51 protein-coding genes and 4 pseudogenes (1 of these 55 running past the window's edge) are annotated in these 57,671 nt (G+C 46.2%); 19 read left to right on the top strand and 36 right to left on the bottom strand.

Translation table 11 applies throughout. The annotated features are described in order from the left end of the window. Nucleotides 1-2,253, bottom strand: the 5' portion of a protein-coding gene (locus J2Z18_RS22290; protein ID WP_210095359.1) for an S-layer homology domain-containing protein. Its footprint begins 1,101 nt before the window's first position; the window shows 2,253 of its 3,354 coding nt (coding positions 1-2,253); it begins with the start codon at nt 2,251-2,253; the stop codon falls past the left edge of the window. 807 nt (nt 2,254-3,060) lie between these two features. Between J2Z18_RS22290 and J2Z18_RS22285 the strand changes: the two genes are divergently transcribed. Together J2Z18_RS22285 and J2Z18_RS22280 are read left to right on the top strand one after the other, a co-directional pair. Beyond that, entirely contained in the window at nt 3,061-5,742 is a 2,682-nt protein-coding gene (locus tag J2Z18_RS22285; protein ID WP_210095358.1) for a glycoside hydrolase family 3 protein, read from the top strand. A 90-nt stretch (nt 5,743-5,832) separates the two neighbouring features. Further along, a complete protein-coding gene (locus J2Z18_RS22280; RefSeq protein WP_245256134.1) occupies nt 5,833-7,419 on the top strand; it encodes a glycoside hydrolase family 30 protein in 1,587 nt (528 codons plus the stop codon). A 183-nt stretch (nt 7,420-7,602) separates the two neighbouring features. Here the strand turns inward: J2Z18_RS22280 and sigJ are convergent, their stop codons facing one another. From sigJ to J2Z18_RS22265, 3 genes are all read right to left on the bottom strand, one after another. Beyond that, complete coding sequence (gene sigJ / locus J2Z18_RS22275) at nt 7,603-8,487, bottom strand: RNA polymerase sigma factor SigJ (protein WP_210095357.1); 885 nt, start codon at nt 8,485-8,487, stop codon at nt 7,603-7,605. Next, complete coding sequence (locus tag J2Z18_RS22270) at nt 8,465-9,766, bottom strand: phytoene desaturase family protein (RefSeq protein WP_144870934.1); 1,302 nt, start codon at nt 9,764-9,766, stop codon at nt 8,465-8,467. The genes sigJ and J2Z18_RS22270 overlap by 23 nt, the downstream gene beginning before the upstream one ends. A gap of 83 nt (nt 9,767-9,849) precedes the next feature. After that, a complete protein-coding gene (locus J2Z18_RS22265; RefSeq protein WP_144870932.1) occupies nt 9,850-10,101 on the bottom strand; it encodes a hypothetical protein in 252 nt (83 codons plus the stop codon). 87 nt (nt 10,102-10,188) lie between these two features. On the opposite strand from J2Z18_RS22265, the gene J2Z18_RS22260 reads away from it, so the two are divergent. Both J2Z18_RS22260 and J2Z18_RS22255 read left to right on the top strand, forming a co-directional pair. Then, nucleotides 10,189-11,109 carry a copper amine oxidase N-terminal domain-containing protein gene (locus J2Z18_RS22260; protein ID WP_144870930.1) on the top strand — a complete coding sequence of 307 codons (921 nt, stop codon included), beginning with the start codon at nt 10,189-10,191 and terminating at the stop codon, nt 11,107-11,109. Between the two features lie 96 nt (nt 11,110-11,205). Continuing rightward, complete coding sequence (locus J2Z18_RS22255; RefSeq protein WP_210095356.1) at nt 11,206-11,967, top strand: alpha/beta fold hydrolase; 762 nt, start codon at nt 11,206-11,208, stop codon at nt 11,965-11,967. A gap of 198 nt (nt 11,968-12,165) precedes the next feature. Here the strand turns inward: J2Z18_RS22255 and J2Z18_RS22250 are convergent, their stop codons facing one another. Beyond that, nucleotides 12,166-12,654: a GNAT family N-acetyltransferase gene (locus J2Z18_RS22250; RefSeq protein ID WP_260985845.1), complete on the bottom strand. Its 489-nt coding sequence runs from the start codon at nt 12,652-12,654 to the stop codon at nt 12,166-12,168. Nucleotides 12,655-12,849: 195 nt separating this feature from the next. Next, nucleotides 12,850-13,359, bottom strand: coding sequence for a DUF4241 domain-containing protein (locus J2Z18_RS22245; protein ID WP_144870926.1), 510 nt, complete (start codon nt 13,357-13,359; stop codon nt 12,850-12,852). A 222-nt stretch (nt 13,360-13,581) separates the two neighbouring features. Here J2Z18_RS22245 and guaD point away from each other — a divergent pair, with 222 nt between their 5' ends. Together guaD and J2Z18_RS22235 are read left to right on the top strand one after the other, a co-directional pair. Further along, the gene (gene guaD, locus J2Z18_RS22240; RefSeq protein ID WP_210095355.1) at nt 13,582-14,946 is read left to right on the top strand and encodes a guanine deaminase; all 1,365 of its coding nucleotides are present in this window, start codon (nt 13,582-13,584) and stop codon (nt 14,944-14,946) included. A gap of 44 nt (nt 14,947-14,990) precedes the next feature. Continuing rightward, nucleotides 14,991-16,343 (top strand): uracil-xanthine permease family protein, encoded by a 1,353-nt coding sequence (locus tag J2Z18_RS22235; RefSeq protein WP_210095354.1) that lies wholly within the window; start codon nt 14,991-14,993, stop codon nt 16,341-16,343. A gap of 263 nt (nt 16,344-16,606) precedes the next feature. Here J2Z18_RS22235 and J2Z18_RS22230 read toward each other — a convergent pair whose 3' ends face one another. The 5 genes from J2Z18_RS22230 to J2Z18_RS22210 form a co-directional block, all read right to left on the bottom strand. Then, nucleotides 16,607-17,152, bottom strand: a complete 546-nt coding sequence (locus J2Z18_RS22230; protein WP_007131139.1) for a hypothetical protein — start codon at nt 17,150-17,152, stop codon at nt 16,607-16,609. Nucleotides 17,153-17,332: 180 nt separating this feature from the next. Further along, a complete protein-coding gene (locus J2Z18_RS22225) occupies nt 17,333-17,743 on the bottom strand; it encodes an MmcQ/YjbR family DNA-binding protein (protein WP_007131138.1) in 411 nt (136 codons plus the stop codon). Then, entirely contained in the window at nt 17,715-18,170 is a 456-nt protein-coding gene (locus J2Z18_RS22220) for a VOC family protein (protein WP_007131137.1), read from the bottom strand. Before J2Z18_RS22220 ends, J2Z18_RS22225 begins: the two co-directional genes overlap by 29 nt. 80 nt (nt 18,171-18,250) lie before the next feature. Next, nucleotides 18,251-19,069: a DUF6597 domain-containing transcriptional factor gene (locus J2Z18_RS22215; protein WP_312889668.1), complete on the bottom strand. Its 819-nt coding sequence runs from the start codon at nt 19,067-19,069 to the stop codon at nt 18,251-18,253. 18 nt (nt 19,070-19,087) lie between these two features. Next, nucleotides 19,088-19,783 (bottom strand): MerR family DNA-binding transcriptional regulator, encoded by a 696-nt coding sequence (locus J2Z18_RS22210; protein ID WP_210095352.1) that lies wholly within the window; start codon nt 19,781-19,783, stop codon nt 19,088-19,090. A gap of 150 nt (nt 19,784-19,933) precedes the next feature. On the opposite strand from J2Z18_RS22210, the gene J2Z18_RS22205 reads away from it, so the two are divergent. Beyond that, complete coding sequence (locus tag J2Z18_RS22205; RefSeq protein ID WP_007131134.1) at nt 19,934-20,803, top strand: alpha/beta fold hydrolase; 870 nt, start codon at nt 19,934-19,936, stop codon at nt 20,801-20,803. Between the two features lie 224 nt (nt 20,804-21,027). On the opposite strand, the gene J2Z18_RS22200 is transcribed toward J2Z18_RS22205, so the two are convergent. After that, entirely contained in the window at nt 21,028-21,453 is a 426-nt protein-coding gene (locus J2Z18_RS22200; RefSeq protein ID WP_007131133.1) for a DUF6157 family protein, read from the bottom strand. 402 nt (nt 21,454-21,855) lie between these two features. Here J2Z18_RS22200 and J2Z18_RS22195 point away from each other — a divergent pair, with 402 nt between their 5' ends. Continuing rightward, nucleotides 21,856-23,241 (top strand): helix-turn-helix domain-containing protein, encoded by a 1,386-nt coding sequence (locus J2Z18_RS22195; RefSeq protein WP_210095351.1) that lies wholly within the window; start codon nt 21,856-21,858, stop codon nt 23,239-23,241. Nucleotides 23,242-23,565: 324 nt separating this feature from the next. Here J2Z18_RS22195 and J2Z18_RS22190 read toward each other — a convergent pair whose 3' ends face one another. Both J2Z18_RS22190 and J2Z18_RS22185 read right to left on the bottom strand, forming a co-directional pair. Beyond that, entirely contained in the window at nt 23,566-24,069 is a 504-nt protein-coding gene (locus tag J2Z18_RS22190) for a C40 family peptidase (protein WP_007131131.1), read from the bottom strand. Between the two features lie 318 nt (nt 24,070-24,387). Next, nucleotides 24,388-24,732, bottom strand: coding sequence for a hypothetical protein (locus J2Z18_RS22185; protein ID WP_210095350.1), 345 nt, complete (start codon nt 24,730-24,732; stop codon nt 24,388-24,390). Nucleotides 24,733-24,778: 46 nt separating this feature from the next. Between J2Z18_RS22185 and J2Z18_RS30575 the strand changes: the two are divergent. Further along, nucleotides 24,779-24,889: pseudogene (locus J2Z18_RS30575) on the top strand (putative holin-like toxin); the annotation flags it as partial. Between the two features lie 410 nt (nt 24,890-25,299). Here J2Z18_RS30575 and J2Z18_RS22180 read toward each other — a convergent pair. The 6 genes and pseudogenes from J2Z18_RS22180 to J2Z18_RS22160 all read right to left on the bottom strand — a co-directional run bounded on the left by J2Z18_RS22180 (nt 25,300) and on the right by J2Z18_RS22160 (nt 29,024). Continuing rightward, nucleotides 25,300-25,773 carry a hypothetical protein gene (locus J2Z18_RS22180; protein WP_210095349.1) on the bottom strand — a complete coding sequence of 158 codons (474 nt, stop codon included), beginning with the start codon at nt 25,771-25,773 and terminating at the stop codon, nt 25,300-25,302. Nucleotides 25,774-25,827: 54 nt separating this feature from the next. Continuing rightward, entirely contained in the window at nt 25,828-26,301 is a 474-nt protein-coding gene (locus J2Z18_RS22175; RefSeq protein WP_210095348.1) for a hypothetical protein, read from the bottom strand. Between the two features lie 320 nt (nt 26,302-26,621). After that, entirely contained in the window at nt 26,622-26,960 is a 339-nt protein-coding gene (locus tag J2Z18_RS22170) for a YxxD family cognate immunity protein YxxD (protein ID WP_077569604.1), read from the bottom strand. Nucleotides 26,961-26,976: 16 nt separating this feature from the next. Further along, nucleotides 26,977-27,354 (bottom strand): annotated as a pseudogene (locus tag J2Z18_RS30825) (polymorphic toxin type 50 domain-containing protein); the annotation flags it as partial. A 537-nt stretch (nt 27,355-27,891) separates the two neighbouring features. After that, nucleotides 27,892-28,098: pseudogene (locus tag J2Z18_RS30820) on the bottom strand (WXG100 family type VII secretion target); the annotation flags it as partial. Nucleotides 28,099-28,289: 191 nt separating this feature from the next. After that, on the bottom strand, nt 28,290-29,024 hold the full coding sequence (locus J2Z18_RS22160; protein ID WP_210095346.1) for an SMI1/KNR4 family protein: 735 nt from the start codon (nt 29,022-29,024) through the stop codon (nt 28,290-28,292). Between the two features lie 523 nt (nt 29,025-29,547). Between J2Z18_RS22160 and J2Z18_RS22155 the strand changes: the two genes are divergently transcribed. Further along, nucleotides 29,548-31,359 (top strand): Ig-like domain-containing protein, encoded by a 1,812-nt coding sequence (locus J2Z18_RS22155; RefSeq protein ID WP_210095345.1) that lies wholly within the window; start codon nt 29,548-29,550, stop codon nt 31,357-31,359. Nucleotides 31,360-31,582: 223 nt separating this feature from the next. On the opposite strand, the gene J2Z18_RS22150 is transcribed toward J2Z18_RS22155, so the two are convergent. Further along, complete coding sequence (locus tag J2Z18_RS22150) at nt 31,583-32,065, bottom strand: hypothetical protein (protein ID WP_245256133.1); 483 nt, start codon at nt 32,063-32,065, stop codon at nt 31,583-31,585. 282 nt (nt 32,066-32,347) lie between these two features. On the opposite strand from J2Z18_RS22150, the gene ssuC reads away from it, so the two are divergent. From ssuC to J2Z18_RS22115, 7 genes are all read left to right on the top strand, one after another. Continuing rightward, a complete protein-coding gene (gene ssuC / locus J2Z18_RS22145; protein ID WP_210095344.1) occupies nt 32,348-33,130 on the top strand; it encodes an aliphatic sulfonate ABC transporter permease SsuC in 783 nt (260 codons plus the stop codon). A 13-nt stretch (nt 33,131-33,143) separates the two neighbouring features. Continuing rightward, on the top strand, nt 33,144-33,941 hold the full coding sequence (locus J2Z18_RS22140) for an ATP-binding cassette domain-containing protein (protein ID WP_210095343.1): 798 nt from the start codon (nt 33,144-33,146) through the stop codon (nt 33,939-33,941). A 229-nt stretch (nt 33,942-34,170) separates the two neighbouring features. Continuing rightward, nucleotides 34,171-35,187: an ABC transporter substrate-binding protein gene (locus J2Z18_RS22135; protein ID WP_144878733.1), complete on the top strand. Its 1,017-nt coding sequence runs from the start codon at nt 34,171-34,173 to the stop codon at nt 35,185-35,187. Next, nucleotides 35,184-36,083: an aliphatic sulfonate ABC transporter substrate-binding protein gene (locus J2Z18_RS22130; protein WP_144878732.1), complete on the top strand. Its 900-nt coding sequence runs from the start codon at nt 35,184-35,186 to the stop codon at nt 36,081-36,083. Before J2Z18_RS22135 ends, J2Z18_RS22130 begins: the two co-directional genes overlap by 4 nt. A 1-nt stretch (nt 36,084) precedes the next feature. Further along, nucleotides 36,085-37,227 (top strand): LLM class flavin-dependent oxidoreductase, encoded by a 1,143-nt coding sequence (locus J2Z18_RS22125; RefSeq protein WP_210095342.1) that lies wholly within the window; start codon nt 36,085-36,087, stop codon nt 37,225-37,227. Nucleotides 37,228-37,254: 27 nt separating this feature from the next. Next, on the top strand, nt 37,255-38,241 hold the full coding sequence (locus tag J2Z18_RS22120) for an ABC transporter substrate-binding protein (protein WP_210095341.1): 987 nt from the start codon (nt 37,255-37,257) through the stop codon (nt 38,239-38,241). Between the two features lie 362 nt (nt 38,242-38,603). Beyond that, nucleotides 38,604-39,266: a hypothetical protein gene (locus J2Z18_RS22115; RefSeq protein WP_210095340.1), complete on the top strand. Its 663-nt coding sequence runs from the start codon at nt 38,604-38,606 to the stop codon at nt 39,264-39,266. Between the two features lie 591 nt (nt 39,267-39,857). Here the strand turns inward: J2Z18_RS22115 and J2Z18_RS22110 are convergent. The 8 genes from J2Z18_RS22110 to J2Z18_RS22075 all read right to left on the bottom strand — a co-directional run bounded on the left by J2Z18_RS22110 (nt 39,858) and on the right by J2Z18_RS22075 (nt 46,823). Further along, nucleotides 39,858-40,367, bottom strand: coding sequence for a hypothetical protein (locus J2Z18_RS22110; protein WP_210095339.1), 510 nt, complete (start codon nt 40,365-40,367; stop codon nt 39,858-39,860). Beyond that, nucleotides 40,364-40,735, bottom strand: a complete 372-nt coding sequence (locus tag J2Z18_RS22105) for a YxxD family cognate immunity protein YxxD (RefSeq protein WP_210095338.1) — start codon at nt 40,733-40,735, stop codon at nt 40,364-40,366. Before J2Z18_RS22105 ends, J2Z18_RS22110 begins: the two co-directional genes overlap by 4 nt. Before the next feature lie 116 nt (nt 40,736-40,851). After that, nucleotides 40,852-41,214, bottom strand: a complete 363-nt coding sequence (locus tag J2Z18_RS22100; RefSeq protein WP_210095337.1) for a hypothetical protein — start codon at nt 41,212-41,214, stop codon at nt 40,852-40,854. A 317-nt stretch (nt 41,215-41,531) separates the two neighbouring features. Beyond that, nucleotides 41,532-41,924, bottom strand: a complete 393-nt coding sequence (locus tag J2Z18_RS22095) for a YxiG family protein (RefSeq protein WP_210095336.1) — start codon at nt 41,922-41,924, stop codon at nt 41,532-41,534. An 11-nt stretch (nt 41,925-41,935) separates the two neighbouring features. Then, entirely contained in the window at nt 41,936-43,330 is a 1,395-nt protein-coding gene (locus tag J2Z18_RS22090; protein WP_245256132.1) for a WXG100 family type VII secretion target, read from the bottom strand. 808 nt (nt 43,331-44,138) lie between these two features. After that, a complete protein-coding gene (locus J2Z18_RS22085; RefSeq protein WP_210095335.1) occupies nt 44,139-44,750 on the bottom strand; it encodes a hypothetical protein in 612 nt (203 codons plus the stop codon). Between the two features lie 32 nt (nt 44,751-44,782). After that, on the bottom strand, nt 44,783-45,691 hold the full coding sequence (rnhC, locus tag J2Z18_RS22080; protein WP_210095334.1) for a ribonuclease HIII: 909 nt from the start codon (nt 45,689-45,691) through the stop codon (nt 44,783-44,785). Between the two features lie 16 nt (nt 45,692-45,707). Further along, nucleotides 45,708-46,823, bottom strand: coding sequence for a type II toxin-antitoxin system RnlA family toxin (locus J2Z18_RS22075; protein ID WP_210095333.1), 1,116 nt, complete (start codon nt 46,821-46,823; stop codon nt 45,708-45,710). 331 nt (nt 46,824-47,154) lie between these two features. On the opposite strand from J2Z18_RS22075, the gene J2Z18_RS22070 reads away from it, so the two are divergent. After that, on the top strand, nt 47,155-47,406 hold the full coding sequence (locus J2Z18_RS22070) for a helix-turn-helix domain-containing protein (protein ID WP_007131103.1): 252 nt from the start codon (nt 47,155-47,157) through the stop codon (nt 47,404-47,406). Nucleotides 47,407-47,438: 32 nt separating this feature from the next. On the opposite strand, the gene J2Z18_RS22065 is transcribed toward J2Z18_RS22070, so the two are convergent. Then, nucleotides 47,439-48,122, bottom strand: coding sequence for a hypothetical protein (locus J2Z18_RS22065; RefSeq protein ID WP_210095332.1), 684 nt, complete (start codon nt 48,120-48,122; stop codon nt 47,439-47,441). A 31-nt stretch (nt 48,123-48,153) separates the two neighbouring features. Continuing rightward, a complete protein-coding gene (locus tag J2Z18_RS22060; protein WP_210095331.1) occupies nt 48,154-49,233 on the bottom strand; it encodes an endonuclease NucS domain-containing protein in 1,080 nt (359 codons plus the stop codon). A gap of 175 nt (nt 49,234-49,408) precedes the next feature. Here J2Z18_RS22060 and J2Z18_RS22055 point away from each other — a divergent pair, with 175 nt between their 5' ends. Then, entirely contained in the window at nt 49,409-50,194 is a 786-nt protein-coding gene (locus J2Z18_RS22055) for a hypothetical protein (protein ID WP_210095330.1), read from the top strand. 88 nt (nt 50,195-50,282) lie between these two features. Here J2Z18_RS22055 and J2Z18_RS22050 read toward each other — a convergent pair whose 3' ends face one another. The 5 genes and pseudogenes from J2Z18_RS22050 to proA all read right to left on the bottom strand — a co-directional run bounded on the left by J2Z18_RS22050 (nt 50,283) and on the right by proA (nt 57,456). Continuing rightward, nucleotides 50,283-50,972 carry a nuclease-related domain-containing protein gene (locus J2Z18_RS22050; protein ID WP_245256143.1) on the bottom strand — a complete coding sequence of 230 codons (690 nt, stop codon included), beginning with the start codon at nt 50,970-50,972 and terminating at the stop codon, nt 50,283-50,285. A gap of 264 nt (nt 50,973-51,236) precedes the next feature. Then, a complete protein-coding gene (locus J2Z18_RS22045; RefSeq protein WP_210095328.1) occupies nt 51,237-51,416 on the bottom strand; it encodes a hypothetical protein in 180 nt (59 codons plus the stop codon). 169 nt (nt 51,417-51,585) lie between these two features. Then, complete coding sequence (locus tag J2Z18_RS30570; protein ID WP_245256142.1) at nt 51,586-52,143, bottom strand: DUF3320 domain-containing protein; 558 nt, start codon at nt 52,141-52,143, stop codon at nt 51,586-51,588. A 171-nt stretch (nt 52,144-52,314) separates the two neighbouring features. Further along, a pseudogene (locus J2Z18_RS30565) lies at nt 52,315-53,106 on the bottom strand (PDDEXK-like endonuclease domain-containing protein); the annotation flags it as partial. 33 nt (nt 53,107-53,139) lie between these two features. After that, a complete protein-coding gene (gene proA, locus J2Z18_RS22035; RefSeq protein ID WP_210095326.1) occupies nt 53,140-57,456 on the bottom strand; it encodes an anti-phage protein ProA in 4,317 nt (1,438 codons plus the stop codon). Between the last annotated feature and the right edge of the window lie 215 nt (nt 57,457-57,671).

Genomic DNA, 57,671 nt, shown 5'->3' with positions numbered 1-57,671 from the left:
TAGAACGGTGCGTCCGTCCTGCTCCTGCTCTTTCTTGATGGTCACCCGAACGTGTTGACCGTTGATCGTCACGGTCATCCTTGGATCCGCCGTAGGGGCAGGAGCGGGAACAGAAACCCAGCCATAGGATGGGGATTCAACGGGTTCAGGGGTCTCCAGTACAGGGGGATTGGCAGCGCTCAGATCGATGCGTCCTACATCCGCCGTCTCTCCCGCTAAGACATTCACGGTTGTCGTATGGCTGCCATAACCCTCTGCCGTCACCGTAAGCGTATGGATGCCTGCGGTCACGTTCGTTAGCGCAAAATCCCCATTAGCGTAGGTGACGTCCGTTACGCCGCCGGCCGATACCGATGCACCAGTCAGCGGCGTATTACCAATGCCATATACCGAGCCGATGACCGTCCCTGTTGCCACAGGCGCTGACTGCACCATAACCTTAGCGGAAGCCGTGTACCCGCCATCGGCCGTTGTCACCGTAATGACCGCCGTACCTTCAGCCATCGGCGTCACCTCGCCGCTCTGGCTCACCGCCGCAACGGCTGGGTCGCTGGAGGCCCAGGCGACCGCCGGGTTCGTCGCATTCACCGGCGTAAGGACGGCTGTCAGCTTCTGCGAAGCCCCTCCTACCGCAAGGGTTAGCTCCGTCTGATCCAGCGTCACTCCCGTAACGCGGACCTGGTCTTGAATGTGAGCTGCTTCTACCTGGACGCTGCTCCATGCCTCGATGGACTTCTGTTCATCCACCTCAAATACCTGAAGATATTGACCCGGAATCGGATGCAAAATATCCGTGCCTAGCGAGTATAGGACCGCTTCGCCATGCAGCGCAGCCCCCCTTAGGGGACGCACACCGGCATCTGGCCCGAGCAGATATGCAAACATGTGGCCGGGATCGCTCGGGACCGCCGTCACGCTTGTCGACCCGTTCGCGCTGCCTGGACTAACGACAAATCCGTCGATGTCCGGAGCAGATTCATCCACGTGCAGGGTCAACACCGTGCTGACGGTGCTTCGGCCCGCATCGGTTGCCGAAACCGCAACCGTGAATGTGCCGCTCTCCTTAGGACTGCCTTCGATCATGCCATAGGCTGTCATCGATAGGCCATCCGGAAGTCCGTAGGCATTCCATGTCAGCCCGCCCCTTGAACCATCGAAAGCGTCCATCGCAATCGAATAGGGGGCGTCCTTGATTGCCCGCGGAAGATCGGTCGTCAAGATGCCGGGGCGTAAATAAGGATAGCCGCCATTGACGCCAGCATCAATGGCCCAAAGATCGGTGAAATCCCAGCCATGATAGTTGGAGGCTGCCTTCATGTCATTGGTCGTAAGGCCCGTGAGATGAGGCGAGCCTATGATATCCCCACTCCCCACGCCAGTGGTTAAGGACGATGCCTCGATATCATAATACGAGGCATTGATCGTGGCAACCGCCATGGTTCCGATAAAACCGCCCACGGCGTAATAGATAGCGCTTCCGGATTGCATGACGGCAGCCGAAGAATAGCTGTTGGCAATGGTTCCGTATATCAGTTGTCCGGCTAAACCGCCCCCAAAATAATAGTAACCTCCCCCCGAATTCGTTACCGTTCCGGTGGCATACGAGTCGTTGATCGCGCCCGCTCCCTGAGATCCGACCAACCCTCCGGCATACTGATTGGGGGTATCTCCGCTCTTCACGGCAGCGGATGAAGATGAGCGGAGAATGCTCGAATCGCCATTGGCCGCCCCGGCCAACCCGCCTGCTGCGCTCACGTAACCCGTATCTCCGGCCGTAACCGTGCCCTGCGAATGCGAGTTGATGATGCTGCCGCCGATCAGATGACCCACCAATCCGCCGGCATAGCTGCCACCGTTCACTTGAACCGTAACGTCCAGATTACGGATCGTACCCGAAACACGGCCAAAGAAGCCGGTAAACTGCAGAGCTCCTCCAGCAATGGTGAGGCCTTTGATCCGGTGTCCCCTTCCGTCGAAAATGCCGCTGAAGACGGTCGCTTCATCGGCTAAGGGCACCCAATCGTATCCGGTCATATCGATGTCGCCGGTCAATCGGATATTCCGATCCAGATAGGACGCTTGATTCCGATCGATATAGGCCAGTTCCTCTGCGGTCCCGACCCACACCCAACCGTCCGCTTCGGACGGAATCGAGGCGTTTCCGGCCCGAACCCCAGACGCAGCGGAAGCCAAGGGAGCAAGCACCGCCGAAAAAATGAGCAGTACCGCCAGCATGATGGACATTTTTTTCATAAACCCGTTTCTCCTTTTACATCAGCGAAGTCAAGCGATGAGTCGTAGATATACTCCGTGATCTGATAGATTCAACATCTTCAATCAGTGTAAACCAATTGTCGATCAAGAACTGTCTCATTTTTGTTTCAAGTTCAAGGAGGGCTGTTATAAACGAAAACCGAGCCAATCCCAGAGGCCGACCCTGCGTTCCGCTTCCATTTTCTGAAATATATATGTCATTTTCTGAAATTCATCAGTCCTATTTTTCTAAGACAAGAGGCTGATATTCGGTTTGCAAAAATAAAGCGCATGAGGCGAAATCAAGAGGAACGGGGCCTAATTAATGACGTTTTTGTAATCTTTAGACCTAATTTTGTGACACTCTTGTCATTTTCAAAACAGCGGCATCCAGGAAATGGGTGATGCACTTTCTCTAAAAGTGCGTTAGTCTAATTGCCGGGAGATCAACCGATTTACCAAGGAGGGATGCCGCGGCACATCGGATGGACACCCAGTCTTGCCAGTTCTTCTATCCTGCAAACCCCAACAAGTTGACGGGGCGAAGTACCAGCACCTTAGATTATGCAGCATGCTGCGGCCACCATCATTAACAGGGAGGAAGGCTGCAGGCTATTCCCTATTTTCCAACTATTCCTATGGGAAAATATATTTTCAGGTGACTGGGCGGATAAGGGGAACACCCATTTAGACCCCTATGATCGCTTGAAATCAAAACGATCACGAGATGTACCGGTACATAGTACGGCGCATGCCATAGAAATGCGTGAAGGGGCAAAAGCCAAAAATAAGGAGGAGCTTATACCATTGAAGTTAAGATCACGATTATTCTCTAAACTTGTTGCACTTACCGTTATTGGAGCCATCGCTGCCGCTCCGCTGCAGATTGCAAACGCAGAATCGAATGATGGAGGAGCGCGTCCGTGGATGAACACATCTCAATCCGCCGAGAAACGCACGGAGCTATTGCTTGACGCCATGACGCTATCCGAGAAAATTGATTTTGTTACCGGGAACGTCAATAACAATTACGGGTTTTATAACGCTCCTATTGAGCGGCTTGGCATTCCCGCGTTAACGATGGCCGACGGGCCGACCGGCGTGCGGGTCGCCAATCCGGAAATTCAGGATAAACAATCGACGGCTCTCCCTACTCCGATTGCGCTGGCCGCAACCTGGAACACGACAACCGCTTCGGAGTACGGAGACCTGGTGGGCAATGAATCCTTTAACACCACCCATAACGTCCTGCTCGGTCCTGGATTCGATATTGCCCGTCTGCCTTGGGGCTCCCGGAATTTCGAATCCATGGGGGAAGATCCTTTGCTGCAGTCGAAGATGGGCGTTGCTTATGTCAATGCGGTGCAAAAATATCCGGTTATCGCGACAGCCAAGCATTTTCTGTTGAACAACCAGGAAACCGACCGTTTCACGGTGAACTCGATCGCTAGTGAACGCGCGATGCAGGAAGTATACCTGCGTCCATTCGCCGCAGCCATCGAGAAAGCCAGCCTGGGCTCGGCCATGTGCTCCTTCAATGAGATCAACGGCACGCCGGCCTGCGAAAATAAAGAGGTCTTGACTACGATGCTCCGAGACCAGTTGAACTTCAATGGTTTCGTCATGAGCGACTACGGCGCCAACCTGAGCACGGCTCCTTCGGCCAACGCGGGTCTTGACTTGGAAACCCCCGGGGACCCTTACGGATTTTGGGGCTCTAAGCTCATGAACGCCGTCCAAAACGGCGAAGTCTCTGAGGACGTCATTGACGAGATGGTAAGCAATATTCTGTATCAGATGTTTGACAAGGGGCTGTTTGATCATCCGGCGGTAAATAAACAGATTCCGGCAGCCGAGCATGGAGCGAAAGCACAGCAGATTGCCGAAGAGAGCATGGTGCTTCTGCAAAACAAAGATAATGCTCTGCCGCTGAAAGCAGACAGCCTGAAATCGATCGCCGTTATCGGTCCGGATGCGGACAACTATGCAACGGTTGGCGGCAGCTCGCTTGTGAAGCCGACTTATACGGTAAGCCCGCTGGAGGCCATCCGCAAACGTGCCGGAAAGGGCGTTGAAGTGAAATATGCAGCCGGTACCGATCCGATTTCCACCGCGGATATTATGAATGGACCATCGGCCATTCCATCTTCGATGCTAAGCCCCGTTGATGAGAACGGTAATGTAATTCAAGGCGAGCATGGACTTCGCGCGGAATATTTCAATAACACGAATCTCGAAGGTCAACCTTCCGTGGTACGCACGGATGGCCAAGTGAATATGAACCTTGGTTTTTATAATTATGACGGATTAAACGGACAGTCCTCCAAGCTGACTCCCGTCCCTGGCGATTTGAACGGCAGAATGTCGGCACGCTGGACCGGCGCGATTGCAGCCCCACAGGACGGCGAATACACCCTGTCGCTCTCGAGCTTCGGCTCCAGCAAGCTGTATTTCGACGGCAAGCTTCTGATCGATAATAAAGGTGAGAAGGTGGCTACCGAGAAAGCGACGCTGCAGCTAAAAGCCGGCGAAAGCCACGACGTGCGCATTGAATACCGCACGGATTGGACGGACGGCGACAGCGATTTTGGCGGACTGGTCCGCTTCGGCTGGGAAGCACCGGAAGAGGTAACCGATTCGAAGATGCAGAAGGCTGTTGATCTTGCGGGTAAATCCGACGTTGCCGTCGTGGTGACGCGTACCTATGAAAGCGAAGGGTACATCGACCGTTCCGACCTGGATCTTCCGAATAACCAGGAGCAATTGATCAAGAAGGTGGCTGCAGCTAATCCGAATACGATCGTGGTTCAAATGAGCGGCAGAGCCGTGCAAATGAACGGCTGGCAAGATGACGTTAAATCCATCGTGCAAGCCTGGTATGCCGGGCAGGAGCAGGGTGACGCCATCGCCAGCGTGCTGTTTGGCGACGTGAATCCATCCGGTAAACTGCCGATTACGATTCCTGTCGACGAGCATTCCACCCCGGTTTCGGATGAAAAGCAATTCCCTGGAGTAAACGGAGACGCGGAATACTCTGAGGACATTTTCGTGGGATATAAGGGGTATGAGAAAGAAGGCATCCAACCAGCGTTCGCGTTTGGTCACGGCCTGTCCTACACGACCTTTGACTATAGAAATCTGAAGACGAAAGCTAAAGGGAATGGGCAGGACTCCACGATTGAAGTCTCGCTGAACCTCCGGAATACGGGAGCTGTAACGGGCGCGGAGGTTGTACAAGTCTATGCAGGCAAGCTTCCGACCAGCGTAGCAACACCGTCCAAACAGCTGGCCGGCTTTGCCAAAGTCGAGCTTAAACCGGGCAAACAGCAGCGCGTAACGGTTAAGCTTGATCCTAAGGCCTTCTCATATTGGGATGAAAATAAAAAGACCTGGGTTATGCCTTCCGGACAAGTGCCGATCTATGTAGGCGGCGCCTCCGACGACATTCGCCTTACAGGCAGCGTCGCTGTTAAAGGCTCCGGCAAATAACCATACGATTCATTCATTCTATTCATCAATTCTTAGCCTGGGGCGTTTTCGCCCCAGGACTTTTTGTTAGGAGATAAGGAGGAGCGGAATTTGAAACTAACGGAGAAGAGGACGGTATTGGAAGTCAAGACCGCGGCCAAAGCCGTAACAGAGACCAAGCTCCTATCCGGCCGGGCGAATAAACCGGGAAGCACACAGCGGCGCAGACGGTTCCTGCTCAGTCTGCTGCTGCTCGTTCTCCTGCTGCTGATCTGTTCTATAGCCATCCCACCCGGTACAGAAGGCGAAATCTCTTCCGAGGTATGGCTAACGACCGGCGATCAGACCAACCTGCTCACCCAAAAGGAGCCCGTCGCATTCACGAATCAAGCTTCAAGCCAGGAAACCCTCAACATCAAGGTGAATCCGGAAATCCGTTATCAAACCATGGACGGTTTTGGCGCAGCGATTACCGGCTCTTCGGCGTATCTGATCAACCATACCATGACCGAAGCTCAGCGAAGTTCCCTTCTGGGCGATTTGTTTACGGAAGAAGGCATCCGCCTCAGCTTTGTCCGACATACGATCGGCGCTTCCGATTTTTCCGTGGATGAACAAGGCCGCCCGAGCAGCTATACGTATGACGATATCGAATCGGGAATGGATTACGGCATGGAGCACTTTTCAATAGCTAAGGATGCGGATGTGGTCTCCCTGCTGCAAAAAATCCTGAAGAAAAACCATGCGGTCAAAATACTGGGCACCCCCTGGACCGCCCCGCCGTGGATGAAATATGGGGAGAAGACATACAACGGCTGGTATTTGGATTATACCAATCCCAAGGTTTATGCCGCTTATGCGGATTATTTCGTGAAATACATTCAGGCGTATGAGGCATCGGGAATTCCGATTTACGGCCTGACGGTTCAGAACGAACCGGCATTCACGTCGCCGGACTATCCAAGCATGAGCATGGGTGCCGAGGAGCAGGCACGGTTCATCCGGGATTACCTCGGCCCCGCCTTTACCAAGCAAGGGATCGGGACTAAAATTATCGCTTTCGACCATAATTGGGGACTTGGGGAAGCGTACGCCCGACAAGTTCTTGGAGACGCAGGAGCCGCTTCGTATATCGACGGAACCGCGTACCATTGTTATGAAGGCTCCGCGGAGGCCATGTCGGCCGTTCACCATGATTTTCCGGACAAAAATATATACCTTACAGAATGCAGCGGCGGACAATGGAGCCCGGACTTTGGCGACAACCTTAGCTGGCAAATGGACCACCTGATCGTCGGTGCACCGCGAAATGCCGCCAAAACGGTTCTTTTCTGGAACCTGGCGCTGGACCCCAGCGGGGGGCCGACCAACGGAGGCTGCAAGGACTGCCGAGGTGTGATTACGGTGAATCCTGCAACGGGAGACGTGGAGAAAAACGTGGAATATTATGCTCTCGGGCATGCCAGCAAATTTGTGGATCCCGGGGCTGTCCGGATCGCATCTACTCGTTACAAAGGTTTATTAGAAACCGTGGCATATGAGAATCCCGACGGCTCCCTTGTCCTGATCGGCGCCAATCCAGGAGCCGAGGAGCTGCCCTTTAGCGTGGAATGGAACGGTAAAGCTTTCTCTTACAGCCTGCCTCCCCAAAGCGCCGTCACTTTTAAATGGCTGCCGGGTTCCGGGAGCCGCTCCTAAAAGGAAACGTTTAGCTTTCTTGGCTTTCTATTATTACTTCAAGGAAGCCTGTTATAAACAAAAAAAACCGAGCGAACCCCAGGGACCGGCCCTGCTCTTCGCTCGGTTATTTCTGCTTCAAGTTAGTTCCTGCACTTTGCATGCGGAATCCTTCCAAACATAAGCTGCATTAAAAACCGGAAATCATCCTAGAGATAGATGTCTTAACTTATCCGGATTCGCAACCGTATAGATTGTCTGAATTTTTTGATCGCGGTAAGCGAAGGAATATACGTATTGAACGGTTTCATCCAGCAGGAATCGGATCCCCGGGAGTCCGTTCACCATGAGGAAAGAGTACGTAAATCGGCCTGCATACGTTTTGATCAGGAATTGATGGAATTTCAGCACGAGCTCAAATCCAACCACAGGCACTTGCGCCGCTTTGACTTTGCCTCCGCCATCCGAGTAGAAAACCACATCTTCGCTAACCAGCTCTAGCAGTCTAGTCGTATCTCCCTGCAATAGCGATGCCACGAAATCCTTGATATGCTTCTCCGCCGTCGATACCGACGGTTGCTGGTCCGGATCGAAATGGATGCTCTTCTTGGCGCGATGGAAAATTTGCCGGCAGTTCGCGTTGCTCTTCCCGACCATATCGGCAATTTCTTCAAATGAATACTGGAAAATCTCCCGCAGGAGAAAAACCGCCCGTTCCATCGCATTCAGCTGCTGCAACAGCAATAGGTAGGCCGTGGAAATCGACTCTGAGCGCAAATACGTGTCGGAGGGATCGCCAACCGAAGCTCCATCCGAAGCCCCCCTCTCAATGAGAGGCTCCGGGAGCCAGGGGCCGACGTACAACTCCCTTTTTTTGACGGATGAGCGTAAAAGGTCCAGACACCGATTCGTCACGATTTTGTATAAATACGCCCGTTCATTTCGAATGGCATCCGCATCCTGAAGCCTTTCATAACTCAGGAAGGCCTCTTGTACGATATCCTCCGCATCCATGACGCTTCCGAGCATTCGATAGGCTAAAGAAAACAGCGGAGCTTTATAAAGCTTATACAATTCCTCGATGCTCATAAAGGTCAGTCCTTTCCTTCCGTTCAAGGGAGAGGATGTGTTGCACCGCTCTTTTGGCACTTGCCGTCGCGGCATCCACCAATAGTTCACCATGTGACGCCCAATCTCCTGCTACATATAAACCGCTAATTTCGGGAACGGCCGGTCCGGGATTAACACGTCCGTTCACATGCATAAAATCATGAGAAACCGTCATTTTCGGCAGGTATTGTTTGACAATCAGCTCTTCCCGCCACCCCGGCTGCACCAAATCCAGCATCCCCTCAAGCTCGCGCAAATCCTTATTCGGGTCGGTCTCTTTCCCTTGGTATTTCAGAACGGATATGACTTGCGCACCGTCGTCGCTTAGATAAGCGGCACGGGATTGATTGGAAAGAAAGACGGTTTGATCGATGCCGTATACAAATTGTTGTTTGGGTTTCGGTAGACGTCTCAATGCAACATCCAGGCAGGCTGCCGTGATTTCGATCGCTTGTTCTTTCCAGGTATGAAGGGCGGTTTTTTCTGAAAAAGGCACCAGCTGATGGGCAATCGAAGGCGGTGTGGCGAGAACGACATGGTGTGCGCCGATCTTCGCTCCATCCTTGCACAGCACGTGACGCACGCTGCCATCCTGGACATCGATGGACGTAACCAGGCTGTTCGTTACAAACCGCACGCCGAGATCGGATGCCTTTCTTCTTAACGCTTCGACCAATTCGCCCCAGCCTCGGTCCAGATACAACACACCTTTAAGGGCACTTTGAAGCTGCTTCAATGCAGGACCCGCTGCAGGCAAATCCGGCCCCACCACATAACTTGCGGTTCGCAGCAAGGAATAGAAAATATTACGCACCATCGGATCCCGCAAATTCGATTCGACCCATTCGCGAATACTGATGCGATCATAGGGATGGGTATCCATTTTGCCGAGTTTCCCCAGCCAGGCAGCAAGCTCCAGCTTCCCTTTCCAAGACAAGAGCGGGGTCGTGAATAAAGATTTCATATCCGTGGGCAAAATGCTCAATTTCCCCTTCCACACCCCATAACCTTCAATCGAGGGCTCCGCTCCCTGAACGTGAATTCCCAAATCCATGAAAGTTGCGTAAGCATCTCCCTTATACAAGGCATGCCCGCCCAGATTGAAGTAAGCCCCTTTTTTCTTCATGGACATGGCCCGGCCGCCTAATCGTTCCTGTTTCTCAATGATGAGCGTTTGCTTCCCTGCTTTCGCTGCATAAATTGCAGCGGTCAACCCGGCAATCCCTCCGCCAACAACGACCACATCATACTGTTGCATCGTTCATCATTCCCTTCGATTTTTACCTGTATGACGGGCAAGGGGTGCGGAGTGTGACAGGAATCGAAAAAAAATTATGATGCTTATCTTTCCGTGAAAATGAGAGCCGTCCCGAGAAGGGAGGCGCTCGGAACAAAAATATCTCCCCGGGCCGTCTCAACCACCGGGAATCCATTCGATTCAAGATGCCGCCGGGTAATGGCAAGGTCTCGCACCTTTACTGCATATCCGGCAAATCCCGGTGAGGACGTGAAGGCTTCTCCCGGGATCGTTTTCATATCATGGACCACATGCCCCATATGAAGGATTTTGTTAATTTCGGTCTTCATGGACAAGCGAGAGGCTCCAATGAATAAAATCCTTGTAACTTTCCAGCTTTTTTTACGTCATAAAGTATGACACCATATTTTGGAGGGAAATTCATGAAAAAAATATCGCAAATTTCAATCGCGCTGCTATGCAGTGCGGCTCTAATTGCTCCAAGCTACAACATATCTTCAGCAGCTTCAAAACAGGAACCACATGTAATCATCAACAACACAAGTCTATCCTCTGAAGATATACTTCTAAAAAACAACCAAGTATTTATTACCTTAACGGGAGCCAAGACTTTAGACGATTTAACGTTTAAGTGGAACAATAAGACAAAGCAAGTGACCGTCCAAGGAAAAGAGACTCATTTAATACTCACGATCAATAAAACAACTGCACAAAAGAATAGTGAACCCGTAAAACTTAGCTCCGCGCCGTTCATCCATAAAGGCAAGACCATGATTCCTTTGCGCTTTGTTACAGAAGCAATGAGCAGCTCCGTAACCTGGAATCAGGCGACCCAAACCGCATATATCACAAAAGCAAGTTCAAAACTGACCAAGGATTATAAAAGCGACGAGCTTAGTACTGCAAGAAATGCAGCCATAAATTTGCCAAGGGTTTCCCAACTACCGAAAGAATTTGAGCCGACATTGGATACGTTTAGTCTTCAATATTATTTTCCTGAACGGGAATCCGGCCAGTTCATAGAAGTAAATAATAACGTAGTTAGTTACTATAAAATTTCTAACCATACGGCTTACCTGAAATGGCAGGGCCTCCTGGGTGATAAACCAGGCACAGCAAACGACCTGTATTTTATTAATCGCATGTTAATAGATGAAGCTGGAACACTTCCGTCATTTAAGGGTACAACCTTTGCAAGCTTCCGTTGGATGCCTCATATTGGAGCTACGGGTTACAGCCTTATTAACAAACAAAACTGGAATAAGGTCACATATAAAGATCAGGAACTCGAGCAAAATCAAATGAAGGAAAATTATATTATCGTGGAAATTCCCGAAGAATAAATAATCTATTGTTTTACGTAAAAAAATGACTTATTCGGGTCCAAATGTTGAGGAAGATGATGTTTCAACGACATTTTATCGAGGAGGATTTATACGATGGGTCTTTACTACGAAGTTCATGGGAGTGGCAGGCCAGTTGTATTAATCCATAGCGGCGCTATGGATTCTCGTGATTGGAACTTTATTACGCCAAAGCTAGCTAAGATATTCAAAGTCATCATTTACGATGTACGTGGAGCCGGAAGGTCCCCAGTTCCAGAAGCACCAATTGACCATGTTGGGGACTTAAGGCAGCTATTAGCCGAACTTAACATTGACGAAGCTGTACTCATTGGTCATTCCCTAGGAGGTCAAATTGCTGTTGATTTCTCTCTGACCTATCCGAGCATCGTGTCTAAACTCGTATTAATTGCTCCTGGCCTATCCGGGTATCAATTTTCTCCTGAGTATGCTGAACTAGAGAAACAAGCTGCCAAAGCGTTGCCGGACGTCAATAAAATGATTGATCTAACATTGAGCGAACCTTCCTGGAGCATTTCACCAGGAGAAGCCTATGATTTACTACGTGAAATGATGAGACACAACATTCAAAAGACATTTGAATGGAAAACTTACGAAACGGTTTCCTTACCTCCCGCATTAGGAAGGTTGGACGAAATTCAGGCAGAGGCTTTATTATTGATCGGCGAGAATGAATCCAAAGATCTTTTCCGCATAGCTGAGTTATATAATCAAATTCCTAAAATTAAAGTCGTTCGAATACCTGGCGCGAATCATATCATTACCCTGACCCATCCTGACGACATTTGCGAACATATCCTCCATGATTTGAGTCTTCATAAACAGGAAGGTCAATAAATGTAGAAACGAAACTCTTCATTAACAGAAGGCATCCCGCTTTGTCTCCAAAAACGAAATGTAATCATAAAAAAACTGCACCTCCGTTGTTAGTTCTGTCAAACAATAGGGGTGCGGTTCCATTATCACTATCATATGTTTCTGATGCTCACTCTATGGGGTGCTCTCCCCAAGTTGGGGAGAGCCATTGCTCCGCATTTATTTGAACTCTTGCCCGGTTTGCCCGATTTTTCTTTTCATAAATATGGCCACTTCCCCATCTACAACATCATCATTGGTGTAATGAGATAAATCAATGCCTTCGATTTCAAATCCACATTTTCTGTAGAACCTTATAGCATTTACGTTCGTGTTTTGCGTCTCCAGGTTTATTGCTCTTATTCCGTTTCCTTCTGCAAGACGTACTAATTCATCCATCAATTGTTTGCCAACATGCATTCTTCTACAGTCTTCCGAGACTTGGAAATGCCAAATCAAAACGGTATTATTCCACTTTATTTCCTCAGCGATTACGACCCCGATTAATCGAGTACCTATGTATGCTCCTAGTGAATATCCCATGGGGACGATCTTGCTGTAAAGCTCCAAATCATCTTCACTGTCTGTATATTCTTTGTGATACGGTGCTTCAAGCTCTACTAATTGAATGTCGATCGTGGTTCTCTCTTCATTTTCAATTTTGGTCACCTTGTACTTTGCGTTTGAGGAATATCCACACTCCCCAAGTTCAGTTTGTTCTTCGTCCGTGAACCGATGAATCGGTTTAATGCATATAGCTTCTATAGGAATCACCCTTTATAAAAATAATTCGACGGTCCCGCTGCCTAAAGACATGTGCACGTCATGTACAGACTACGATGCATTAGTCGTTGCGGTTGTATCCTAGCTTTTAATAAAAACAATCTTCACGCCTACCACCTGATCCTGCCCATTCACCGCCTTGTACACGCCGTACGCCCCGTCGCCAATGCCGGTACGCGAGACAACGCCTCCCTCGAGAACACCCGCCTCTTCCCCGCTTTCGGTGATATCACAGCAGGCATAATACCATTCCGTATCCGTGCCGTCCGATGATCCTTCCGCATCCGGAATCCGGTATTTGTGAATATCAAAAATCCCAGCCTGTCCGCTGTCCACCCCCGCCACGAAAGGACACTTGATCCACTCCAAGGATGCCCCTTGTTCCGCAACGGACTGATGGTATGCCGTCAGCTTGGCGTTGGCTTCACCCCAGTCCGGGATCTCCGCCTTCTCCACTTCCGAGACCCACGTTCCATTCAATGCAGGCTCCACTACACCCATAATAACGATGCTCGTATCTAGTTCGTAACACGGATCCGCAACAACCAATTGTCCGGAAGTTACTTCAAAATTACCCAGTTGAATGATCAATGAGGATACCTCCCATAACCGCTTGGATTTACATCTATTCTATCATGGGTGCAAAGGAAAGTTTAATGACGCACCAGGATGGTTATCCATCAGGATAGGGTATTACAATCGCTCCTATTCGACATGTATCTACATCTATTCGCCTTTAGGGTATGGACGAATCCTTTTTGAAGGTCTATAATAACAACCACATTCCAAAAAACGAACATTAAGGCGGTAACCATGAGTAAATATATGCAATTATTTCAAGGCACGTCTTTTTCAAGCAAATCGCCCACAGAAATTCAAGTATTACGGGACCATCTGTATTGCATCAATGACGACGGTATGATTGAGCGAATCGTCGCCCCGGAGGACGCCGAGTACGCGTCCTTGCTGGATGCGTATCAAGGCACTGACAAATTTCAACGGTTAGAGGCGGGTCAATATTTCTTGCCTGGTTTTGTCGACTTGCATGTGCATGCGCCGCAGTGGGCCCAATCCGGAACCGCATTAGACATCCCGCTCTACGACTGGTTAAATACGTACACCTTCCCGCTGGAATCGAAATTTTCCGATCTCGAGTTTGCGCGCACGGTTTACGACGATGTGGTCAGCACCTTACTGGCCAACGGAACGACAACGGCTCTTTATTTTGCAACGGTGCATAAGGAAGCCAGCTTGCTGTTAGCCCAAATCTGTGCGAGCAAAGGCCAGCGCGGACTTGTTGGCAAAGTCGTCATGGACGATCCCGAGCAGAATCCGGAATACTATCGCGATGCGGACACATCCACCGCACTTGCGGATACGGAAGAATTTATTATCGCTGTACAGGAATTAGCCAAGACTACAAAACAAGGCGTCTATCCCGTCGTCACCCCACGATTCATTCCAAGCTGCACCGATGAGGGGCTTAGAGGCTTAGGCGAGCTGGCTGCCAAATATGACACCTATGTTCAATCCCACTGCAGCGAAAGCGATTGGGCGCACGGATATGTCAAGAATCGATTCCACAAGAACGATGCCTTTGCGTTACATGATTTTGGCCTGCTGCGGGATAAATCCGTTATGGCGCATTGCAATTTTCTGGAGGATCAGGATGCGGAGTTATTTGCGGACACCGGCACCGCGATTGCCCATTGTCCGATATCCAACGCGTATTTCGCCAACAGCGTCATCCCGGTCGCCCGTTTCCATGCCAAAAATGTCGAGATCGGCCTGGGCTCGGATATCTCCGGCGGCTTCTCGCCAAGCCTCTTCGATAATATTCGACAAGCGGTAATATCCTCGCGGATGCTGGAGGATGGCGTTAACCCTTCCCTTCCTGCCGAAGATCGCGGCGTACCCGATTCGCGCATTACGATCCATCAGGCATTCTATCTGGCAACGGCCGGCGGCGGGGATAGTCTGAGCTTGCCGATCGGTCGTATCCAGGAAGGCTATGCATGGGATGTGCAGGTGATCGATACGAGCATTCCATCCGCCAAGCTGCCGATTTTCGATGAGCATGAGGATGTGCACGATATTTTTCAGAAAATCATGTATTTGGCAAGACCTGAGCATATCCGCGAGGTGTGGGTGCAAGGGGACAAGGTTCATTCGCGTTAAGCATGATAGATCAATTAATCTAAACATTCGAGGTGTCCATCGGAGTGAAAACACAAGCAGACAAGCAAAATGACGCACAAACGAATTCACAGCAATTAACGGTTCCGCCCGACGGCAAAATTTCCTTCGGAAAATCCGCCATTCTCGGTTTGCAGCATGTCGTCGCGATGGACGTCTACGTCGTTCCGTTCCTGATTGCCATGTTAATCGGCTTAGCGCCCAATCAGTCCAGCGCCTTAATTCAATCCACGTTTATTGCGGCCGGGCTTGCCACGATCGTGCAGACGTACTTCTGTATGAAGCTGCCGATGGCGCAGGGTCCTTCCTATGTTCCGCTCGGCGCGATTGTCGCCATTTATGCCGCCAGCGGCGGCGGGGAGACGGGCTGGGGCTCGGTGCTGGGTGCCAGCTTGGTCGGTGCTGTTCTCGTGGTGATTTTGGGATATACGGGAATCTTCAATAAAATCGTGAAATCCTTCATCCCGCCGATTGTAGGGGGCACGATTATTTTCATTGTCGGTCTCTCGTTACTGCCGGTTGCCATCCGCGACAATATCTATGGCGCCACGGACGCTGCCATCAATCAGAACGTGCTGCTGGCGCTGATCTCAGCCGGTGCACTCCTTCTATTCGTGGCCCTCGGTTCATTGCTGCGAGCGAAAGGCGCGATCTTCCGAGTTACCTCCGTCATGATCGCGTTAATCATCGGATGCATATCGGCTAACTTCATGGGTGTCCTGGATTTCAGCGCTGTCGCAAGCGCCAAGTGGTTCAGCATGCCGCAGCTGCCGTTTAAGGACTTTGGCTTCTCATTTGATCTCTCGGCGATCATCACCATGGTCATCATTTACCTCGTGCTGTTGGCGGAAACGACAGGGACATGGTTTGCCATCAGCAACGTCATTGATAAACCGTTAACGGATAAGAACATTAACCGCGGGGTTATTGGCGAAGGGATTAGCTGTCTGATCGCTTCGGTACTCGGTTCAACGCCGGTTACCGGCTATTCCACCAATGCAGGCATTATTTCCATCACGGGTGTAGCCAGTCGCCGGGTTTTCCTTGCGGTAGGCGGATGGTTCGTCCTGTTCGGCTGTTCCGGTAAATTGGCTGCGCTGATCTCCTCGATCCCAACGGCTGTCATCGGCGGCGTATTCGCGATCGTCTGCGGCATCATCTCGATTAACGGAATCCAGGTCATGAAGAACGTAACCATTCGTGAAAAGGAAATGTACATTATCGCCATCCCGATGATCCTGACGTTGGCGCTAGTGCTCATTCCTAAAGATTTCTTATATACGCTTCCTACGTTCGTACAGTATCTATTGGGCTCCCCAATTTTGGCTGCTTCCCTTGCAGCAATTATGTTGAATAAGTTACTGCCAAGTGCGAAGTAGGTTGTAAAGCGAGGCAAAAACGAGCGGATTATATGTAAGCTAAGCAGGGCTGCCCCCAAAGAGGCTGCGTTCATCGCAGACTTTGGGGGTGTTTTTTTTATAGTAAGGGGATATACACTTCGTTACACACAAAGTCTAGGAGCTTAGAAGATGCTTGCTGTTTATTAGGTGATTGCAGATGTTTTATATTTCTGCATGTTCGGCTGGGCAATTCACAAAAGAAAATAAGACCCTGCAACATATAAGCGCAGAGTCTCACCTGTTTATTTCATTTCAATTAGTCTTTTTATCCATTTAATCGTAATTTCGTCTTTTACCTCTGGATTCATATCTGCAGGAAACTGTAAATATTGTTCTTCCTCTGGCAACTTATGCAGTTGACTCTGAATCGTAGCGTCAGTCGTGCTGTCATTGTAATATTCCGGGAAGCGAAATTCTTGTCCTTGAAGTGACCGATAAACATGAAAACTGTACTTAATCCCATTCACTTCGCAAAAAGCATGTCCTTGAACTTTCGGATCACACCAGACATGCGTACCCTTCAATTTTTGCAAGGAAAGCATAAACCCATTCTTCTGCGCTTCCGTTAAATGAAAATCTTCCAAATAATACTTCATTGACACTCGATTAAAATTCGTATCGATAATCTGGTAGTTCAGAATTAACTCAGCGCCTCTTTTAAGAACAGGATTGAAATAATCCTCCTGAATCCTCCCCCTATACTTAAACAGTCGGCTCTGGACCAAGTAGTCGATATTGCTATGGTCTAAATTCCGACCAAATGTTAATAAAAATCTTCTCTTTTCCACTTTTATTCCGAACCCCATTTTGGAAGTGAATTTTGATACCGGTCAACATTTCCCTTATGATCTTTCCAATTATCTTTAGTATGATAATGCCACCGAGTGTGATTCTAGATTGAGAAGTATAAGTTATATTAAAACACAATTTAAGGCGCTGGCTAAACGCTTTTGCATTTACACGCAGCACTAAGATTCCGATTCGAAACTCCAACTAGGGCTGTACCCATCCAGAAGCTTCTTTGGTGCACAGGATCTCCACGCTCGTTCGAGATGCTCCAGCAGTTCCTTCGGGTCGACGGCCGAAAGGCGCACAAGCACATACGGAGCGTTGCGGTAATGATCCGTGATGTAATAGACATCGGGATCGAATTGCATCAAGAAGTCGCGCGTTTCGTAGTCCATTCTTAGTACGAGGGTAACCCCATCTTCAAGCAGACGCGCCAATAGCTTTCCTTTGATGCGAAATGCGGGGGTTCCGTAAGAGGTCCCCTCTTCTACGGCCGGCAAGGATAGAGCAAGATTTCGAACGGTATGAAGATGATCGGATGGTTGAATCGTTTTCGCCCCCCTATCGTAATTCCGCCTCTTGATCGCCATTAATACGCGAAGCCATCCACCATACATGACCAAAAGGATCCGTTAATCCGCCGCGGCGATCCCCATCATCATGATCTTTAAGCGGCTCCAGAACTTGGGCACCCGCAGCAATCGCTTGTTCGAATAAAGAATCAACGTCCTCAACATAGAGATACAGGTGAACCGACGCTCCTCCAAGCGCGCGCGGACTTCTTATATATGGAAACTCTTGAAACTCGTCCACAATCATGACGGGCGAGCTGCCGATCCTGATCTCGGCATGATGGATTTTCCCGTCTTCGTCTGTGATCCTCATCGACTCTGCAGCTCCGAAAGCCTTCTTATAGAACGCGATGGCATCCCCGGCATTTTGAATAATCATATACGGCGTAATCGTAGGATACCCCTCCGGCACCGGCTTTACATGGTTAATCTTGTTTTGTTCCATGATGGGCATGTCCTCCTCTTGTTTATGAGATGAATCCATTTTACGATCAGCCTGGCAGCCTATATTGTAAAAAATTTACCTCATTGAACAAGGGGGACATGGTTGCGATGCTCGCTTTGATGCTTCATGTAGGTTGTCGGATTAAGCCCGGAGAAGGCACGGAAATCGTGATTGAAATGAGCCTGGTCATAATAACCGCAGTCAAAAACAATATCCCCCCAATTGATCTGCTCGCCTCGATGAATGAGGTGCAGCACTTCCTGGAACCGCCGGATACGACCGAACAATTTGGGGGTCACTCCTACTTCGTTGCAGAACATTTGAATAAAATGTCTCTTACTAAAGCCGAGGTGCTGGCTTAAATCGGCAGTGCTTCGCATGCCGGGCAGCTTGTACATTTCCTTTAACGCATAGGACACGGCTGGATGGTGCTGCAATGGCTTTCGCACCATACTGAACATAAACTGTTCCATTAAACGGAATTTGATCTCCGGCGTATCCGCATCAAGCAGCTGATCACGCAATTCATTCGCTTCCGTACCCCAAAGCGTGTCCAAGGATACGACTTGGTCGTGCACCTCGGATGCGGGGAAGGATAGGAAGGGGAACAAGCCGCCCGGTTTAAAATGCACCCCCATGACATAAACCTGACTAGCTGAATCTATAACGACATATTCCGCTTGCGATCCAGATAATATCGAACCGGACAAAGTCTGAACATGGTGAAGATTGCGACTATATACTCGGAATTTATCTTCATGAAGGTTGATGATCAATTCCGCACAACCATCCGGCAAAACACGCTCCAGATTAAAGGAAAGATCGAATCCCTGGTACAACCAACAGAAGTCAATACAACTGGATAGGGGCAGCCTTGGAGTATAGGTATGAAATACCATGATCACCACTTCCTCAACTCATAATTCCCTTATATATTTTATCAATTCTGCGATTCCTTTCATTTGAAGCATTAGTTGATTATTTAAATTTTCCAAAGCCAATTGAAAGGAACGTTCGACTTTATCATAGTTTTGGTTGTCCAAATTATTCAATAAACTCTTCATATTTTCAATATAATAAACGGTTTTCCTCAAGCTGCTTATGACCAGGATTTTGCGAAGCTGAGATATCGAGAACAGTCTATAACCGTTTTCATTATTTCTTTCCGAATGGATTAATCCCTCATGTTCCCAATGCCGGATAGCTGAAGTATTTACGCCCGCTATTTGGGCAGCCTCTCCAATACTCATATATTCTTTTAGTTTTACATTTTTATATTTGGTAAAATCGGCATTCTGTATCATCGTAAGTATTTCTTCGACTCGCTGCTTCTCCACTTGAATATGATATTGCTGTTCATTAACTAACCAAAGGGCTTCTACATATCGTGCATTTTTACTCAGTCTCATGACTTCGTAAACAATAGGGATGTCATATCCTTTCAACAAGGCCCTAATCGTAATAAAAGCTTGGAAGTGTTGCGCTGTATAGAAACGGTGATTACTTTTTGTTCTCGGTACGGCAGGAATGAGATCTAGTTCTTCATACCTTCGCAAAGTTGTAGTGCTGACATTTAAGGTCTTTGCAATTTGTTTAGGGGTATATGTCTCCATCTATTACCTCCTTTTTAAAGTAAGACCTTCAAGTGCTACAATAACATATTTTCCAATAAAGCCCCAATATATAAAGGGCGGGAAATATAAAACCGAAAGATTGCATGAATGTTATATGATGGTCGTATGAACCGTTTAGGAGTGATAAAAATGGAAAAGAACATAAAACTTACGGATGGAACAGAGCTAAAAGTTGGTCTAGTAGGAAATGCAAACTCTCCCACCATCATGCTTCCGGTTGCTAAAGAATCCGTTTATGGACAGGATGCCGAACACTTAAAGCTGTGGGGAGTAGACCCCGAATTAGGAAAGCATTTTGTTGAGGGACTTATGGACAAGTTCCGGATTTTACACTTCGACTACGAAGGGCACCGTTTACAACATCCGAATCCAGAGAATCTCACACCTGAAAGCATTGTAAAAGATATACTAACCATTGCTAATGAAATGAACGTTAAGAAGTTTAGCTATTATGGTTACTCTTGGTTGGCTTTGGTTGGATTACTATTAGCTATTCGGACAGACAGACTAGAAAGCTTAATCATGGGTGGCTTTCCGCCAATAGATGGTCCGTATAAAGAAATGATGGTTGTGACAAATAAAACATATAAACAAGCTTTAAGCAATCAAAATGCTTCCGTTGTTGATGAACAAAGCCAAATCAGTCCAGAAAAGGTCGATTGGGATAACATCCAAGTAAAGATCGACACGAATCAAACTAAACAGTTTGTTACAATGTACGAACATTTAATGGAATTTGATGATCGGGAAATTCAACATAAATTAGCGATTCCGAGATTGGCGTTTGCCGGGGAAAAAGACACTATCGTTTATGGAGAAAACTTCGGCAATGTCACAGTTGATATTATCGGTATACTTCAAAACAAGAAACAAGAATTAGAACAGCTTGGATGGGATATAGAAATCCTAAAAGGAAAGGATATGGATCACACCAAAGCCATGCAACCTGCAACGGTTCTGCCATTGATAAAGGCTTGGTTCATTAAACATTTGAAGTAGTTAGTAAAATTGTTGGTGATTGAAAAAACAAGAGGGCAGCCGATCAAGTTCCATCGGCTGCCCTTTTATATGTATAGTTCCATATTCCAGATGTTGACCGCTTTGGAAGCTCGTCTGGTTGAGGAATTCTGGTTTCATGGCTTATAGGCAGCTTCAGCCACAGCCTTATCATCAATCAAGAGCAACAAAAGTCACCTAGACATCGTCGTGGCCGCTGTCCCGAATCACTTCTTCTTGTTCCTCATGGCGGCGAGCAGCTTCACCTTTCCGTTGGCCCCTTCCACGAAGCGATGGTAGTCCGGAGATTCTACCGGAACGATCGCGATTTGCCCCTTCGCATTGAAATGAAGACCCCATCCGTACTTTTTCGGGAGCATGGATGCTCTCAAGCATGGTTGCGGCTTCCTAAAAAACGCTTCTCGAATCTGCTCCCTTCTCTCGGCCAGCTCCGCTTCCGGAATGTTTTTGTGCCGGATATGCACTTCGAACTGGAGCTCCTCCTGGGTATAGACATACGGATGATTCTCAAGCAGCTCAAACTCGATGCCCGGCTTGGTTTTTCCGCTTTTCTTGTCCGGAGGCTTCGTTCCGGTCTCTGCGGGGCAATCCGGGGCAACGGTAATAAACGTATCATAGTAATTCCATTCCATCTTCGTTCCTCCTGAACCGATGTATAGCTTCGCTCATCACACATCGAATTTTCTAACATCTATTATAACCCTTTATTCCTGACAGAATCGGTCAGTTATTACGGCAAAGATAGAGCAAGATTTCGAACGAAATCAAGATGGTGTAATGTTGAATCGCTTTCGTCCCGTTATCCTCTATACCGGGTGTTATATCGGTTAGAAGTGTTATTGGAATGATGGGTTCATTCGATACTCCTGGGCCTGATGGACCTTGCAGGTAAACGACCTGGCCTTTAGTTCATTCTGTTCGCATGGAGAATCCCCTCGTCACTCAAACAAAATAATGGTTGATTAAAGTTACCATCATGCGTTAAATTACTTATATAAGTCATTTCCTAAATTCTGGAATAACGAGGTCGGAGGATGATATTCTTGTTACCTACAGAGGCTACGATCAGTAGGGAGCTATTACGATACCTAGAGAAGGAGCAATTAAGCATCACTTCTTTTGCCAATCGAGCAGGCATTAATTCGGGAACGCTCAGCCGGTTTATCAAGGGACAACAAGCCTTGTCCGTTTCAAGCCTTGATTCCATTACAAGAGCTATGGATGTAGAAGAAGGATTTTTTTATGATCTATATTTAAACGAATTATCCTTGAACTGGCGGCGGCTTGGACCCTTTATCATGCGCTGTGCCGAGCTAGGAAAACTAGACTGCGTCGCACAGGCAGTCGATATGATGATGGATTATCCATCTTACGCTGCACCGCTCTTTGATTGTGCGGAAGAACTATTCCAGCAAGGGAAACGGGAAGCGCCCCTAATCATATACAAAAAAGTGGCTGACGGTGAGAAGTACCAGCACGCCGAGCGGCTTGGCTTGTGCCAATACCGGATTTTTACCTGCTCCTTAAATGAGAACCAGGAGAATAACCTGCACTGCGCCATTCAGTTTGAAGCTTATATCCGGCGAGTCCCCGAAGGCGTGCAATTAGATGCTTTAAAAGACCTGACCAACACGTTATTATCCTTACGCAAATGGAACAAAGCCAAGACGCATGCCCAGGAAATGGGGCGGATCGCAAGAATGTTGTACGCTCAGAAGCATAGCCAAATCAAGACAAACCGGAGACAACTTGAGCCAGTAAAACCATTGTTCGGCTATATTTTGTACTCCGATTTGTTATTAGGTTCGATAGCAGCAGAAAACGCTGATTATGATCTAGCCCTTTACTATTTATCCCGCTACGAGGACCAGAGCTGGATTATCGAAACCGACGAACAGGCTGAACAGACCAAGGAACAGTTTCGGGAATGGGCCAGAGGCAACCGTTATTTGTACCGCCTCATGAAGGGGAATATCGATGTTCTTGAACCGTACATTGAATATATTGCTGCTCACGAGGACGAAATTTTAAAAGCGTTGTTTAAAATCATTCAAGCGGCTAACATGTATCATTTCGAGGTGGATCCCTATCTCGAAAGATTTGAGGAGCTCATTGAAGAGCATCTCCGCCCTGGGGGAATCATCGGCAATTACACCAGACATATCATCGATGACCGCTTTGCCAATTTCCTGATCGATGTCGGCGACTATTATTTACGGAAGAACAACCTCCTCAAAGGAACGAAGTATCTCTTGGACGGTCTTGAAGTTTCCTATCGCATCAATAATCCGGTCAACATCGTAAGGTGCAATACCACGATGGAGCATCTAAGGCCCAAATTAAATCCATCCATTCTTCAACGGTATGGAGCAATTCGGAAGGAAGGCGATTCTTGGTCCAGGAAAAGAAATATTTCTTGAATCACTACCTACGGGGCCTCAAGGTATAATTGAGAAATATGTAACTTCATTTGAATGCTTGAGTGAAGAAAACCAGCCGATTCTAATAGAGATTTCAACTGCCCCCCTAATGTTAGACATCATCTAACATTGGGGGGGCAGTTCACTCGAGGGCCGTGGTTTCTAGCTGAGCCACAGCATCGCCTGCTTAGAGGAAGAGTCTGTGCAAGGGCTGGTAGTATCATTAGGGCTTACGAGTTTTTTGCAGATCGGAATTTGAAAATATACGGCTCTTTCTGCTTTATTTCATGGTCCCCTTAATTTATTACATTTCAAGATTTGGGTTTACTGTTTAGCCTTTAACTTGGAACTAGCGTTTTCCTGAGGTTTTGTGATTAGATCTTGCAATTCATCTTTTGATATTCGTTTCGCGAATAAATAATAATCATCCCAGCGTTTGTTATCATTTTTATTGATGACATCTGATAATTTCGATATAACGACACCACCCATTTTACATGAGTGTATCATTTTGTCGTTTCCAATAAAAATAGCAACGTGGGCTATCCTTTCAATGCCCTTTTTTGAATATCGGGCCCGACTGGTAAAAAACAATAAATCTCCTCTTCGAATATTTTCTTTCTTTATTTTTTTGCCGATCAGGCTCTGCTGCCTGGAAGTACGAGGAAGAATCCCGTCAACTTGGCTATAAAGATATTGTACAAATGAGCTGCAATCAAACTCTTTGGTCTGAAACGGCTCAGCCCCCAACCTGTATGGTTTACTCATATGCTTCATTCCAGCAATAATAATTTTTTCATGCGTATTTATTTTTTTCGGCTGTGCCATAAGTTCCTCCCCTCCAGATTCAAAAATAGATCAACAAATGGTGACATGTACCTTTTTTGCAATGCTACAGATTATTCAAAACCAAACAAAAGGTTTGGTTATTCGTTTATATGCAAATATGCTCTCTAAAAAATGTATTCATTCACCAATGAATTGGCCTATTCGAAAGATAGGAGTCACTAATTTAAACTCCTCGAGAAAATTCTTTACGATCTGATAAAACATCCGGGTCATGTGGAATGGACTTCGTGACCGCATTTCTAAACAGCAGTTGAGAAGATCCTGTATCTTTAAAATAAAAAAGCCGCTATCATGCGGCTATAAAACGCTCAAATCATCCTGAGCAAGAGATAATTCCTTACCATTTTTATTGATAATATAAATTTTCTCCGGAAGAGTCTTTAGGCTTTTACCTGTAATAAATAACTCGTGTCCTCCTTCGATTTGATACTTTCTTATATATACTCCTGAACCGATGTCCTCAAAAGAGTATTTGTTGAAATCATCCCAATTCAGTGATACACCCTTTTCAGACAAGCCTTTTAATTCATCTAATAAAATAGCTCCACTTGGCCCTTCTTCCTTAGTGCTCAGGCATGCCGAACAAATAATAAGAATAAGAAAAAATGTTATTGAAAACTTAATGGATTTTACTTTTTTCATTTTCTACCCCATTTCTCTGTAAATCATAGGAAGTAAATTATACCGTATTTATGAAAGGGATGCTCTGACATTAATGATCCAGTTCGGTTCGCTACTTGTCACGCTTATCGGGCTGGTCGTAACAATTGTCTTAGCATTGAACCAAAACAAAAGAAATAGGCCGCCCATGGATGGGATAACGACCTATTTCTAGTCCCTCTAACTGCCTACTGCCCTTAGAAGCGGCTGTTGTTAAAGAGTGAGGATGCTAGCTGCATCCTCACTCCACATTATTAATTACATATTGTACCATAATATTACCTGGTATTGTTACTACAGAATAGTCCAAGATTTCCATAAGAACAAAGAGGGCTGTCTATGATAGGCACCCTTCAGCAAAACCATTACCCCCCTCAAGATCTCTTCTAAAGGGGGACGAGCATTTGCATTATCTCCCGCAGTGTGTGATGCGAGACGGGCATCGGTCATTATACCATATGGGTTATATGCGTTATAGTTTATGCGTTATAGTTAAATGTAAGGCTCATTCGGCACTGGGTAGCCCCAATAAAAATCCGATGAAGCACTTTATTTCTTCAACTTTCTTTCGATATAAGAATGATCAAGTAAACTTAGTAAACTTGGGGTTAAGCACTTTATCTGGTATTGATCCAAATCACTATTGACAATTAACTGACTATTCTCTTTTCTAAGCAGCTGATCCGAACCATTTTCTAAAAACAACAGATTCCCACCACATTGTTTTAATAACTTCCCGATAACTTTAAAAAAAGGTGTTATTCCCTGATCAAAGGTGTTTCCAAATAACTGAACTCTGATGCAAATATTAACATCTAAGTCATAGTGGGTTCTAACAAAATTTATATCTGAGATATCCTCAAGTTCAAGAGCCAATGAAAAGTATTCAGTTCCGATAACTATTTCTTCTTCATCTTTCTGGATCGATACCTTTTCATTCAAAAAGTTGATTATAAATTGTTCAATAACTTCTGCCAATGATTTGCAACTTAAATTAGATTCTAAAAACAATTCGAAATCCATGCAAATCTATCCCCCAAATATCCTAGTGATTTTACCGTCAACCACAATGCAAGACTAACCGTCATCATACAGCACTAGGTAGCCCCCACCGTAAGCTACATAATACTTAGTTTTTTTTTCAAAAGATACTTTGAACCATTCGTAGTTATCATGGATACGTTCCTTGTCGGCATCACTTAAGTCTAAATATCTTTCTAAAATCGCATTGAGAAACTCAGTTGAAAGTGACTCTCCAAAAGGTTGTAAACTATCGGTTGATAAATTATCCATGATTGCTCCAATCAGTACTGTAGATGCATTGGTTAATTTTCTGGTAATAATCTCTTTTGCTTTTTCATGATCACCTTCATAAAGCAAATTAAATGCAACAGCTTGAAGAAACTCATCTCCCAAATCTTCTTCGAGTATTTTAAGGCAATAAGGTAATGCCACTTCCTTTTCTCTTATAGAAAGTTCTGTTAAAGCAGTAGTTACTTCATCTAAATTATCTAAGTTAGTTATGATTGTAATAAGTTCAGCATTATTCATACTTGCAATATACGCCTCGTAATTTGCGCGACCTGAGCATTACGCTCGGCGGGCAGCAAGTCCTCGCCCTAGGAACCCCAGTTTAAGAAAGTGTATCTGACCATAATCAACCTGTTTGATGTAACGGAATAGTGATGTATAGGTTATAAAATTAAAGCATTTGATGTGCGCCAACCGAAATGAAGAATTAACACCGGTATTATATGGGTTATATATGCTATTGGTTAAGTGTGGGGTTCACTCGTCACCGGGTAGTCCCAACAAATAAGATACCTTGAGAGGCACGAAGCCAATCAAGGTATCTTTTTAAAGTAACGCTTTTATTTTTGACTATCCCTTTTCCATACATTTTGTCCATCCGATAAAAAAACTGCATCCGGCGGATCATCATAAAGTGAAATTTCAATTAATGTACCTTTCTTTTGTATTAACCAATTATATAAACTATTTTCCTCACTAGTAGGATGCACTAAAATATCATTTACTTGAAATGTAACTGCATAATATTCAGCATAATTCACATCATCGTCATCTAACCCATTGTCTGTTTCAAAAAGTGTGTCTGGTTCACCAATAATCCTTAATCCACTATCCCACTCTATTATCAATTCACTATCTTTATACTTTTTTAACACTTTTATTAAAGGGTCATATTCCATGTGTATCCTCCTCTTTTTACTCCTTTAATGGTTCTGATGGCACTATATGCGCTCCGTCTTTTCCGTAATGAATTATTCCTCTAGTAGTTTCAAGATACTCACCAGTATCACTATCATAGTATTTTCCAATTGGTTTACCAAAATCTACTCTTTCTTTATTACCTTTTGGTAGTAATTGACCTTTGCCTGCAAACTCATCAAGCAATTCTTGTGCCGCTTTATTATCCCCATAGAAGATACTCTTGTTTTTTCCATTTGCTATCTCTTGTTTGTAATTTGGAGTATTAGGAATATGTTTCTCCTGAGCACCTGGTTTTACTTTAACTGGGAATCCATTTACTTCTCGGTAAGGTCCTATTGGTACTGAATTCTTTCCATAAGAAGGTACAGTATCACCAGTCCCCGCTCCACCCTTACCCCCATCGCCACCAGAATCTTTCTTGAGGTTAGGCGTATCCTTGACACCAAGTCGTTTCAAGGCAAAGCCGCCGAAAATCATGGCAGCCTGCTGACCCAGGTAGGTCGATGTGCCCATCTCATTGATTAGTTCTTGCTCCGCCTGGACCTCCTCACCGAATTTCTCGCGGGTGTCACCGATATCAAGTGCCATTTTGGCACCCCAAATCGTTGTCTTTACAATCTTCTCCGCGGTCCCGATCGTAGCATTGTATGCCATCTGCTTCCCAGTCTCGACCGGTTCCTCGATCAAGGCGTTCGCCGTATCTTTAGCTGAGTCCCACATCTCGGCGGCAGCTGCCTGAACTCCCACGCCGAATGCTTTAAATTCCATTCCCAGTTCATTGACATGGTCTCCAAACGATTTTTCCTTGATGGCCTTTTCATAGTGGACATTGCTCATCCCCAAAGAGTTCAGGGTCTGTGGAGATGCGCACCTAGGGTCTAAGTTTCCCTGCTCATTGTCGACCTGCATGAATTTATAAGCAATTTTTTTTAATTCCTGAGAAGTCACCTGCATATGCTCAATCGTCAATTTCATGTCGCGATACGCCTGCTGGAAATCATAATAAAAACGCGAGCACGTGGTCCCGTCCCAACATGACGCCAGCATCTGAATGTGTTGGTTCAGCGTGTTTGAATTCGCCTCCAACTGATTGAGGCTCGATTGAACTGCTCTGATACCGACAGCAGCACCTCAGGAGGCACAAGGATTTTGGACATAATTCAACCTCTTCATCATTTGCTAGATAGTCATTCTACCCTACTTCAAATAACTGGAAAAGGTTCCAAGGTCCTCTCTTATACGCAGCTTCGCTCAGCCGTAAGTGCCTATCAGAATCGCCAAATCTGCAACGTACTACACAAGAATCATCACGATTCTGACAGATTCGATCGAAACGCAGGCAAGTTGGCCACTCGCCCCATCCCGCTCAACAGCTTCCCCAAATTGGCTCGCTCGAAAGACGCCAGGTACACAGCCAACACGTCATCCGTTTCCTCTTCGGATACGTAGAGCTCGAACACAATCAGCACATCATCCTTTACGTAGATTTTCCATGCATTCAGCTCTGACCCCTCATCAATCTCATGCTCCCGCTCCAAATGCATGCTGCGGCAATAGTCGGACAAGCCCCACATGCTCTCATCGAAAATGGCCCAATACGGCAGCCGATCCTCGACGCCCAACTGCACAAATGCCTTACCAGCTAGAAAATGCTGAAGTGACCGGTTTTCCAGCTGCCAGTCGGGTGAGTTCCACGCGCAGAGATAGACTGGTGGATCCTCCTTCTCCAAATCCTGAATGCGGATCCCGCAATAGATCACGGATTCCTCCACTTGATAGAAGACCAGGAATGCCTTGTCTGTCGTGAAAAACGTTTTATCCGGAATGAACACATCTTGCAGCGGGAGCGGTTCATATTGGTTATTGCACCCTTGGGTGATATATGGGGAACGTCCCAAATTCTTATAATAATCCCGCAAGACCACCGGCAACCGAAAGCCAAGGCTCTGTTCCTTGGCCTGGATGTCCGCTTCCGGAATGCCGTGGGCCTCTTTATGATGCTCCCCTAATACACGGAGAAGTCCTTCGATTGTCGCTTTCATTAATTGAGTCAACCTCCTCGACGTCTACATCCTTAAACAAGCTTCCGGAACTCCCTGCCAGAGAGCCTTCTTCCACCCATCACAACGAATCCAATCTAGTTTATTCGGTTTCTTTAGTTTTGATTTTGCTGAAGATTGCGGGGGTAGCGTACACCTAATGATTGCCCCTATCTTTGGATAATTTGTTTTCGTCAAAAACCATTCTATCAAAGATCCAGCACCCTTGTTACGTTTTCATAGAGTGATGCTTTCGAACTTCCGGGTGAACAAATATTAGGAAATCCGGCGGATCCGCCGGCTTCTTTTTTTCATAGCAAGGAAAGAGTCATGAAGGTATTCCCTTTAGTCCCATGAGCACGACTTATTATTAGATTCAAAATATGGAAGATGGTTCCAATGCAGTAGGGAATTATGAAGTTTGTGGGATACCAACACCTTAGAATCAAATGAATAATGAATTTGACAGAGGATATCAACAAATTCTCAAGTCAAATACATCATTTGTATCGAAAGGGGTTTGATTATGACAAGAATCTTTTCGCGGTTTATTACGGTATGCATTGCCGGGGTGCTGCTGACGTTTGGGTTTCTGTCCGGATTGGGACATGCGGCTGCCGAAGAGGTGCAATCAGCTGTCGAATGGTCCAGGGATTACGGAAGCAACTCCACCGGGAAAGGAGTGATCTCGACTTCTGACGGCGGCTACTTAGCCTTAGGAAGCATATACGAGAAGGAAAAGGTTGGACCGGAGGATTGGCAGTGGTCTTTGTTTCAAAAGTCCTATATTCTGAAGCTTGATGCGGAAGGACAGGTGGAATGGGAACAGAAACTGAAAAATAATTCGGACAACAGCACGGCATATCTGGCCATTGAACCAAAAGACGGAGGATACCTTGTTGTAGGTTCAGCGAGGGGAGACGGTGAACCCATCCACCAGTTGTTCATAGTCCGATTGGATTCATCGGGGAATGTGCTGTGGGAGAAGGCTCTGGTCAATGACGGATTCTCTAATACCCCCGAAGCTATTGTCGAAACGGACGACGGCAGCTTTTTAATTGCCGGCACAGGGATTTCAAGAGGTGTCGCCTATGAAACACCGAATATTACAAAAATCGATAAAAACGGAGAGACGCTGTGGTACAAAAGGCACCGTTTTTCGGGTACTGCCGACTCTATATACGATCTGATCCCCGCGACTGACGGCGGTTATATCGCTGTTGGCTTTGGAGGCAATGTCGAATATGAATCGAAAGAACTTGATGCGCTGCTGATGGTGAAGATTGATGATCAAGGCCAACAGGTCTGGTTGAAACAATTCGCTGACCCAGGCAGCCGCTGGACTGGCCAATCGATTATTGCTTCGGAGGATGGAGGTTATGTGATCTTAAGCTCCAAATATATGGATCGTAAACGTGTAACTGTTCTTACCAAAACCGATTCGAACGGACAGGTACAATGGGAGAAAACATATCGCGATGGTACGAATTCCGAATCCTTTAATCGCCTGCTCCAGACAAAAGACGGCTACGTCATGTTGGGAGGACATACTACTAAGGGCGCTTTGGATTGGAGACAGCAATACAATGTGGTAAACGTGGACGCGTACGGCGGGTTTATCAGCAGGGAATTGTTTAAGGGGGCTCCAATTTACAACATTGGGACCGCAGCAGCAACCCCTGACGGCGGCTTTATTTTCTCTGGAACCGTTTTGCGGGGGGACGACAATAAATTTCAGCTGATGAAGGTATCTCCTTCTGAGGCCCGGCCGCCAGCGGAACGTACGCTAACGGGTATCTCGTTTACGGATAAGGAGAAGAAATTGAAAGCAGGCGCAAGCGTCACAACCGTGCTTCAAGCAGTTTATTCCGACGGGGTCAAGGATGATTTGTCCAGCGCAGCAGTATACATCGCGGGGGACAGCGCCATCGCAGATGTCGATGCATTGGGCCGGATCACGGGGCATATGCCGGGACAAACCTATGTCGAAGCAACGTATGAGGGTTTCACTGCCAGAATAAACGTCACGGTATTCCCTGAAGATACGGACGAATTCGATCCCGTCTTCGGGTCTATCAAACTGGATTCGGGCGAGTATTCAGTTATGGAAGGCTCGAGTCTTGATCTGAAGGTCACATTCTATGACTATAACACAAATACGGAAACCGACATCACCAAGCAAACAACGTTTATCAGCGATAATCCGGACATTGCCGAAGTAGATGAGGAAGGAAATCTGATCGGCCATAAACCGGGAGAAACCATAATCTATGCGAAGTATAAGGGAAGCTTGACGTATGCCAGCGTGATGGTCGTTCATGCACCTGTGTCAGAATAATTCCGGTTGACGAAAATTAAATGAAGGTCACAGCCTCAGCAGATAATTGTGCTGGAGTTGTGACCTTTGAATGAACACATCCTCCAGCGGGAGCGGTTCATATTAGTTATTGCACCCTTGGGTGATATACGGGGAACGTCCCAAAACCATATAATATATTAGACACTCTTGTCCCCACACATTTCATGTCTATATAAGATTCGCCCTGATTACCACGTAACGATCACGAATTTAATAAGTCTGATGCTGAAACCTTTTTCCAGCTCTCAAGTCCAATTAAATTTAGTATCCGTTCTTTTTCCAAATCGTCAAATTTGTCGGTATCCTTTTTAAGACTCCCTTCAAATTCCTTCATGTACTGCTTATTACTCGTGTCCGTAACGTACATATAATACACATCTTGGATGGTATCTCCGTTCCGAAATTGAAACTGAAAGACATACATTTGCTCTATTTCTTGGGTTTCAGGCAACGGTTCAAACTCTCCACGATGTGCCCATTGTGCAGCAGTCTTTAGCAAATCAGGATCACTTTGTACATTGATCAGTTCGGGTTGTACGCGACCGGAGTCTTTACGGTACAAATATATATTTACTATCTCCAACGCGCCGGATTCTTCTTCTATTCGATCGTGGTTTCTTGGCGAACAGGAGGTTATGAGCAACGTAACAAGAAGAAGATACAACAAGACTATTTTTTTGTTCATATAAAACACTCCTACACATCATCTTCACTCAAGTACGTATTTTCCGTAAGAGAGAATTTGCATTACACCATATTTTAACATAACCTCTTCCATGGACTCGCACATTTCCGGTTGACGAATCCAAAATCGGGAAGTATAATCAAATCCATATTAACCTTATAGGAATAATTAAATATCAAATGATACCGACCATTCAAATGGAGGTCACAGCCTCAGCAGATATTGTGCTGGCGTTGTGGCCTTTTATTTTTGATCCTATTTTTAAAGGCCAGGTGAGTTGAAGTGACGAGAAGGTTCCTGTCCAATCCGTTCATCGGAAAATGTTTGCCTTGGGTTCTCCCCATCTTACTAATCGTTGTGTGGGCCATATTATCCAATCTTGATGTGATATCGAGGAAAATCCTCCCCCTGCCTCAAGACGTTTTATTTTCTTTCAAAGATTTGCTGTTATCAGGAAAGTTAATCGAACACGTCTCCATCAGCTTTCAAAGAGCATTCATAGGTTTCTTAATCGGCGGGGGAATCGGCCTTGTACTGGGCTTCATCAACGGCTTATCGCCCATCGCTGAAAAATTGTTGGATACCACGATTCAAATGGTACGCAATGTTCCTCATCTGGCGATGATTCCTCTAGTCGTCCTATGGTTTGGCATTGGCGAGGAGTCGAAAATATTTTTGGTCGCGATCGGCGTGTTATTCCCGGTCTACATCAATACCTTGCACGGCATCCGATCCGTGGATAACGGATTGATCGAAATGGGCAGCGTATACGGGCTGCGCACCGCTTCGCTCTTCTGGAAAGTCGTTCTGCCCGGCGCCCTGCCTTCCATTCTGGTCGGACTCCGCTACGCTTTAGGCATCATGTGGCTCACCCTGATCGTATCCGAGACGATTGCTACGAATTCGGGCATCGGCTTTCTGGCCATGAATGCAAGAGAATACATGCAAACCGATATCATTCTGCTGACCATTGTGCTGTATGCCTTATTTGGAAAGCTGGCCGATTCCATCGCCAAACTCTTAGAGAGGCGGTTCTTACGCTGGAACCCGAATTATCACAACTAAGCCCTGAAAGGATGTGTCGACCCTGAAATCCTCTACCCATGGTGTGCATCTTCGTATAACCCAATTACAGAAAAGCTTTGGCGAACAGCCTGTACTTCGAGGCGTTGAGTTAGACGTGAAGCCTGGAGAGTTCATAGCCATCATCGGGCGAAGCGGCTGCGGGAAAAGCACGCTATTGCGCGTCATCGCCGGATTGGAGCCCGCCACGTCGGGAGGCGTATGGATCAATGACCATCCGGTCCACCATGTGCATGCCGAGACCCGGATGATGTTTCAAGATGCCAGGCTGCTGCCCTGGAATAAGGTCATCGATAATGTAGCGATCGGACTTCGAAAAGAAGATCGTCATAAAGCCGAAGCCGCTTTAGAACAGGTTGGGCTCGGTGCCCGGGCCAATGATTGGCCGTCCTTGCTCTCCGGCGGTCAGAAGCAGCGCGTCGCCTTAGCCAGAGCGCTCGCCAGCCAGCCCAAACTATTGCTGCTCGATGAGCCTTTAGGCGCGCTGGATGCATTGACCCGCATTGAAATGCAGCAATTGATCGAATCACTCTGGCAGCAGCAGCCATTTACGACCGTCCTGATTACGCACGATGTCGAAGAGGCTGTCGTCTTGGCCGATCGCGTGGTCCTCATTGAGGAGGGCCGGATCGCGATGGATCGAGCCGTCTCTTTCCCGCGCCCCCGTCAACGGGGAAATGCCGAAGTGGCCGCATTCATCGATCACATCCTGAAACGGGTCTTGGGCATAACCGAAGTGGCAAGCCGGCATGAAGCAGAAAACCTCCCCTATCCATTAAAGAAAGGTTCATAGGTGTCTAACGCCATCCCGCTCGGGAGGGAATTCCATAACCATTTCTTGAAGGAGGTGGATCACAAGCGAGCGTTTGACCGGACGTGAAACCGTAAGAAAAACGTCTATCGACGTACTTTCAAAGAAGACAGACCGCGTTTAGCGGTAGTTTCTCTTGCGATACCAGGCAGCAGATTCTCCGAAGTTTATACGTTCTGATATCTAGAAAAAGAAAGGAGCTATAGAAACCATGCCCAACATCGATAGTCCGCAAGAAATCGTAAAAGAAATTAGGATTACCCGCTGCCCCGTTCCGACAGCAGCCAGTTTGGCCCTTGACCTCGGGCTGCTTGATCAGGAGCTTGAAAAGTCCGGATGTACGGCAGCGGAGCTAACGCGAGACACCCGTCAAGCTTTGCCTGATGCGCATTTTAATCACACCTTGCCATTCCTGGTGCGGGAAGGAGGCAACATTCCGGCTTTATGGGCACGCTCAACCGGAAGCGATACGCGGCTGATCGGACTAAGCTGGGTCGATGAATATCAAGCCATCCTCACCCTTCCCGACTCGGATATTCAGGGGCCTGGCGATTTGCGCGGAAAACGAATAGGGATTCCTCGTCATCGATATTTGGAGATCGATTTTCGAGCGGCCCAAGCGCTTCGCGGGTTTCATAATGCGCTCTCGCTGGCGAATCTTACGCTGGATGACGTCAACATCACACATCTTGAAGCGGCTCGTGAAGGAAGAAGGGATTCCTGGAATACCGAAATTGAGGCGCTGCAGCGGCGTGAGATCGATGCTGTTTTTGTCAAAGGAGCTACCGGACTGGAGGTCGCCCGTACGGTCGGGCTAAAGGAAGTGATCGAGCTCGGGTTCCATCCGGATCCGCTGGTGCGAGTCAACAATGGCGTGCCCCGAACCGTGACGGTCGATACGGCCTTAACGGAGCAGGAGCATGTCGTGGAGCAGATTCTCACTTCTCTGCTTCGCGCCGCCGATTGGTCCAAAGATCATCCCGAGGATTTCATTCGGGTCGTTACGAAGGAAACCGGCGCTTCCTCCGAATATGTTGCCTCAGCTTATCGCAATATTTCCCTTCGACCGTCACTGCGTGAAGACTATTTAAAAGCGCTTGAAGCCCAGAGCAGATTCCTGTTCGAGCATGGTTTCCTCCCGAATCCCGTAAACGTATGGGACTGGATTCTTCAAGAACCGTTAGCCGCGGCTGAACAAAACATTGCCAAAGGAGTGTCCCTCACATGACTCAAACGAAAGCAGACGTAACCATCGGCGTTCATCCTAATAATCATTCGTTATTCGTATTGCGCCGCTTGAGCTTTTTGGAAGAGATTCTTAAAGACCTTAACGCAACCGTTGCCTGGGTTGATTACACCGACGGAGCGAGGACGCCGCTGCGGATCGCATCCGGCGAAATCGACTTCGGCGGTACAGGGTCTACCCCGCCTTTAACCGCGCAGGCGTCGGGTATCGATATCGTCTACGTTGCGGTATCGAATCCTCGTACAGCCAGCGGCGCCTTAGTCGTGCGCAAGGAATCGCCGGTGCAATCCGTTGCGGATTTGAAAGGCTTGCGCATTGCGCTGTCCGAAGGGTCCTGGCATACGAGCTTTCTCGCAACCGCGCTCGATAAGGCAGGCATTCTATATGATGATGTCGCTCGTGCGGATATAGGCAATGAGGGGGCAAAAGCACTGCTGGCCGGCGAGGTGGAGGCTTGGGTCGGCAACGATCCGCAGCTGACGGAGCTGCATAACAAAGGTCTCGTTCGCACGCTGGTGCCGCTTGAGTCCCATATCTCCCACCGTTCCGTATGGTTTGCCAGCCGGGATTTTGCGACGAATCAGCCGCAGCTGCTTAAGGCCGTCGTTGAAGCGCTGCAGCAAGCAGATCAATGGATTCAAGACAACACGCGCGAAGCGGCGGAGCTGTTTGCCCGGGACCTGCCCGATTGGCCATCCGCGGATTCATGGGAAGCCGCGCTTCGGCGGAGACCTTGGGGGCTGCAGCCGATTACCGAGGAGTTCATAACCGAACAGCAGCGGGTTGCCGATCTGTTAGCAAGACAGCATATTTTGCCGAAAAGCATTGTCGTTTCCGATGCCGTTCTGCCCGTACCCGTAGAAATTGGAGGAGAATAGCATGGCTGCACACCAAGAGAACGTTGAAGTGTATTGGTATTTAACCGCGCCGGATGGCCGCAGTCCTTGGTCAACGGATGGCGCGCGCAAAATCGATTTGCCTTACCTGAGGCAGATTGCCTCGGCTGTCGACCAATTGGGATTTACCGGCGCCTTGCTGGCAACGGGCCCGCATGATACGTGGGTGCTGGGCTCCTCCCTGATCTCCAGCACGAACAATATGCGTTTTCTCATCGCTGTGCATCCGCCGCTGATTTCCCCCGTGCTCGCCGCGAAAATGACGCAGACGTTCGATGATTTCTCTGGAGGACGCGTCCTATTAAACATCGTGAACGGGAACACGGCGCAAATGCGCGCCTATGGATCAACGCTTGGGCATGATGAGCGTTATGCCTACACGGATGAATGGATTCAGGTGTGGAAGCAAGCCGTGGCCGGAGAACACCTGGATTTCCATGGCAAGTATATTACCGCCGAAGGCAAAGCCTTGCAGCTCACCTCCAAGCAGAAGCCAACGCCGCCCCTGTGGTTCGGCGGTTCGTCGCAAGCGGCTCACCTCACGGCCGCCAAGCACATCGATACGTACCTGAGCTGGGGCGAAACGCCTCCGCAGGTCGCCGAGAAGATTCAAGATCTTCAGGCTTTAGCGGCAGAGCAAGGCCGTACGATGCGGTATGGCATCCGGCTGTATCTGATCGTGCGGGATACGGATGAGGAAGCTTGGCAAGAAGCGGACCGGCTGCTCAAGACGATGGATCCGCAGACCGTGGAGCATATGCAAGCCATTCTTCGAAACAGCGATTCAGTGGGGCAGCAGCGCATGCTTCGCAATCACAACGGCCAAATTCCGAAAGACGCGCGGGAGCTCGAAATTTATCCGGATTTATGGGCCGGGATGAGTCTGGTACGACCAGGTCCGGGCACCACGATCGTTGGCAGTCCGGCAACCGTTCTGGCGCGCATAAGAGAGTATCAGGATGCGGGCATTTCAACGTTTATTTTCTCCGGTGTTCCGCTGCTTGAAGAAGCTTACCGTGTAGGAGAATACATCCTGCCCCATCTGCGCGTGAACCGTGAGGCCGTAACGACGCCGAAGCTAGAAGAACAGGAGAAGGTCTTCACGTGGGCTCATAACATCCACTAAACGATCCGGCAAAAAGGGAAGTGTCCTATGCGAAAAATAAGCTTACATTTACTATTAGTAATTCTGTTAGTTACGTTATCGGCTTGCGGTAAAGCCGGCCAAGCGAAACAAGCCAGTGCCGAGAATGAAGCCGTCCCCGTTCGTCTTGGCATCCTGCGCAGTGCCCAGCCACTAAGTTTATCAGAGGAAGGCGGGCCCCTGTATAAAAGGCTGGAAGCAGCCGGAGCGAGCATTGAAAAAACTGGCGGTTTCGCCGCCATGTCGCCAGCGATCGAGGCGTTAAACGCCGGTTCGATCGATATCACGATCGGCTCGATTACGGCAGCCATCAGCGCCCTTGTCGGAGGCTCCTCGGAATTCACGATTTTTGCGAAGCAGCCTGGCGATCAAGATAATCAAGGCATTGTGGCCAAGCCGGAAGCCGGCATCAAGGGGCCTTCCGACCTCCGGGGCAAGAAAATCGCCGTCAACCGCGGCGGCACGGGCGAATACTTACTATATAAAGCATTGGAGAAAGGCGGACTCGATGCAAGCGAAGTCGAGATCGTCTATCTTCCGCCAACGGAAGCGGGACCGGCCTTTGAAAGCGGGCAAGTCGATGCTTGGGCGACATGGGGGTCCTTCACCGCCGTGGCGCTCGTCGACTTCGGTGCAGAGCTGGTCATTTCCGCAGGCGACATCGAATCCGAGAATGATACGGTGTATATTGTGCGAAACGGCTTCCTGAAGGAGCATCCTGAGCTCGTCCATGAAGTGTTCGAAGGCTTGAATGAAGAGTCCGCGCTTCTATCCGGCGACGTCGATCACACCGTCCAATTAATTCAGGACATCCAAGGCGTCTCCGAAGCCGTCGCCCGTCAGCAGCTGGAAGGCTCTTTATACCCGTTTGACTCGATTGATGACACCGTCCGCCAACGTTGGCAAGCAGTCGCCGATTATATGTTTGAGAAAGGGATTATCCCGAATGAAGTGGATGTCCTATCCAATACGGTGGATGTGAGGACGTTGAAGTGAAGCCGCTTGAGGAAGGTTAGAGGAGCGGTGAGCGTCGAGCATTGCTCGGTAAAAATTCCAATATGCAACCCTTCGAGGGCACGAGGTCTGCTAAGGACTTGGTGTCCTTTTTTTCATGTTCAACAATACATCGGACCGTCAATGCAGAAAGTGGTGATGGATCTTCAAGTTCTGGATTCGGCTTTCGGTTAAAGGTAACTTTTCACGCAGCCATTAAGGATCTTTGATCCGTCTTCACCTTCACCCCTCCCTATGTACTGCCCTGGCTTGCATTATGCCATGAATTCCATTAACTTAGTTTTGATAGCTTCATATATCAACCATGATTGTACATGCCGTTGTAAGGGAGGATTGGGAAAGGCGTGATTCGCAAAAAGAACCGATATATCATAGCCATCTTCATGGCCTTCGCTGCCCTTTTTAGCGGCTGCAGCACGTCCGTCAAACAAACTGTCCCGCTGAACACGGACCCCCAATCGATATTAAGCGCAATCTATGAGTTGGAAGGGATCAAATCCGCCGGATCCGTGAATACGGAGCCTTTGACCGAAATCTCGGAGATCGAAGACAATATCAGCATCCGGTACCAGTACGTTTTCTTGGTGAAAGATGCCGTCAACGAGAATAATCAAGCCGTTCCGGATCGGCTGTATGTCGTTTCTGCGGTCGAGAATACGAGGAACGATCGGGAAATCAGCATCCAGTACATCGACGGCTCCATCAATGGGGAAACAGCCAAGCACAATCCGCGGCACCGTCCCATTACCGTAAACCTATGCCCGGATGATTCCAAATCTCCTTGCGGCGATGATGATTCGAAGACTTATCAAGCGAATGCGGTTGTTTTTTCGTTGGACCAATTCCCCGCATTTCGTTCGCATGGCAATGTCGTTGATATTAGCGTTAAGTATGCATTAGGTAAGAGTAAAAAAGAGCTCCGCGAGCAATTTCTAAGTGATTCGGGGTTGCAGGAGACTGACGATGCTGTCGTTTCCCTGAAGCTGCCGGACTCATTCGTGAAATAACAAGAAGTACACGAACAATATGAATCCGTTGATTGGAGGGCACGAGGTCTATTTAGGACTTGGTGTCCTTTTTTCTGGTTTCCGTACTGAAGGTCCCCGTCGACTTATATTCCTTTTATGATATAATATGTTTGATAATGGAATTTGAAAGGAGTATGCCATGAAGGCGAAAATCACAGCTGCCCTGATATTGAATGTTTGCATTGGATTCATATGGTATTACTTTTCTGGATTCATTGTTCATTTAATTAATCGAGGGAATAACGGATTATTCAACATCCTCTTATGGGTCGTTAGCTTAATGCTCTTTTTTGGCATTCATCGATTAACCATTTCAAAAATGAATACGAATCATACTCCGAAGCAGTCCAACCTCTTAAGTGCCGTTTCCTCGATTTCCTTTTTATCCACCGTTCTTCTGATCTATATATTCTTGTGATTCTACCTGTGGAACAACGGTTCCGTTGCACTCTGTTTAACAGACACAGGCAAAACGAACTGCTGCTCCGTCCATGTTTTGTATGGAGACAGAACGACAAGCAATTCGCCCGCGATCGGATAAAGTCCTATTTCTTCTTGTGTGAATTTAAATTATTTAAATTTCGTCAACTCTTCATAGTTCGTAATGTTAAGTTTGATTTTCCCTTCTTGATGAATATTATTTTGATAATAAACTTCTGTAATCAGCTCAGAGATCTTTCTTGCATCTTGGGACAATTGATTGAATATTTCCTGATCAGCTTCAGTTATTTCCCCTGTTTCATTATAGTTTGAGGATATTGCGCTAATTTGAGTATTCATTTTATTGGCAATAGGAACTAATAACTCTGTCGATACTCCCGAATCTATAACTTTAGAATAGCTCTCTACACGATATAGCCGATTATTGATTTCCTGAATGCTATTACCATCCACATCTTGAAGGTTTCCGAGATCGTGATAAAAATTCCACACTTCAAATACGGAATTACCAATTATAGATTCCAGTTTCATTTTTGAATCCCTATCGTTCGTGATGTTTTGACTAATCAAAAATATAGAAAAGATAATCAGAGTTATTACAGAGTAAGAAATCAGTACAGTCCTGGTTTTTTTCCTCAATTCACTTGCCTCCTTCCGCCTTCCTGATTATTTATAAATTTCTCCCTTTCCCATACTCTTTTTCCGTCGGTTAAACATACTGAACTGGGTGGATCTTCATAGAGGGAAATTTCAACCAATGAACTTTTTCCTTCTTTCAACCAATTATATACACTGCCTTCGTTAATAGAAGGATAGGATAAAATTTGATTTACTTGAAATGCAGTTGCATAATATTCTGCGTACTCGGGGTGATCATCATCTAATCCATTGTCTGTCTCAAAAAATGTGTCTGTTTTGCCTACAATTCTTAATCCACTGCTCCACTCTAATATGATCTCTACACCTTCATACTCCCTTAATGTTATAAATAAAGAATCTACTTCCATAGATATCCTCTTTGATGCAGCCTTATTTAAAGTTGCTGAAGAATGAATTAAAACAAACCCCCACCATTTCAAATAGCAATGATGAGGGTGATTACCATAGCTGCTTACCTAGTCCGCTATATTGATGACGTTATCTTTACCTGATAAATAACATATTTATGATTCCATTGCTGTATGGTAACGATCGTTTCTTCATTTCCCTTTTCAAAAAAATAATTAGAGCCTTCTTGCTGGACATAGCTCCATCCTTCACTGCTCATTCGCTCTTTTAGAAGCTCAACGGAACGATCCTCTCTTGCCAGATAATGTCCCTCCTTATCCATTGGGACTATTAATTTATCCTTTGTACTCAACGTGTACATGAGCTTAAAGTTATGGAATCCAATATTATTGATATAGATACCTGCGAATATAACGATAAGAAAAACGATGCCAATAATACCGATTGCTATGATCTTCAAAGGTTTCTTCAAAGTCATTCGCCACCCCTGCGTATAGCTGTTTAGTGTTTTATATCACCAACAAAGCTTGCGTATACCCTGGTACTGCAATATCCGGAAGAGTGCGCGACCAAAGATCCACAGGCAAATGCATTCGATAGTTCACCGCATCCCATTAAACTAATTGGATGATTACCAATTTGATCTAATCCTCGCACTGACATGAAAGATGAATATACTTGGCTTGTTATCCCCCCGCCTGCTAAATCTTCGTGTATGGTGCGCGGCGAGTGGGCATGATCTTTGGTTAAAAAATAAACCTTCAAAGACATATGACCAATCGAGGTTACTATCACTCAACTATCTAGCAATTCAAATCTCTCATTATTAATAGAAAGGTACTTAGCTTCTACCAAGAGAACAGAATTCCCGATTTCCAAACATATATTAGGGGCTTGATAGTACTGGTTTAGAAAACTATCCCCCATGATGTGTATCTTCGTATCATTAATAGTATCGAAGGACACTAAATCAAGATACTCCCAATCATACAATTTCTTCCTGTCATCACCCATTCCATTAACCCATGAGAATGAACAAACTTCGTTTAGTTTTACATCAAATACTGTTGTTTCATTATTGAACACTCTCTTTATCTCTAATGAAATTGAATGATCTTCAAAATTGAACTTATAAGATGTAATTTCACAACTCCATAACAGCGATGTTAGTTCTTCTAAGTTTGCCATATTACACACTCCTATTTACCAGTTAATTTGTTAATGATCTTTACAATATCATCATAGGTATTTCCTGTTATCGGGATATGAGTAGGCACAATATCGTTACTAAAATTCCCATTGATATCAACTGCTGGTTTGCCTTGAACAGAAAGCCTCCAGTAATTGTCGTTCATTTTGCTTGTGTTCATAACTCTTAACGTAATCTCTGAAGTTTTTTCATTGTAAGTAATCGGTATATTTACCGTCCATCCATCACCTTTTGCAGGCTTAATAGTTCCTCCTAAATCCTGAGCTATTTTATCAGCAAGAGCTTTATTTGATTCTGGCGTAGGAACGAATTCAGCAGCACCTGAGCCCTCATCCTCCGACTTATTGCCTTCATCCTCACCGTCACGATCGCCGCTATCATCACCGCCACCGCTACCGCTGCCATTACCGGCACCATTACCACTACCACTACCACTACCACTACCACTACCACTACCGCTACTGCTGCCATTACCGGCACCATTACCACTACCACTACCACCACCGCTACCGCTGCCATTACCGGCACCATTACCGCTACCACTACCACCACCGCTACCGCTTCCATTACCGGCACCACTACCGCCACTGTTTCCGCCACCACGATCATTATGCTTATTATTCAGGGGGCCTCCCCCCCTGATTCCAGCACGGTTGAGAATAACCTCCCCAACGATCAAAGCTGCCGCCTGCCCCAAATAATTGGACCAACCGCCTGCTGAATCGACTTCTACCTTTACGTCTTCTGCAACTTTTTCGCGGTACTCATTGCTAAAAAGCATTCGGCCGGCCCATATCCCCGTGTTCCAAATCTCCTCGACCGTCCCGATGGTTGCATTATAGAGCATCTCTTTCCCGGTTCCAAGCGGATCTTCGTACAAGGATATCCCCGTATCCTTTAATGAGTTCCCTAACTGGGCGGCCCCGATCTTTACGCCCTCCCATAGTTCCCCTGCTTCTTGCTTCACGGTGTCCCATGCCTTCCCGGCTTCATGTTGCACCGAATTCCAGGTTTCCTCCGCTTTTCTCCCCATATCCTCTACGGCCCTATAGCCTGCGGGTCCCCTCATCATAGGGAATGTTCCCAGCACATGCCCAGCAACTTGGATCGGTTGTCCCCGCTCATCTGCTGACTTAAATCGTTGGGCTATCCCTCTCAGCTCCAGGCTTGTCCGATGGATATGCTCCGTGGTCTGCGTCATCTCCCGATGCGCCTGCTGAAAATCCGCGTAAAAACGGGATCTCGTCGTACCTTCCCAGGCAGACTCCAGCATATGAATGTTCTGGTTCAACATGTATATCATTGCTTCCAGCTGTTCATGCGCACTGGAGCATTGCTCTGCAACGCGCAGCAGCATCTCCGGTGTGACCAAAATTCTACTCATAATAACCTCTCCATCTTGCTTTCGGGATTGAACCCGATCTCCGATCATAGCTAACTTAAATATTTTACTCCACTTGAATTATATGGAAAAGGTTCTCGAGGCCTTGCTATGTCACTTAAAACTAGGATCTTTTTCTCAGTTAGATATGGGACTTTATTACGAGCGAGGTTTTCAGTAATATGACCATTATTATTAGTGGGAGGATGTAGGGAGTCACGGAACATGACATACCTTAAAGTGGGCGAGTTGATGGATTAATTTATCCTCCATTATTCTCGCCCTTGCTTGCACTGAAATGTTTAGAAAAGAATTATTAGTACTTGTCTTTAAGTCCTATATTTTAAAACGGAATGGTATGATTGGTAGGGCAATTCTAGCAGGCTGGATATTTGGAGAAGGAGTTCATCTGCTCTCTTGATCAGATTCATCAGATGTGCCGACTGCATTTTACGGATTAAAGAGTTCTCCTGTTACAAAAAGGATACAGACTGCATAAATATCAACAACTCAATGCTAATCCTGGAGACTTTGGATCTTATGTTTCGTTGATTAAATGAATTGTGGATGCGTGTAAGTCTGGGGTCATGGAAACAAATATATCCTGGAAAGTAAAGACATCTTCAACGCAAAGTCGATGCACCGCAAGTAGTAGCAGTTTCTGTTAATGCTAGTGCTGACCATGAATCGCTATTCTCGTCGATTCATAACTAGTCAAAGGAAGCATCCATCTGTACATCGTTGGGATCGCCCTAGGGCATGAATGAGTAAGCCCCTCATCGTAAAGTCCTTCAAAAGGCTCGGATCAACTTTAATTTTTTTTGATAAATGCCGACTTGATACCTTCTTTGTTTTGTACGGCTTTACTAAGGACATATTTGAAGTTTTTAGTGATGTTCTCAATGGTATACGAATCATAACATTTATCAGCCAAAGCGTACGCTGCAATTTCTGCTTTTTGCTTATTATTTAGCGACGACTTGGTGAAAATACTTAAGTAATTTTCATAATACTCCTCTAAAAAAATTTTATCATCATCTGTAAATATTCGTTTGTTAACAATTTCTTCTGTTATTTGTCCATTGATCTCTTTAAATACCCAATCAAATAAATGATCCTTTCCAATGCCTGTAAATCCAAGTAGGTCTAGGACAACCTTTACTTTGGATAGATTTATTCCAAACTGCATGGTGATATTTATTATTGCATTGTATATCTCATCGGCCTTGGATCTAGGATTTATTCCACCTATAGAATTCACAATAAACAGATACGGGGAGTTGCTCGATTGAATCGAAGGGAACTTAACGAAAACCCTGAAACCATTACCTTCCTTTCCCAACTCCCCAAAGTAAGCATAAGTAAAGGTAACCATCTTCAAAGTGCTAAAATGAGATGTGTTATCAGAAGTTGTGTTAATCATAAAATCCCCTCCTTACGTACCATAATCCGTTATCACTGACTTGAAATAATCTTATCATATGTCTTAAAGTGAATTTTTGCAATATTGGACAACTTCTCTTTTCCATGCCTTTTGTAAAATTCTACTCCCTGATCAATTACTTTACCCGATACTCCCTTAGATAATGTCATTCCAACCGACTTTCCAATTAAGTTGAGTTGTTTGACAAAAGCATCCCTGGCAAGTATTGATGCAGCTGCTACAGCCAAGTCGGATTCAGCTTTATGCATCTGAACCAGGTTTATTTTCTTACCATTCTCGAGTAACGCATTTTTGATTAAATATTCATCGCCAAATTGATCCGAAATTGCCAAAGCAACACTGTACTTACTTAAAATGTTTTCCAATGCTCGTGCATGGGACCATGCGAGAATCTTGTTTACGTTCCCCATTTTCGACCATAGTTGATTGTATCTTGAGGGGCTAATTAGGATGATTTCATAGGTTCCAAATTTTTTTAATTCAGAGGCCAATAAAGATACCCTATTATCAGTCAATGTTTTAGAGTCCCTAACTCCAAGCATTTCAACTGCTGTCTCTTGTTTTTCATCTTTAATCAGGAACGCTGCTGTCACAATAGGTCCAAAAAAATCCCCTTTGCCGGATTCATCAATACCAACTCTCGGGGTGCCGTTATAAGTGGTGTTTAGAGAATGCTCATCTTCAATTATGCTCGTTTGTCTTAACTCTGTGGCATTACCCAGAATATCAGAAACTTTTGTAAACCACTGGTCTGCTTCTTTTCCTTGAAATAATACCTTCCCAGTTGAATACAAAGTTATGGCAACATTACTGCTCTTCCAGATAGTGTTGCCTCCCTTATCATTTCTAGGCAGATTAATATCTAGAAAATTAATGAGGATAACTTCGGCATCGCCTGTAACAGTCAATACTTGGTTCATAATTTCTCCTCATTCTTCAAAAAATTTGATGATAAGTTCGATTAATCATCCCAATAATCTCATCAAAGTAACTTTCGGCATCTTCGTAAGTGTCAACAGTCATCTGTACAGGTGGTCCATCATGTTGCAGAGGATTCCTTGTTTTTTGATACGATTCGTATATGACGAGAAGTTCAGCCTCTATTTGATCTTGTATTGAAGGATCAGAAGATAACAATGTTTTTTTTGTAGAATGCACATGACTTAGACCATTGAAAATTTGTCCGAAATTGAATAACGGTTTGCCGTTAGTATCTAACGCATTAATCTGTGTCTCAGTTAACAAACCTAGTTCAACAATTACCTTTTTTAGATAACCTTCTATTACCCTTAAACAAGGTGCAATGTAGCAGTAATAATCACCATAGTCGATCTTAGCAAGGAGCATACTTTGGGAGGAAATCAACAATTTCTTATCGTGATCATATAAGAAACTAAAAGCTCTACCAAGCCGCCCTACAATTTCGGTTTCTCCACGGGAGGTAAGATCCGTCATGACTACTTGAGCAACATCCTCAGCAACGGATCCCATTAATCGAAGCGTAATTTCCTCGACAGATGTATCAAGTGCCTCATCAATGGAATTGCATACTTCATCCCAAACTTCCCATCCCATTCCTTGGAGCATTAACTTGCCTTTATTAAATTGTGTAATCGTAACCTTATCTCTATTATTCCGGTTACTAACTTCAACAAGATAAGTTATGTGAGATGGATTCTGTTCTTTTTTGTTTATCTCATAATCATTTCTTGAAGCGACATTTACGATTACGTCATAAATCTCTTCAAATTGATCTTCTCTCAATAAATAGAGAGTATGTTTTGGAGTTATTTTTACGTCAGACATTGCAATATTAAATTCACTCAATACAGTGTCGTTAAGCATTTTATTGTTTAGGGAACCGTCGAGGGTTCGTCCTAACTTAGTATCGTAAATGCGAATGGTTCCAGGATCCTCCCCTTCCCTCAATAGTTTTACAACTATATGATCGGTCTTTTTGTTTTCTTCAATATCGATCCCAAGTCCTTCGCAAACTTCATTTAAGCGTTCTATGCATTCTTCGGATGATAGCTTTATTCTCGTAAGTTTCAAAGTTACGACCCCTTACATAAGATTGTATAATTATAACCATTTCCATTTGTTACTAAACACGATTCCCTATAACTAGTTCGATCCCAATTATACACCTCTTCTTATGCCTGGTAAATATTCCCCCCCACATATAATACCGAAAGCGACTGGTTACCATTGATTTCATATTCCCACCACTCCCATTTACGAAGAATATAATCTAGTAATCCAAATTATCGTTTCCATTATATGTATTATATCACTCTAATCATTATGTAGGCAATAGCCTACAGAAATTCCTTTATAGAACCACATAAGATTAGTTTAACCATCAAATAAGGGGTTATCCAACGTGGCTAATAGTGAGAAATCCATAGAATTGCTTGCCTTCGGCAGAGCTCTACGAAACCTTCGGAAAGAGAAGAAGCTTACCCAAGACGAGCTAAGCCTCTATTCCCGTGTAGACCGGTCTTATATCAGTGAGCTGGAGAACGGCGAAAAAGCGCCCTCTCTGCTAACGATTACCGCATTAGCAAGGGCGCTTCATGTTAAGCCTTCGGCTCTAATTGAGGATTATGAGAGGGAGATGAAACTAGATACTTAGGAGGCTCTCCCTCCAACTTTTTCAACTAATGATTAAGAAAGTATCTTCTGAATCTCCTTCATCAGATATGTATAAGACATCGCTCTTGGATAATAAGCGTTAGGGTGATGATAACGAATAAAGACCGTTTGGATGTCATCCCACATGATGTACTCCAGGCCGCCGGAAGTCTGCTTAAGCTCAAATCTATGGGGGCCCGACCTTTTCAATAGCTCATGGACACCTTGGAATATAACATCGCCGCAGCATAGAACAAGGTCGGGATTGACGACCCTGATTTGTTGAAGAAGAAACTCGCCAGTCTCCTGTATATGGCGCTCAACATCTGTATGATTGGCCTTGGCGCCGCCTGCAATCTTCTTCACATTTGCAAAATAGACTTTCCGAAGGAACTCGTCCGCTTCTTCCTTGACGTCTAGATAACGCTGCTCAACTTCGCTATATTCTGGGAATCCATTCAGGATTCCATACGTCCAACGCAGGAGTACTGGCCAGGTGCTACTTTCTTTAAGATATCCCTTCTCTCTTACAAACTGTTGCAGGTCCCACCCGGCGTCCGAAGAATTAACCTCTTTCAGAAGTATCATCAATTTAAGCGTTGCTCCTGACCATGCTTCCTCGTCCACATACCCATCCGGAATGAAAATTCCATTGGTGGACGCTTCGTGCATTCTCCATTGCCCAAATAGTTCATCAAGTTGGTTGTTTATGTTCATTGTTTAACCCCCGTATATAAGTGGCAGAGTATTATTCCTCGTCTAACTGAAAATGCTCTATCAACCGCTCGATCGTGAACTGGTTTCTCAATTTACATGCGGAATTTTGGTTCGCGAACATCCCCTTTTCCCAGATAGCTTCATGCTTCGGAAGCGTCTTAATCCAATCCACGCGCACCACATACTCGCAGAGATCAGGATCATCGACATCCTTATCCATGCTGACCTGTAAGTCGGCCTCGAGCAGTGGTTTATTCTCCCCTTCTACCAACACTTGAAAATCCTTAATAGGCACCACTTCATCGGCAACAATACCTACACCGACATACCCGACCTTAGGAATACACGCAAAGATCCGGGCACCAGGCTTAAGTAGATTCAGCGTATTGCTGTACCACCTTCCTTGCCCAGCCGAAATGAAGCCGTATCGTCTGCAGTCCTCCCAGTTTCGATGAATTCCGTCTCCCAATGAAACGTAATAGTCTTTTCCGTTCCAAGGAGCCTTTCCTGTCTTTTTGGACGTCACACTGGAAGCTTTCGCTTCTACTTGGTTGGGATCAATGAGCCAGTTCCTAGCTAAATACTCGTTATCTCCATCTTTGAAATAATGGAAGAAGAGAGCATTCACAGGTACACCGAAGGTCGTCAAATAATTAATAATCCGTTCAGTGGACGGATCCAACTCAGCTGATACGATAATTAATTCATGCAACTCATTTAAGGCATCAGGAAAATCAGTCTTGAAATGATCTACAAACTCTTGCTCCAACTGCTTTCCTGGATTTTTATCACTATAAATACGAATGATATCCGTGTAATCTAGCTGTTGAACCCAGGAGGCATAATCCAGCGTTTGCGCAACAACTTCACGAGGCGTCTTGTTACGCTTAAGCTCAATCACAACCAAATTACCTTCGGCATTCATCGCTAAGATGTCAATGAATTTCCCGAACGCCGTACTGATCTGCCTGCCGATAAGCATCAAGGAAGGGTCAATAATGCTAATATCATCGGCAATGACATCCTCGAGCTTACGCTCGGTTTCTATACTTGAAAAATGGATCTTCTCCACCTTTTCATTGATTTTCCACACTCCTAGTTCGATGGGCATATGAGTTGGCTCCTTTTCCTATCAGTATTAAATGATTACATCTCTTAGGAACGTTGGCGTTAAAAAGTTTAATAAAATACTTTCCAAATATTATCGATTAAATATAATAGATAATATTGCCTATCCCTATTGGATAATAATACCTACATGTTATCAGAAAGGACAAAATCAAGAAATGAAAAAACTAGCAATACTAATCGCATTTATTTTTATCCTTGCAGTGACGTCTGCCTGCGAGAAAAAAATTGACCAATTAAATACATCCCAAGCATTACAGAGCAACGAAGGACATCCTCAGGGACAGGAGAACAAGGAAGATGACGTAAACATCCCACCTAACAACGAGGAAACAACAGCGGATTCACACAATAGTCAGCAAGAAGCTACACCGAATAATGTTGAGACACAGCCAGATCAGGCGGCCCTAGATATTCCGACGTCCGACTCCTTAATTCGTTCTCCTGAAGGAAAGAATTTATCTCAAGTTGAGTGGAAACCTGGTGCGCCTGATGTAACTTTACCTATGCAATTCGGTACAACGGAGGCTGAATTAGTTTTAGGACTAGATCACCCTAACGGGACTAAGGCTGTGATGATCTTCCCTTCTACTTCTGTGGGTTGGCAACTTGACTTGTCTGGTGATACGGGAGTATTCGACGAATACGGGGAATTACAGGAGGGTTATAAAATTCAAGCCGCTCTCCATGATTTTGATCAAGATGGCATTAGCGAATTAATCGTCACAGCTGGCGACTCAATAATTGACTTAAGCCTTTGGGTTTATTCCTTTACAACCGTCGGGGACTTGCAGAAAATCAATCCAATCAAGCAGGAATTATCAATTACTGGTCAATCGTACATAGTGCTTGATGGTGATGAAATCATTGCCCCTTATGGTTCTCAAGGATTAATCGATTATTATAAATATGTGGATAAGGTGTTCATGCAACCCGTTTACTAAGTTCATTGTCTATTTATAAGTTTAACCTCCCTCATCAAAATTGCCGCTCTCCACTTACTTAAGTGGTACAGCGGCAATCGGTTTATTACTATCTTTTCGCCCTCTCGGCACTCCCCGCCTTATCCACATGCTCAGCCCGAATCTTCGGATCAGTGATATTGGCTTCTTTCAAAGATTGATAGATCTTCTGAATATCCGACTCTGTTAGAACAGGTCCCGTCTTCTCGGCTTGAATCCGGTTCATTTTACGCTGAATATATTCGGATAGTTCAACATCGTACACGATCAGCTCATCCGATTGAATTTTTCTCAATTCAGGGTCCACGCTAAATCGGCAACGCATCGTGAAGGAGACGAGTGATATATATCGACTCTCTTGATAGTCGGGGAGCAAGCTTTTGATCGCTTGAATATGACCGTAATTCTGCATAAACGGGTTGTACATTTTAAATCGGTTGCTTACCGACCATGACTTATTGTCTCTAGTACCCTTTATCTCCCCGTTGTAGTTCTTGGTCTCGATTACAAATATTCCTTGAGGGGTAATGACCACGTGATCGATCTGCGAATATCCTGTACGGGATTCCGAATTAGCCACCATTAAATCACTTACATATTTACACCCTTTAGGGAGCTGATCTAGCTGAATGTTAATCTTATGCTCTCCCAGCTCTCCGATTCGAGTTGGCTGAACTTTAGGCTTAGGTTTGCGGCTAGATGTTTTAGTACTAGGTTGGGTAGGCTTCTTATCCGAAGTATCTGATTTGAATATCGACATTAATTTCTTTAGCATATTGGAACTCCGTTCTTATATGATGTGGGGATTAAATGCCTTCAAGCGATTCGCACTAGCCTGGACGATTCTTTAAAATATCCAGCTCCTCTTAATCGTTTTCACAACATCAATCCGACGATCCTCGTCAACATATACATCCATTCGCCAGAAATCGGTGAAACCCTTCTATAGAACCATTGCAGATTATTCTCTAACTTCAACACCATTACTAATGGCCTACTACTAATCCAAATGACAACCAAATCGTTATTGGTTTAATCCGTCTTTATGTGGATCGGGATCGCAGCTTTCATCAGATTTTTGCTCCTCTTCCCTATACTTCTCCTTCATTTCATCATAAAACTCTGTTATTTTATCACTCGTTAAACCTAACTTCTCAATGACTAGTTTAATCTCCAAATGCATTGCACGGTTTCTTGGTTTCATGGGATTCCTCCATCACTAATTCCTCATTTATCCATAGTTTAAAGAATAGTGGTGACATGGGAATGCCAGCAAACGTAAGTTCGGAACCCAAAATCGGCATAAAAAAAAGACTGCTCATTGAGCAGCCTTTGATTAGCCTTATGGTAACATAGAGAATAACTTGGTTTAATTACTTCACAACCACCCGCTGGTTCTCATCTTCATAAGCGAAGCCAAGCTCAATAGCTCTTTGAATCCCCGATTTAATCGACTTCTCCAGAGCACTGCCAGATCTAGCGTATCCGAGCGCCTTAACCACTTGTTTCGTTAGCTCATCATAAGGAAGACTAATTTGAGAAGACAGAATGGATTTCACGGCAACCGCTACTTCTTCCGACGGTAAATCCTCGGCCATTCGCCGCTGAGCGTCATCTGTGGCTACTCTGTAAATGCCATACTCGGATGGTTTTATTCCTTCTGGCCAGAAGAAGGTCATTCCGTTCACTTCCGTATGTGCAGGTTGTATCTTCATCAACAACTCTGTAAACCTCTGATCCAATCGTGCCCCCAGTCTGGTAATGCCCCATGCCTGTAAAATGCGTTTTGTAAGTAAACTCCGGCTAATAGGTCCCTCTTCTTGAATGACCTTTCGGATTTGACCCAAAAGGAGCTCCGTCGATTCTGGGGAATGGAACCAATCCGACCCTAAAGAAACAGCATCCAGAACGCAGACATGGTAAGGCTGCATCTCTTTCGGTTTCTGAGGCTGTGCAGGTTGAACATGATGATCCTTATCCATGCTTACCGGAGGATTCTGTGAACGATCAAAAGTCACTTGTTCATGAGTCACTGCTGCTTCAGCTTGGGCCTGAACCCGTAGCTTCTTGGCCTCTCTTCCTCGCTTAACAGCTTCCACAACACGGTCCATTACGCCTTCTCTATTATCCCACCAATCCGGACTCCACACCCTCAACAAATTCCAGCCAAGCTGCTTAAGCACTTCTTCCCGCAAAATATTTCGATCCCGTGCAGATTCTGCATTTTGATACATCGGTCCGTCAAGGAGAATCCCTAATGCATAATGATCGGACTCAGGGTCCAATACCGCTAAATCAATGCGATATCCCGATGCCCCGACATATAGATCTGCTTGGTATCCGCGCTTTTTCAATTCAGCGGCCAGACTTCGGTGAACATGCGAAACCTGAAGCGCTTGAGACGACGCCTCGCTTGCAGGCAGGATCCGTTTTCCTTTTTCCGCATACTCAAGGAACGCTTTTAAGCCTAGTACACCTTCGCTGCTGATCCTGCTTGCATTCAGGTGATGGGCGTGCAGTGTTGAGAATACCAGCATTTCGTACCTAGCTCTTGATACGGCAACATTTAACCGTCTCCAACCTCCCTGCCGGTTTAATGGGCCAAAATTCAGGCTTACCTTACCGTTTGCATCAGGCCCATATCCTACTGAGAACAAAATAACGTCCCGTTCATCCCCTTGAACATTCTCAAGGTTTTTGATGAATAGTGGTTCCGGCATTTGCATCATGAGCATTTCCACTTCCGGTTCTTGCTTCAGTACTTCTTCAAGCATATCCTCAATCAAGGTTTGCTGAATGGAGCTAAACGTAACGACCCCCAAGCTCTGTTGGCGCAAGACCGGATCCTTAATGCGGCGGATAATCTCAGCAACGACAGCCTCACCTTCGGCTCGATTCTGTTTCGTACGTCCCCGGTCATAATATCCTTAGACAGGGCACCATTTCACACTTGAAACGGGTTCATCCGGAGATGGGAAGGTCATTAACTTATTTTCATAGTAATGAGCGTTACTGAACGCGATCAGGCTTTCATGCCGACTACGATAATGCCAGGTCAGATGTCGCTCCGGCATTCCAAGCGCCAAACAATCATCCAATATGCTCTCCATGTCTTGCAGCGCTGGTTCCTCTTCCTCCGTTTCCTGACGGCTCTTCGAAAAAAAGCTCGTTGGTGGCAGCTGTTTCGGATCACCTACGATAACAGACTGTTGTCCCCGTGCCAATGCCCCAACCGCTTGTGCCGTTGGCACCTGAGAGGCTTCGTCAAATATTACCATATCGAATGGGGATCGTTCAGGATCGAGATACTGTGCTACAGAAATCGGACTCATCAACATACAGGGCACTAATCGCGGCAGCAAATTCGGAATCTGTTCAAACAGCTTACGAATCGACATATTTCTCCCGCCGCTGCGAATCGCCCGCTGAAGAATGCCGGCTTCCGAGCTTTGCGATGCTTCCTGCGTCATTTGAGGCACTCTCGAAGAAAGCCTGGCCACAATTTCTTGTTGGGTTAGTCTCGTATATTCCTCGTCGGCTTCTTTGAAGCGAAGTAGTGTCTCTTCAAATACATTGCCGGAGAATGACACGAATTGCTCATCACGCGCAATGATGTAATTCGCTATTTTTTTATAGAGTCCACGTTCAAAAGCGTCCTTCAACTGGTCATTAGATAGACGCCCTTCTTCGTATGGAATGACAAGAGGGAGAAGTCCTTGCTCCTCCGCCTGCGATCGCACTCTTCGCCACGTACACCAATCTCTCAATACATCTAGATGAGATATCCATCCATTTGCTTTTTCCAGGAGATCATCGTGCCAGTCCAAATTCTGAGACTGATGCGCCATGCGCTCAAAGTCAATCTGCAATAGATCGCGGAGCTCCTTTTCCTGATGCTTCACTTGTTCATGACTACGGAGCACAGACTGTATCGATTGATTCAGCGCAGCATTCCCACGAAGCTCAACCATAAATTCCGCAATCTGTGTTCTTGCGTGATGGGCATCGGTAGTATTTTCATACCAAGCCGTTAACGCTGCATGCAATCGATTCAGCCACTCGCAAGTCTCCATGATGTCGTCCCACTTGCCTTCGTCATCCCAGATCAGCGAGGAACCAAGGAATGGAGCGGATTCGTCTCTTGCTCGACTTAACTTCTGTTCCTCTTCCTGCAGGGAAATGATATCCAGCAAGTGAGATCTGACATCCTCCTTGACTATCCCTTGACCGGAAATCGTCATTTTCTTCAGCATATTTACAATGCGATTCTGCCCAGCCCATTTCGGAAGGAACCATTTTAGCTCCAAACTATCCCAAGTAGATAACATCATTTGGGCATCTAAACGATGAGCCTCTGAAGTGAATAATTTGGAAACCCTACCTCTAATCTCGTCTCGGCGTTTGCCCTGAAGTGCTGCGGCCTTTAGCCTTTCGACCGATTCTTCGACATTGATCTCTTGCATGAGGGCAGGTTTAATATCCGGTACACGGCTAGCCAGCTCACACAACTGTGCAAATATGGAGATTTTGTCTTGAGTCATCGAAAGAGCTCCAAGCTTGAAATGCTTCAGCGCTTCATTCATCGCTTTCTGTCGTCCCTCAAGCTCTACGATGTAGCTCTTTATTAATACTTCTGCGTTTGCCTTCAGCTCCTGTGTATAGGATGTAACCTTAGAGTCCGCCCAAGGGTGCGTGCCCGGATTGCCAAGGGCAGCCCCGGCTGCGATGAATTGAGCAACCGTGTCATTCCATGCAACCAAGGTATCCGGGTTCAGTCCTTCAATCGCTGCGTCATTGAACGTAACGACATCCAGTGCTTCACCCGCCCTCTCATACTCCGATATCGCTTCAAATAAAGATAAGCCAAAAGCTTGTTTTCGATGAAGGGCTTTTACATAACCGTTTAACGTCTCTCTCAACTGGAACAAGCGATCTGCTTGTCTTTTCCACGACTCGCCAGACTGTATCCGCTGCACATCAATCGCATTGCTTAATTGGTCAAGGACTGCTCGCTTTGTGCTTTTGTTGGAGTGAAGTTCCAGGCAAAAAGGGCCCAAACCGATTTGTTCTAATCTTCGCTGAACAACAGACAGTGCTGCCATCTTCTCCGCTACGAACAGCACCTTTTTCCCATTGGCCAGAGCACTAGCAATCATATTCGTAATGGTCTGGGACTTCCCGGTTCCTGGAGGGCCATGCAGCACAAAGCTTTGCCCCTTAAGCGCCGCGCGAATGGCAGATAATTGTGAAGAATCCGCACTAACCGGAATCAACGAATGAGCAGGATGCTCTTCATCGAGCAGCTCGGGCTTCACTTCCACAGATTCCCGTAGCTGTAATTGCCCCTGAATAAGACTTGCCACCACTTGATTTTCTGCCAATTGATCAGCTCTCGTGCGAATGTCATTCCACATTACAAATTGCCCGAAAGAAAACAATCCGAGATTAGCCGTTTCCTCGATGTCAAAGCGGGATACTTGAATTAATGCATGTCGAATAACGTTAAAGATCTGTTTCAAGGCAATGCCTTTCTCATCCCTCGGAAGCGGATCCAGGCCATCAATGCCGATACCGAAATCCTGCCTTAGCATCTCCAGCAGTGTAATATTAATCTGCGGTTCTTCATCCCTCGCCCGAATGACATATCCTTGTCGTGAAGATTTTCGTAAAATATCTACAGGAATCAGCACAATCGGCGCATATCGAGGAAGTTCGCTAACCGGTGATTCATACCATTTCAAGAGACCCAAAGCAAGAAAAAGCGTGTTAGCCCCATTCTCCTCCAATGAAGTTCGGGCAGACCGATAAATATGTACAATTCTTTTCTCTAGGTCTTGAGCATTCAAATCGGCTCTCAATCGTCTCCGGACGAATTCTTCCTGCAGCAATTTAACGAGTGGGTGATTGGCATTCACACTTTGATACAAGCTGGCGTTTCGCCCGTTATCCTCCCAGTCACTGGGCCTAGCCAACAGTTGAAATTCATCGCCGTCAGCCAGCGCATCTTCTAAATCTCCCAACTGAGCAGAAATGACCGGAATGCTCGACTTGGTTAAGCGAAAATTGAGCAGTGAATTACGAAGCGTCAAATCTAGCAGCTTACGCTCCCATTGCTTTTGCCGCGTTGTAGGCTGCAACGATTCAACTTCCAATGGTTTTTCCAGCACTTCCAGAAGTTCCGGAGCAGCACTTTCATGGATCTTCGTCTCACGAGTCTCCTCAATGACCCATCCATTTGTCGCCTTCGTACGCAGTGGTAACGGTCGTATGGCTGCTGCGCGTGCTCTTCGAATATCGACCAAGCCATCGAATGAATCGGGATCTCTTAGATGCTCCTCGGCTAGCATAGCCGCTTGATCAAATGGAATATGATCCCCTTTGACCATAGCCGTAGACTCCACCACGCAGATTTCATTTATTCCCGCTGCGAGCCTTTTCGTTAATAACGATATATCATCTTGAACCGTCTCCGAGAACGTCTCCTCTACAAGCCAGACTCCGGCAAACGCATGCCCTTTCGTGAAAATGATCAGGGGATGTAGACCCACCGCCTCCATACAAGCAGCATATAGCATGGAAAGATCCAGACAATTTCCCAGGCCATGCGTGAAGATGGTCTCAGGAAGACGAATACGCTGACCGATCAACTCAAAACTAGGAGGAGCTACGCAGTAGGAAATCTTGCGATTCTGCAAAGCCGAGTAGATTGCAGCGGCCTGCATACGTACCCGGTTGGGATCCTTACTCTGATAAGCTGTAAACGAAGGGCTTCCCGACCATTGCTCCAGAATGGTGCCCGCCTCCCGTACGATCTCGGCCACTTGATGATGATTCGGTGTGACAAATGCCGCGGTCATCTCAGGCAATACGGCGAGTCCACTCCATTCATCAAAGGCAAGGACGGAAATCGAGCCGCGCTGCTTGAACAATTCGGTGTCATTCTGCCATACCGTCAATGTCAATGTACCTGTTATACGTTCCGACAAATCCCCCAAAAATGAGGTCGACATATGTAAATCAATCGTCCCCATGTCCAAGGATTGCCCTGCTGGAAGCATGTCAAAATCCTTCTTCCATTCATATGCAAATTGCGGCTCGGATTCTAGCTTCACCGTGATTCCCTTGATATCTTCACCCGTTGTATTCGTTAAAATGATGCTCTTCATAACAGGAACATGGTTCTGCTGCATAGCGTAGTTCACGGTTTCGCTATACAACCATTCGCATGATATTCTGCTCTCCACTTCCATATCCTCCTATAATTCTTGTTTCTCAGTCCTGTAGACCTACAGCGATTGCCAATTAGTTCTATAATAACACTAAATAATGGGTGTATCTGCTTTATTCGACATGAAATACGAGAAAATCAGAACCACCCGTCAAACGGGTGGTTTGCTCTTGGGGTATAACCCCTTGTTGCCAAACTGCGCCTAAAGACGCTAGCCTGACAATAAAATTG

Source organism: Paenibacillus lactis (assembly GCF_017873605.1).
Lineage (GTDB): Bacteria > Bacillota > Bacilli > Paenibacillales > Paenibacillaceae > Paenibacillus_AQ > Paenibacillus_AQ lactis.
The sequence above is the reverse complement of the archived record's forward strand: the minus strand, read 5'-3'. Positions and strand labels throughout refer to the sequence as shown.

Excerpts from the sequence above, each read along its gene's own strand:
- sigJ (WP_210095357.1), bottom strand. The coding sequence starts at position 8,487 with ATGAGCATCGAGGAATTGTATAAGCTTTATAAAGCTCCGCTGTTTTCT.
- J2Z18_RS22270 (WP_144870934.1), bottom strand. The coding sequence starts at position 9,766 with ATGCAACAGTATGATGTGGTCGTTGTTGGCGGAGGGATTGCCGGGTTG.
- J2Z18_RS22260 (WP_144870930.1), top strand. The coding sequence starts at position 10,189 with ATGAAAAAAATATCGCAAATTTCAATCGCGCTGCTATGCAGTGCGGCT.
- J2Z18_RS22255 (WP_210095356.1), top strand. The coding sequence starts at position 11,206 with ATGGGTCTTTACTACGAAGTTCATGGGAGTGGCAGGCCAGTTGTATTA.
- guaD (WP_210095355.1), top strand. The coding sequence starts at position 13,582 with ATGAGTAAATATATGCAATTATTTCAAGGCACGTCTTTTTCAAGCAAA.
- J2Z18_RS22225 (WP_007131138.1), bottom strand. The coding sequence starts at position 17,743 with ATGGCGATCAAGAGGCGGAATTACGATAGGGGGGCGAAAACGATTCAA.
- J2Z18_RS22220 (WP_007131137.1), bottom strand. The coding sequence starts at position 18,170 with ATGGAACAAAACAAGATTAACCATGTAAAGCCGGTGCCGGAGGGGTAT.
- J2Z18_RS22215 (WP_312889668.1), bottom strand. The coding sequence starts at position 19,069 with ATGGTATTTCATACCTATACTCCAAGGCTGCCCCTATCCAGTTGTATT.
- J2Z18_RS22210 (WP_210095352.1), bottom strand. The coding sequence starts at position 19,783 with ATGGAGACATATACCCCTAAACAAATTGCAAAGACCTTAAATGTCAGC.
- J2Z18_RS22205 (WP_007131134.1), top strand. The coding sequence starts at position 19,934 with ATGGAAAAGAACATAAAACTTACGGATGGAACAGAGCTAAAAGTTGGT.
- J2Z18_RS22200 (WP_007131133.1), bottom strand. The coding sequence starts at position 21,453 with ATGGAATGGAATTACTATGATACGTTTATTACCGTTGCCCCGGATTGC.
- J2Z18_RS22195 (WP_210095351.1), top strand. The coding sequence starts at position 21,856 with ATGATATTCTTGTTACCTACAGAGGCTACGATCAGTAGGGAGCTATTA.
- J2Z18_RS22190 (WP_007131131.1), bottom strand. The coding sequence starts at position 24,069 with ATGGCACAGCCGAAAAAAATAAATACGCATGAAAAAATTATTATTGCT.
- J2Z18_RS22185 (WP_210095350.1), bottom strand. The coding sequence starts at position 24,732 with ATGAAAAAAGTAAAATCCATTAAGTTTTCAATAACATTTTTTCTTATT.
- J2Z18_RS22180 (WP_210095349.1), bottom strand. The coding sequence starts at position 25,773 with ATGGATTTCGAATTGTTTTTAGAATCTAATTTAAGTTGCAAATCATTG.
- J2Z18_RS22175 (WP_210095348.1), bottom strand. The coding sequence starts at position 26,301 with ATGAATAATGCTGAACTTATTACAATCATAACTAACTTAGATAATTTA.
- J2Z18_RS22170 (WP_077569604.1), bottom strand. The coding sequence starts at position 26,960 with ATGGAATATGACCCTTTAATAAAAGTGTTAAAAAAGTATAAAGATAGT.
- J2Z18_RS22160 (WP_210095346.1), bottom strand. The coding sequence starts at position 29,024 with ATGAAAGCGACAATCGAAGGACTTCTCCGTGTATTAGGGGAGCATCAT.
- J2Z18_RS22155 (WP_210095345.1), top strand. The coding sequence starts at position 29,548 with ATGACAAGAATCTTTTCGCGGTTTATTACGGTATGCATTGCCGGGGTG.
- J2Z18_RS22150 (WP_245256133.1), bottom strand. The coding sequence starts at position 32,065 with ATGAACAAAAAAATAGTCTTGTTGTATCTTCTTCTTGTTACGTTGCTC.
- J2Z18_RS22135 (WP_144878733.1), top strand. The coding sequence starts at position 34,171 with ATGCCCAACATCGATAGTCCGCAAGAAATCGTAAAAGAAATTAGGATT.
- J2Z18_RS22130 (WP_144878732.1), top strand. The coding sequence starts at position 35,184 with ATGACTCAAACGAAAGCAGACGTAACCATCGGCGTTCATCCTAATAAT.
- J2Z18_RS22125 (WP_210095342.1), top strand. The coding sequence starts at position 36,085 with ATGGCTGCACACCAAGAGAACGTTGAAGTGTATTGGTATTTAACCGCG.
- J2Z18_RS22120 (WP_210095341.1), top strand. The coding sequence starts at position 37,255 with ATGCGAAAAATAAGCTTACATTTACTATTAGTAATTCTGTTAGTTACG.
- J2Z18_RS22105 (WP_210095338.1), bottom strand. The coding sequence starts at position 40,735 with ATGGAAGTAGATTCTTTATTTATAACATTAAGGGAGTATGAAGGTGTA.
- J2Z18_RS22100 (WP_210095337.1), bottom strand. The coding sequence starts at position 41,214 with ATGACTTTGAAGAAACCTTTGAAGATCATAGCAATCGGTATTATTGGC.
- J2Z18_RS22095 (WP_210095336.1), bottom strand. The coding sequence starts at position 41,924 with ATGGCAAACTTAGAAGAACTAACATCGCTGTTATGGAGTTGTGAAATT.
- J2Z18_RS22090 (WP_245256132.1), bottom strand. The coding sequence starts at position 43,330 with ATGAGTAGAATTTTGGTCACACCGGAGATGCTGCTGCGCGTTGCAGAG.
- J2Z18_RS22085 (WP_210095335.1), bottom strand. The coding sequence starts at position 44,750 with ATGATTAACACAACTTCTGATAACACATCTCATTTTAGCACTTTGAAG.
- rnhC (WP_210095334.1), bottom strand. The coding sequence starts at position 45,691 with ATGAACCAAGTATTGACTGTTACAGGCGATGCCGAAGTTATCCTCATT.
- J2Z18_RS22065 (WP_210095332.1), bottom strand. The coding sequence starts at position 48,122 with ATGAACATAAACAACCAACTTGATGAACTATTTGGGCAATGGAGAATG.
- J2Z18_RS22060 (WP_210095331.1), bottom strand. The coding sequence starts at position 49,233 with ATGCCCATCGAACTAGGAGTGTGGAAAATCAATGAAAAGGTGGAGAAG.
- J2Z18_RS22055 (WP_210095330.1), top strand. The coding sequence starts at position 49,409 with ATGAAAAAACTAGCAATACTAATCGCATTTATTTTTATCCTTGCAGTG.
- J2Z18_RS22050 (WP_245256143.1), bottom strand. The coding sequence starts at position 50,972 with ATGTCGATATTCAAATCAGATACTTCGGATAAGAAGCCTACCCAACCT.
- J2Z18_RS22045 (WP_210095328.1), bottom strand. The coding sequence starts at position 51,416 with ATGAAACCAAGAAACCGTGCAATGCATTTGGAGATTAAACTAGTCATT.
- J2Z18_RS30570 (WP_245256142.1), bottom strand. The coding sequence starts at position 52,143 with ATGCAGCCTTACCATGTCTGCGTTCTGGATGCTGTTTCTTTAGGGTCG.